The sequence below is a fragment of the Pseudomonas sp. TWR3-1-1 genome, from assembly GCF_049896545.1.
GTDB classification, from domain to species: domain Bacteria; phylum Pseudomonadota; class Gammaproteobacteria; order Pseudomonadales; family Pseudomonadaceae; genus Aquipseudomonas; species Aquipseudomonas weihenstephanensis.
On sequence record NZ_JAFCUO010000002.1, the window covers coordinates 475752 to 533422 of the forward strand.

The 57671-nt window shown below is 58.9% G+C and carries 49 protein-coding genes (2 of these 49 cut by a window edge); 19 read left to right on the forward strand and 30 right to left on the reverse strand.

Translation table 11 applies throughout. The features are described 5' to 3' along the window. A protein-coding gene (gene radC, locus ACP7A4_RS07760) for a RadC family protein (protein ID WP_059765900.1) crosses the window boundary here: on the forward strand, positions 1–61 show its 3' end. Its footprint begins 614 nt before the window's first position; the window shows 61 of its 675 coding nt (coding positions 615–675); its start codon lies beyond the left edge, outside the window; it ends in the stop codon at positions 59–61. A 3-nt stretch (positions 62–64) separates the two neighbouring features. Here radC and ACP7A4_RS07765 read toward each other — a convergent pair whose 3' ends face one another. Beyond that, a complete protein-coding gene (locus tag ACP7A4_RS07765; RefSeq protein WP_059765902.1) occupies positions 65–1651 on the reverse strand; it encodes an ABC transporter substrate-binding protein in 1587 nt (528 codons plus the stop codon). A gap of 514 nt (positions 1652–2165) precedes the next feature. Here ACP7A4_RS07765 and rpmB point away from each other — a divergent pair. Both rpmB and rpmG read left to right on the forward strand, forming a co-directional pair. Beyond that, positions 2166–2399: a 50S ribosomal protein L28 gene (rpmB, locus tag ACP7A4_RS07770; protein WP_019410280.1), complete on the forward strand. Its 234-nt coding sequence runs from the start codon at positions 2166–2168 to the stop codon at positions 2397–2399. Between the two features lie 11 nt (positions 2400–2410). After that, a complete protein-coding gene (gene rpmG, locus ACP7A4_RS07775) occupies positions 2411–2566 on the forward strand; it encodes a 50S ribosomal protein L33 (protein WP_003437824.1) in 156 nt (51 codons plus the stop codon). A 101-nt stretch (positions 2567–2667) separates the two neighbouring features. Here the strand turns inward: rpmG and ACP7A4_RS07780 are convergent, their stop codons facing one another. The 3 genes from ACP7A4_RS07780 to ACP7A4_RS07790 form a co-directional block, all read right to left on the reverse strand. Next, on the reverse strand, positions 2668–3240 hold the full coding sequence (locus ACP7A4_RS07780) for a hypothetical protein (protein WP_203302073.1): 573 nt from the start codon (positions 3238–3240) through the stop codon (positions 2668–2670). Between the two features lie 52 nt (positions 3241–3292). Then, positions 3293–3586 carry an I78 family peptidase inhibitor gene (locus ACP7A4_RS07785; protein ID WP_059765907.1) on the reverse strand — a complete coding sequence of 98 codons (294 nt, stop codon included), beginning with the start codon at positions 3584–3586 and terminating at the stop codon, positions 3293–3295. A 214-nt stretch (positions 3587–3800) separates the two neighbouring features. Continuing rightward, positions 3801–4163: a cupin domain-containing protein gene (locus ACP7A4_RS07790; RefSeq protein ID WP_059765910.1), complete on the reverse strand. Its 363-nt coding sequence runs from the start codon at positions 4161–4163 to the stop codon at positions 3801–3803. 237 nt (positions 4164–4400) lie between these two features. Here ACP7A4_RS07790 and ACP7A4_RS07795 point away from each other — a divergent pair, with 237 nt between their 5' ends. Further along, positions 4401–5894, forward strand: coding sequence for an aldehyde dehydrogenase (locus ACP7A4_RS07795; protein ID WP_059765913.1), 1494 nt, complete (start codon positions 4401–4403; stop codon positions 5892–5894). Positions 5895–6067: 173 nt separating this feature from the next. Then, positions 6068–7213 (forward strand): MFS transporter, encoded by a 1146-nt coding sequence (locus tag ACP7A4_RS07800; RefSeq protein ID WP_048363850.1) that lies wholly within the window; start codon positions 6068–6070, stop codon positions 7211–7213. 8 nt (positions 7214–7221) lie between these two features. On the opposite strand, the gene ACP7A4_RS07805 is transcribed toward ACP7A4_RS07800, so the two are convergent. Continuing rightward, positions 7222–8748, reverse strand: a complete 1527-nt coding sequence (locus ACP7A4_RS07805) for a phospholipase D family protein (protein WP_426246258.1) — start codon at positions 8746–8748, stop codon at positions 7222–7224. Between the two features lie 58 nt (positions 8749–8806). Then, positions 8807–10228, reverse strand: a complete 1422-nt coding sequence (locus ACP7A4_RS07810; RefSeq protein ID WP_059765920.1) for a PLP-dependent aminotransferase family protein — start codon at positions 10226–10228, stop codon at positions 8807–8809. A 179-nt stretch (positions 10229–10407) separates the two neighbouring features. Between ACP7A4_RS07810 and ACP7A4_RS07815 the strand changes: the two genes are divergently transcribed. Then, entirely contained in the window at positions 10408–10641 is a 234-nt protein-coding gene (locus tag ACP7A4_RS07815) for a DUF1127 domain-containing protein (RefSeq protein WP_059765922.1), read from the forward strand. 45 nt (positions 10642–10686) lie between these two features. Here the strand turns inward: ACP7A4_RS07815 and ACP7A4_RS07820 are convergent, their stop codons facing one another. After that, positions 10687–11988 (reverse strand): NAD(P)/FAD-dependent oxidoreductase, encoded by a 1302-nt coding sequence (locus tag ACP7A4_RS07820; RefSeq protein WP_203302077.1) that lies wholly within the window; start codon positions 11986–11988, stop codon positions 10687–10689. A 147-nt stretch (positions 11989–12135) separates the two neighbouring features. On the opposite strand from ACP7A4_RS07820, the gene ACP7A4_RS07825 reads away from it, so the two are divergent. Next, positions 12136–12489: a YkgJ family cysteine cluster protein gene (locus ACP7A4_RS07825; RefSeq protein WP_048363845.1), complete on the forward strand. Its 354-nt coding sequence runs from the start codon at positions 12136–12138 to the stop codon at positions 12487–12489. A 49-nt stretch (positions 12490–12538) separates the two neighbouring features. Here the strand turns inward: ACP7A4_RS07825 and ACP7A4_RS07830 are convergent, their stop codons facing one another. Then, entirely contained in the window at positions 12539–13027 is a 489-nt protein-coding gene (locus ACP7A4_RS07830; protein WP_019828215.1) for an Lrp/AsnC ligand binding domain-containing protein, read from the reverse strand. A 156-nt stretch (positions 13028–13183) separates the two neighbouring features. On the opposite strand from ACP7A4_RS07830, the gene dadA reads away from it, so the two are divergent. The 7 genes from dadA to ACP7A4_RS07865 all read left to right on the forward strand — a co-directional run bounded on the left by dadA (position 13184) and on the right by ACP7A4_RS07865 (position 20340). Further along, entirely contained in the window at positions 13184–14485 is a 1302-nt protein-coding gene (dadA, locus tag ACP7A4_RS07835; RefSeq protein ID WP_048363844.1) for a D-amino acid dehydrogenase, read from the forward strand. Continuing rightward, positions 14457–14810: a RidA family protein gene (locus ACP7A4_RS07840; protein WP_048363843.1), complete on the forward strand. Its 354-nt coding sequence runs from the start codon at positions 14457–14459 to the stop codon at positions 14808–14810. The genes dadA and ACP7A4_RS07840 overlap by 29 nt, the downstream gene beginning before the upstream one ends. 98 nt (positions 14811–14908) lie before the next feature. After that, a complete protein-coding gene (gene alr / locus ACP7A4_RS07845; RefSeq protein ID WP_059765926.1) occupies positions 14909–15982 on the forward strand; it encodes an alanine racemase in 1074 nt (357 codons plus the stop codon). Positions 15983–16109: 127 nt separating this feature from the next. After that, positions 16110–16658 (forward strand): cupin domain-containing protein, encoded by a 549-nt coding sequence (locus ACP7A4_RS07850; RefSeq protein ID WP_048363841.1) that lies wholly within the window; start codon positions 16110–16112, stop codon positions 16656–16658. 181 nt (positions 16659–16839) lie between these two features. After that, the gene (locus tag ACP7A4_RS07855; protein WP_048363840.1) at positions 16840–17253 is read left to right on the forward strand and encodes a c-type cytochrome; all 414 of its coding nucleotides are present in this window, start codon (positions 16840–16842) and stop codon (positions 17251–17253) included. A 294-nt stretch (positions 17254–17547) separates the two neighbouring features. Next, positions 17548–18312, forward strand: a complete 765-nt coding sequence (locus ACP7A4_RS07860) for an S-type pyocin domain-containing protein (protein WP_426246263.1) — start codon at positions 17548–17550, stop codon at positions 18310–18312. A 105-nt stretch (positions 18313–18417) separates the two neighbouring features. Then, entirely contained in the window at positions 18418–20340 is a 1923-nt protein-coding gene (locus ACP7A4_RS07865; RefSeq protein WP_203302080.1) for an acetyl-CoA hydrolase/transferase family protein, read from the forward strand. A gap of 63 nt (positions 20341–20403) precedes the next feature. On the opposite strand, the gene ACP7A4_RS07870 is transcribed toward ACP7A4_RS07865, so the two are convergent. Beyond that, positions 20404–20976, reverse strand: coding sequence for a xanthine phosphoribosyltransferase (locus ACP7A4_RS07870; RefSeq protein WP_059765934.1), 573 nt, complete (start codon positions 20974–20976; stop codon positions 20404–20406). Positions 20977–21033: 57 nt separating this feature from the next. After that, entirely contained in the window at positions 21034–23043 is a 2010-nt protein-coding gene (rep, locus tag ACP7A4_RS07875) for a DNA helicase Rep (RefSeq protein ID WP_059765936.1), read from the reverse strand. A 263-nt stretch (positions 23044–23306) separates the two neighbouring features. Between rep and ACP7A4_RS07880 the strand changes: the two genes are divergently transcribed. Further along, positions 23307–24986, forward strand: a complete 1680-nt coding sequence (locus ACP7A4_RS07880) for a putative bifunctional diguanylate cyclase/phosphodiesterase (protein ID WP_426246267.1) — start codon at positions 23307–23309, stop codon at positions 24984–24986. A gap of 58 nt (positions 24987–25044) precedes the next feature. Here the strand turns inward: ACP7A4_RS07880 and ACP7A4_RS07885 are convergent, their stop codons facing one another. Next, positions 25045–26430, reverse strand: a complete 1386-nt coding sequence (locus ACP7A4_RS07885; RefSeq protein ID WP_426246269.1) for a NorM family multidrug efflux MATE transporter — start codon at positions 26428–26430, stop codon at positions 25045–25047. A 152-nt stretch (positions 26431–26582) separates the two neighbouring features. Here ACP7A4_RS07885 and ACP7A4_RS07890 point away from each other — a divergent pair, with 152 nt between their 5' ends. Beyond that, the gene (locus ACP7A4_RS07890) at positions 26583–27503 is read left to right on the forward strand and encodes a LysR substrate-binding domain-containing protein (RefSeq protein ID WP_059765942.1); all 921 of its coding nucleotides are present in this window, start codon (positions 26583–26585) and stop codon (positions 27501–27503) included. Between the two features lie 71 nt (positions 27504–27574). On the opposite strand, the gene ACP7A4_RS07895 is transcribed toward ACP7A4_RS07890, so the two are convergent. From ACP7A4_RS07895 to ACP7A4_RS07960, 14 genes are all read right to left on the reverse strand, one after another. Continuing rightward, entirely contained in the window at positions 27575–28807 is a 1233-nt protein-coding gene (locus tag ACP7A4_RS07895) for a hypothetical protein (RefSeq protein ID WP_426246271.1), read from the reverse strand. Between the two features lie 63 nt (positions 28808–28870). Continuing rightward, complete coding sequence (locus ACP7A4_RS07900) at positions 28871–29374, reverse strand: hypothetical protein (protein WP_203302084.1); 504 nt, start codon at positions 29372–29374, stop codon at positions 28871–28873. A gap of 4 nt (positions 29375–29378) precedes the next feature. Further along, a complete protein-coding gene (locus tag ACP7A4_RS07905; protein ID WP_059765949.1) occupies positions 29379–30113 on the reverse strand; it encodes a hypothetical protein in 735 nt (244 codons plus the stop codon). A 32-nt stretch (positions 30114–30145) separates the two neighbouring features. Further along, positions 30146–31693: a formylglycine-generating enzyme family protein gene (locus tag ACP7A4_RS07910; protein ID WP_059765951.1), complete on the reverse strand. Its 1548-nt coding sequence runs from the start codon at positions 31691–31693 to the stop codon at positions 30146–30148. After that, positions 31683–32906: an ABC transporter permease gene (locus ACP7A4_RS07915; protein WP_426246274.1), complete on the reverse strand. Its 1224-nt coding sequence runs from the start codon at positions 32904–32906 to the stop codon at positions 31683–31685. Before ACP7A4_RS07915 ends, ACP7A4_RS07910 begins: the two co-directional genes overlap by 11 nt. After that, positions 32890–33594 carry an ABC transporter ATP-binding protein gene (locus tag ACP7A4_RS07920; RefSeq protein ID WP_059765957.1) on the reverse strand — a complete coding sequence of 235 codons (705 nt, stop codon included), beginning with the start codon at positions 33592–33594 and terminating at the stop codon, positions 32890–32892. Before ACP7A4_RS07920 ends, ACP7A4_RS07915 begins: the two co-directional genes overlap by 17 nt. Before the next feature lie 10 nt (positions 33595–33604). Continuing rightward, positions 33605–35593 (reverse strand): vWA domain-containing protein, encoded by a 1989-nt coding sequence (locus ACP7A4_RS07925; protein WP_059765960.1) that lies wholly within the window; start codon positions 35591–35593, stop codon positions 33605–33607. Then, entirely contained in the window at positions 35590–36651 is a 1062-nt protein-coding gene (locus tag ACP7A4_RS07930) for a hypothetical protein (protein ID WP_426246277.1), read from the reverse strand. The genes ACP7A4_RS07925 and ACP7A4_RS07930 overlap by 4 nt, the downstream gene beginning before the upstream one ends. Before the next feature lie 3 nt (positions 36652–36654). Continuing rightward, the gene (locus tag ACP7A4_RS07935) at positions 36655–39369 is read right to left on the reverse strand and encodes a virulence factor SrfC family protein (RefSeq protein WP_426246279.1); all 2715 of its coding nucleotides are present in this window, start codon (positions 39367–39369) and stop codon (positions 36655–36657) included. After that, on the reverse strand, positions 39366–42437 hold the full coding sequence (locus tag ACP7A4_RS07940) for a virulence factor SrfB (protein ID WP_203302089.1): 3072 nt from the start codon (positions 42435–42437) through the stop codon (positions 39366–39368). The genes ACP7A4_RS07935 and ACP7A4_RS07940 overlap by 4 nt, the downstream gene beginning before the upstream one ends. 18 nt (positions 42438–42455) lie before the next feature. After that, positions 42456–43865, reverse strand: a complete 1410-nt coding sequence (locus ACP7A4_RS07945; protein ID WP_059765968.1) for an SrfA family protein — start codon at positions 43863–43865, stop codon at positions 42456–42458. Between the two features lie 852 nt (positions 43866–44717). Beyond that, positions 44718–46211 carry a YifB family Mg chelatase-like AAA ATPase gene (locus ACP7A4_RS07950; protein ID WP_426246281.1) on the reverse strand — a complete coding sequence of 498 codons (1494 nt, stop codon included), beginning with the start codon at positions 46209–46211 and terminating at the stop codon, positions 44718–44720. Positions 46212–46318: 107 nt separating this feature from the next. Continuing rightward, positions 46319–50302 (reverse strand): hypothetical protein, encoded by a 3984-nt coding sequence (locus ACP7A4_RS07955; protein WP_426246283.1) that lies wholly within the window; start codon positions 50300–50302, stop codon positions 46319–46321. 239 nt (positions 50303–50541) lie between these two features. After that, positions 50542–50802, reverse strand: coding sequence for an accessory factor UbiK family protein (locus ACP7A4_RS07960; RefSeq protein ID WP_059765992.1), 261 nt, complete (start codon positions 50800–50802; stop codon positions 50542–50544). A 415-nt stretch (positions 50803–51217) separates the two neighbouring features. On the opposite strand from ACP7A4_RS07960, the gene glnK reads away from it, so the two are divergent. From glnK to sutA, 3 genes are all read left to right on the forward strand, one after another. Continuing rightward, the gene (glnK, locus tag ACP7A4_RS07965) at positions 51218–51556 is read left to right on the forward strand and encodes a P-II family nitrogen regulator (protein WP_002555808.1); all 339 of its coding nucleotides are present in this window, start codon (positions 51218–51220) and stop codon (positions 51554–51556) included. A 33-nt stretch (positions 51557–51589) separates the two neighbouring features. After that, complete coding sequence (locus tag ACP7A4_RS07970; RefSeq protein ID WP_059765994.1) at positions 51590–52927, forward strand: ammonium transporter; 1338 nt, start codon at positions 51590–51592, stop codon at positions 52925–52927. A 469-nt stretch (positions 52928–53396) separates the two neighbouring features. Then, positions 53397–53723, forward strand: a complete 327-nt coding sequence (gene sutA, locus ACP7A4_RS07975; protein WP_059765998.1) for a transcriptional regulator SutA — start codon at positions 53397–53399, stop codon at positions 53721–53723. A 127-nt stretch (positions 53724–53850) separates the two neighbouring features. On the opposite strand, the gene ACP7A4_RS07980 is transcribed toward sutA, so the two are convergent. The 5 genes in view from ACP7A4_RS07980 to lysA are tightly spaced (at most 13 nt apart) and all read right to left on the reverse strand, a layout consistent with a single transcriptional unit that may run on beyond the window. Continuing rightward, positions 53851–54546, reverse strand: coding sequence for an HAD family hydrolase (locus tag ACP7A4_RS07980; protein WP_426246286.1), 696 nt, complete (start codon positions 54544–54546; stop codon positions 53851–53853). After that, positions 54543–55439: a tyrosine recombinase XerC gene (gene xerC / locus ACP7A4_RS07985; RefSeq protein WP_059766002.1), complete on the reverse strand. Its 897-nt coding sequence runs from the start codon at positions 55437–55439 to the stop codon at positions 54543–54545. Before xerC ends, ACP7A4_RS07980 begins: the two co-directional genes overlap by 4 nt. 2 nt (positions 55440–55441) lie before the next feature. After that, complete coding sequence (locus ACP7A4_RS07990; RefSeq protein WP_203302095.1) at positions 55442–56158, reverse strand: DUF484 family protein; 717 nt, start codon at positions 56156–56158, stop codon at positions 55442–55444. A gap of 13 nt (positions 56159–56171) precedes the next feature. Continuing rightward, entirely contained in the window at positions 56172–57002 is an 831-nt protein-coding gene (gene dapF / locus ACP7A4_RS07995; protein ID WP_048363812.1) for a diaminopimelate epimerase, read from the reverse strand. 4 nt (positions 57003–57006) lie between these two features. Then, a protein-coding gene (lysA, locus tag ACP7A4_RS08000; RefSeq protein ID WP_426246289.1) for a diaminopimelate decarboxylase crosses the window boundary here: on the reverse strand, positions 57007–57671 show its 3' portion. Its footprint extends 583 nt past the window's final position; the window shows 665 of its 1248 coding nt (coding positions 584–1248); its start codon lies off the right edge, out of view — the gene reads right to left on this strand; the stop codon is at positions 57007–57009.

Here is a 57671-nt window from a genome sequence, read left to right on the forward strand (position 1 = left end):
CGACCATTTCATCGTCGGTGACGGCGAGCCGCTCTCAATGGTCGAGCACGGCTGGATGTGAGGCTTAAGGCTTAACGCTCACGGTCGAAAAGTCCTGGCGACCAAACGGACTCACCTGATAACCCTGTACGTCTTTACGGGTAAGTGCGTAAGCCGTTGGATGCGCCAGCGGCAACCACACCGCTTGCTGCTGAATCAGCGCCTGAGCTTTCTGATACAGCGCACTGCGCTTGTCCTGGTCGCTCAGGGTTTTGCCCTCGCTGATCAGGCTGTCCAGCGTCTTGTCGCAATAGCGCGCAAAATTGGTCCCGGACTTCACCGCTGCACACGAGAACTGCGGCGTCAGAAAGTTATCCGGGTCACCGTTGTCACCCGCCCAGCCCATAAACAGCAAATCGTGTTCGCCCGCTTTGGCCCGGCGAATCAATTCACCCCATTCGATCACACGAATATCTGCCTTGATCCCGACCTTGGCCAAGTCCGCCTGCAACAACTGTGCGCCCAGGCTCGGGTTAGGGTTCAACACACTGCCCGTGGGCCGGGTCCAAATGGTGGTACTGAAGCCGTCCTTAAGACCTGCTTTAGCCAGTAAATCGCGGGCCTTTTGCGGATCATGGGCATAGCCCGGCAACTGTTTGGCATACCCCCACGTGGTCGCCGGGTAAATACCGTTGGCCGCTTGCGCGCTGTTTTCAAAGACTGCCTTGAGGTAAGTATCGCGATCAAACGCCAGGTTAATGGCCTGACGCACCTCAGGTTTGTCCAACGGCGGGTGCTGGCTGTTTATGGCCACAAAAGCGGTCATAAACGCGGGGGTTTGAGCGACTTTCAAGGCCGGGTCTTTCGTCGCCGCGTCCACATCCAGTGGCTTGGGCGACAGTGCAATCTGGCACTCATTACGCCGCAGCTTTTGCAGCCTCACGTTGGCATCCGGGGTAATCGCGTAAATCAGCCCGTCCACCGCAGGCTTGCCCGCAAAGTAGTCCGGGTTGGCCTTGTAACGCACCACGGCATCTTTTTGGAAACGCGTGAACACAAACGGCCCCGTACCAATCGGCTGACTGTTCATCAACTCGGGCGTGCCGGCCTTGAGCAACTTGTCGGCGTACTCCGCTGAATAGATCGAGGCAAAGCCCATGCTCAGCGCAGGCAGAAACGTGGAGTCCGGGTGCGCAAGCGTAAAGCGAACAGTTTGCGCGTCCGGGGTTTCGATTTTTTTGATCAGTTGGGGCAACTGCAAGGACTGCGCATGCGGGAAGCCACTTTGCGCAATTTTGTGCCATGCATTGGCCGGGTCGAGCATGCGCTCAAAGCTGAAACGCACATCCTCGGCGCTCAACTCACGCGTCGGGGTGAAATACGCGGTGGTGTGAAATTTAACCCCAGGGCGCAACTTGAAGGTGTACTCAAGGCCGTCAGGGGACACTGACCAGCTTTGCGCCAGGCTGGGCACTAACTTCCCGGCCTGGGCGTCAAAGTCCACCAAACGGTTCATCAGCACGTCTGCCGACGCATTGGTGGTGCTGAGCGAGTTGTACTGCACCACATCAAACCCTTCAGGGCTTGCCTCGGTGCACACGCTCAACGTGGCAGCGTGCGCCAACGGCGCCAAACAAAAAGTGAGCAATAACGGGGCGGCAGCGAGGCGCATAGTCGGTTTCCTTTGCAAGTCGTTGGCCCATCTGCGTATGCAGTCTGGAAAAGGGCCTACCCTAGTGTTCTGGTGACCAAATGACTACTTTTAAGCGTAGCCCGTTCCCTTTAATCACTTCCAAAACACCCTTCAGGGCCGCGCAACCCTCCTTTTCTGCTCGCTCAAGGATGGCCCTGACATCCGCCGGCGAGGCCTCTGAGCCAATTGCACGGGTATCCGCCCCCTGAAACCTTTCATCTTGCGACGAGCGGCAACACCCAGTCTGGCATAGGCATCAGGGCGGATTGCCGCTAGAATGCCGCCTTTATTAATCGATGCAAATCACACTGCATGTTGTTGCTCTTTAGTCTTTCTGGTATAAAGCAGCGCTCTTTTCTAGGGGCCCGGTTCCTTCGTTTGTAGGCGTAACCGGTAAGACCCTTAAAGAAACGCGGCGCCTGGCGCCAAATGACTGAGAGATTAAGCGGCCAACCCATGCCGGGTTGGGCATGTGGTTTTAGAGGGCTGAGGCATGTCGAGAGTCTGTCAAGTTACCGGTAAGGGTCCGGTGACTGGGAATAACATTTCCCACGCAAATAACAAAACCCGTCGTCGTTTCCTGCCGAACCTGCAGCATCACCGCTTCTGGGTTGAAGAAGAGAAACGTTTCGTGCGTCTGCGCGTATCTGCCAAAGGCATGCGTATCATCGACAAGCGTGGCATTACTGTCGTGCTGGCCGAAATCCGCCGTGCTGGCAAGATCTAAAGGAGCTAATCATGCGTGAATTGATCCGTTTGGTGTCGAGCGCTGGTACAGGCCATTTCTACACCACTGATAAGAACAAGCGCACCACTCCGGACAAAATCGAAATCAAAAAATTCGATCCGCGGGTTCGCAAGCACGTGATCTACAAAGAAGCCAAAATCAAGTAATTGGTTTTTCTTCTTTACGAAAAAGGCCCGTATCTCACGATACGGGCCTTTTTTGTATCTATCTGCCAAGGCTTTGAACCTCGGCAACAGGTGCCGATGATTCAGGGGAACGGATACCCCTGCCCAACCTGAACCACTTTTATCATCAAGATGCCATCCTCGCCCGAGCTGCTTTCACTCAGATACGGGAAGCCTTGTTGGTACAACCGCTTCACCGCGTGCCCCCTGGGGCTGCGCAGGGTCATGCCATTGAGCCAATACCCCACGGCTAAATGGGCCGGATCAAACCCTTCGAGTTGCCATAACTGCGCCTCAGAAGGTTGGCGACGATCATCTTCGGGGATATACCAGCCTAAAAAGCCATTACGACTGGGCTCCAGCCGGGCGGCGAAGAACGGCTCATCTCGCGTCAGTGAAATGCAGCGTATATCAAAAAAACACTGGCCCTCCCTGACGTAACAGCCGAACCAGAAATCCATTTTTATGACTTCTCTGACACGCACTACACCGTTGAACTGGGTGTAGTTGTCTATGCCTGCGAAGAGCCAGCCATCGTTGGTTTTAAAGATCGTTGAGTCATCCAGACTCGCACCGATCCGATGCTTGAACATTCGGGTGTCGCGCCAGTAAAGCTCTGCCCTGAAGCTGTAACCCTGCGTGTACTCCATATCCATATGGAACTTCCCGTTCAGCATTCGACTTACCGATCAATGCGCAGCGTTATCCTTAGCCGCACAGGTATCGCACCAAAATGTTGTTTTTATCTACGATCACGCGCAGGCGGTTCGGATTCACCTCCTGGGTGAATATGTCACCCGGCTTCTCGACCCGTACCAGCGTTGCGCCAGACTCCTTGCGCAGCATTTCCAGCAGCGCTGGAGTGACCTCAGGGGCAACTACAAAGTTAAGGGTGAACGCTTTGCACTGGCCTGCCTGGGCAGCCATTGCAGGCATGGAGCAAGCGCCCAGAACAAGACTGGTCGCTAAAATCAAACGCGTAACTGCATTGATATTGAACATAAGACTTCCTTGTTTAAACACTTCAGATAAAGGGATTGACGCTTGGGCCGATCATTCCATTCGGACCCGGCGCACTCCAAAGACTGGCCTAGTTAAACGCTGATGGTGTGGCCAACGTATGTCTAAGTTTGTGCATGGCTACGGAAATGACACCTACAAAAAAGCCCCGCGATCGTTCGATACCGGGGCTTTGAATAGTTCTAAATCAGCGGGCTCAGGCTTTCTGTTCAAACACCACGTAAATTTTCCGACATGGCTCCAGCACTTCCCACGTCCCTTTGAATCCAGCCGGGATGACAAAGCGATCACCCGCTCTCAGGGTCTTGGCGTTACCTTCCTTGTCACGCAGAACAGAAACGCCCTGCAAGATTTCGCAATATTCATGCTCGGTGTAATTGACTGTCCACTGCCCCACAGCTCCTTCCCACACCCCGGCATTCATTTGCCCACAAGGGCTGTCGTAATGGTTGTGGATAACTTGTTCGGGATCGCCTTTGAGCACCTTTTCAGGTGCCGGACGAAAACGTTCGGCCTCTGTGTTGGCCGTGCTGAAATCGACGATGTTTTCGATGCTCATGGTGTTAGTCCCCCCGAAATTGCGGCATGTGTGATCAGAAAGACCAAAGTCTATGTTTATTAAAACGAACAAGCCATGCCGTTTACGGCACCTGTGTCAAATATATTGAAAGTCCCACAGCCACTGGTTTAGGGTGGCGCATGTCTTGTGCCGATCACATTGGTGGATCGGACAGCATTCCTGACGTGCCACGTGAAAGCCGTGGTGCTTTTTTATTAATAAGAGGAGGACACTCGAATGACCACCCTGACGCGTGCTGACTGGGAACAACGTGCCCAACAGCTGAAAATCGAAGGTCGCGCTTACATCAACGGTGAATACACCGCCGCGGTCTCCAATGAAACATTCGAGTGCCTCAGCCCGGTCGATGGCCGTTTGCTGGGCAAGGTTGCCAGCTGCGATAGCGCAGATGCGCAACGCGCCGTCGAAAACGCGCGCAAAACATTCGATTCCGGCGTTTGGTCGCGCCTGGCACCCGCCAAACGCAAGGCCACCATGATCCGCTTTGCAGGTCTGCTCAAGCAAAACGCTGAAGAGCTGGCGCTGCTTGAAACCCTGGACATGGGCAAACCGATTTCTGACTCACTGGGCATCGACGTCCCGGGCGCCGCCAATGCGCTGAGCTGGAGCGGCGAAGCCATCGACAAGATTTACGACGAGGTGGCCGCAACCCCGCACAATCAACTGGGCTTGGTGACACGCGAACCCGTGGGTGTTGTTGCGGCTATCGTGCCGTGGAACTTCCCTCTGATGATGGCCTGCTGGAAGCTTGGTCCGGCGCTGTCCACCGGTAACTCGGTGATCCTCAAACCGTCCGAAAAATCGCCTTTGACGGCAATCCGCATCGCCGCACTGGCCGTCGAAGCCGGTATTCCGGCTGGCGTGCTCAACGTCCTTCCGGGCTATGGCCACACGGTCGGTAAAGCACTGGCGCTGCACATGGACGTCGACACACTGGTGTTCACCGGCTCGACCAAAATTGCCAAGCAGTTGATGGTGTACTCCGGCGAATCCAACATGAAACGCGTGTGGCTCGAAGCGGGCGGTAAAAGCCCGAACATCGTGTTCGCCGATGCCCCGGACCTGCAAGCCGCCGCCGAGTCAGCCGCCAGCGCTATCGCCTTCAACCAGGGCGAGGTCTGCACCGCCGGTTCGCGCCTGCTGGTCGAGCGTTCGATCAAGGACACTTTCCTGGCACTGGTGATCGAAGCCCTGAAAGGCTGGAAACCGGGCAACCCGCTGGACCCCGCCACTAACGTGGGTGCGCTGGTCGACACGCAGCAAATGAACACCGTGCTGTCGTACATCAAGTCGGGCCACTCCGAGGGCGCCAAGCTGGTGGCGGGCGGTAACCAAATCCTGAAAGAAACAGGCGGCACTTACGTCGAACCGACCATTTTCGACGGCGTGAGCAACGCGATGAAAATCGCCCAGGAAGAAATCTTTGGCCCCGTGCTGTCGGTGATTACCTTCGACACGGCTGAGGAAGCTGTACAGATCGCCAACGACACGCCATACGGCCTGGCGGCAGCGGTCTGGACTGCCGACATCTCCAAGGCTCACCTGACCGCCAAAGCCCTGCGCGCTGGCAGCGTGTGGGTGAACCAATACGATGGCGGCGACATGACGGCACCGTTTGGCGGTTTCAAGCAATCGGGCAATGGTCGTGACAAATCGCTGCACGCGTTCGACAAATACACCGAGCTGAAATCCACCTGGATCAAGCTCTAACACGCAAGCCCCGTAGCCGTTGCCCGCTTTGAGCAACGGCTACGGCCGGTAAAACGCCTGTGGGAGCGAGCTGGCTGGCGATGAACGTACCGAAAGGTATGTAAATCGTTAGCCAGCTCGCTCCCACAGCTGTTTTGCACCTTTGAGTTCACGTTATCCACAGGAGCACACCCATGCGTTGGGCGACTTATTTCGCCGTACTCGCCTCAGTCCTGAGCGTCGGGTTGGCGCTGGGCGTCAGCATGCCGCTGGTGTCGTTGCGGCTTGAAAGCTGGGGCTACGGCGGCTTTGCCATCGGTGTGATGGCCGCCATGCCCGCCATTGGCGTATTGGTCGGTGCCAGCATCGCCAGCAAACTGGCAGCGCGCTTTGGCACGCCGGGCCTGATGCGTCTCTGCCTGTGGTGTGGCGCGCTGTCCATCGGTTTGTTGGGGTTGCTGCCCAGCTATCCGGTCTGGCTGGTGCTCAGATTGCTGATCGGCGTAGTGCTTACGGTGATTTTTATTCTCGGCGAGAGCTGGATCAATCAACTGGTGGTCGAGCAATGGCGAGGCCGTTTGGTGGCGTTGTATGGCTGCGCGTACGCCCTGAGCCAGCTGTCCGGGCCGCTACTTTTGGGTCTGGTGGGTTCGCAAAACGACTACGGCTTCTGGATCGGCGTGGGTTTGCTCACGCTTGCGCCCTTGCTGCTGATGGGGCGTGATGGCGCACCGACAACCGAGTCATGCAGCGTCACCTTCAAGGATCTGCTGGTTTTCTGCCGCGGCTTACCCGCTATCGCCTGGGCCGTCGCGCTGTTCGCCGCGTTTGAAGCGATGATTCTGACCCTGCTACCCATCTACTGTCTGCGCCAGGGGTTTACTGCCGATATCGCCCTGGCGATGGTCAGCACCGTGGTGGTGGGCGATGCCTTGCTGCAACTGCCCATTGGCGCACTCGCCGACAAACTCTCACGCCGTACACTGTTCACCGGCTGCGCAGTGCTGTTGATGCTATCGAGCCTTGCGGTGCCGTTGCTGCTCAATACCTTGCTGATATGGCCGCTGTGGGTGATTTTCGGCGCCAGTGCGGGAGGTTTGTTCACGCTGTCGCTGATCCTGATCGGCGAACGCTACCGCGACGACGCGCTGGTTCGCGCCAACGCGCACGTGGCCCAGTTGTGGGGCATTGGCTGTCTGATCGGACCGCTGGCGGCAGGGGCGGGCAGCCAATGGATCAGTGGGCATGCGCTGCCGTTGTTCATGGCCGTTGGCGCATTGGGCTTGGTGATATTGGTGCTGCGCCAAGGCGCGTTTGGCGCGGAACAATCACCCGCCTGAACCCGTCGCTAGAGCATTTTTTCCAAACCCACGCGCGTGCTGAACCACGCATTGAGCCGGCGCCACCAACTGCCCGGCTCATGGCTCAAGGTGTGCAATTGCCCGTTGTCTTCGGTCTGCCACACAATCGTGCCTTCGCGCAGCACCGGTTGATAACTCAATGCCGGGGACATGCCTTGCAGCGCAAGCTCTCGGGCCTGCGCAGCCAGTGCGGGGCTGTCCACCAGCACCCCGACTTCGGTGTTCCACAAGCCCGAGCGCGGGTCGAAATTGAATGACCCGATAAAGGATTTTTGCTGATCAAAAATCATCGCCTTGCTGTGCAGGCTCGAATCCGAACTCAGGCTGGTCTTGAACAAGTGCGGTCCACTGCCGCCGGTGCTGCCCGGCTGGCGACGCAGCTCAAACAGCTTGACCCCATGCTCAAGCAACGCCTTACGGTACGGCGCATAGCCACCGTGCACCACGGGCACGTCCGTGGCCTCCAGCGAGTTGGTCAATAAACGCACATCAACCCCGGCGTCGGCTCTGCCGGTCAGGTAAACCAACCCGGTTTCACCCGGCACAAAGTAGGCCGACACCAAAATCAACTCTTTGCTCACACCGGCAAGGTCGGGGGCCAGTTGAGTGGTCAGCAGCAAATGCGGATCTGGCTCATCCTTGGCCAGCACCTTGCTCGGTGCGTCCCACAACGCCTGATTCCAGGCCCAGATCAGCTCTTTGCGCCACACCTCCATTTGCGGACGGGTCTCATACGCGGCCAACTCCTGATACAAAGCGGGGTTGCGTCGCTGCGCTTTTTGCAAAGACGCCTCCAGCTCTTTGCGCGCCTTGGACAGCTCGCGCCTGGACAAGCGCGACGAGACAAAATCGCCAAGGGGCTGGCTCAATGCGCTGTTCCAATACTGGTCGAAACTGTGCCCCAATTGCTCAGCCACCGGGCCAACGCTCAATAAGTCGATATCTGTGAAGTTCAGGTCGGGCTGAGCATCGAAATACTCATCGCCCAAATTACGCCCACCGACAATTGCGACGCTGTTATCCGCCAACCAAAGCTTGTTATGCATGCGCCGGTGTTGACGCGACAAATTGAACAGCCGCCCCATTGCCCGCGTTACGCCAGTACCGCGACCTAACTGCAAAGGGTTGAACAGACGGATCTGCACATTGGGGTGCGCGGCCAAGGTGGCCAGTAAATCGTCCAGCCCGTCACTGGCGGTGTCATCGAGCAACAGCCGCACACGCACCCCGCGATCAGCCGCTTTGAGCAGCTCATCCACCAGCATGCGCGTGCTCAGACCGTCGTGGACGATGTAGTACTGCAAGTCGAGGCTGGTTTGCGCGTTGCGAATCAGCTCGGCCCGCGCGCGAAACGCCTCGCCGCTGTTGGGTAACAGACGAAACCCCGAGCGCCCCTGATACGGCGCTGCCTGCGCCTGGATCGAGCGACCAAAGGACGAATTCGCGGCCGGCGTGGCCTGGCTCGGTTCGCGAGGGACGTCCATGCTGGCGCAGCCTCCCAGCACAACACTCATGATTAATACACACAGTGATTTCAACGGGGAGCGCCTCGGGCCAAACGTTGCAAAGAAGTTAAAGGGCGCCAGCCAACAGCTTAGTGGCCGCCAGCCCGACCTTGCGCACGGCGTCCTCGATCTGGGACGCAGGCTTGGCCGCGTAGTTCATTCGCAAGCAATTACGGTACTTGCCCGACGCCGAAAAGATACTGCCCACCGCGATCTGCACGCCTTGCTCCAACAGCGCGCGATTGAGTCGCAAACTGTCAAAACCCTCTGGCAACTCAAGCCACAGCATAAAACTGCCTTGGGGCCGACTGGCCCGTGTGCCCGCTGGAAAGTAGCGACTTACCCAACCCAGCATCAAGTCGCGATTACGCTGATATTGGGTGCGCATTTTCCGCAAATGTGGCTCGAAATGCCCATTTTTCAAAAAGTCGGCAATGGCCAGTTGTGGCTGCGGCGCGGTGGAACCGGTGCAAATGTATTTCATGTGCAGCACCCGTTCCAAATAACGACCCGGTGCGACCCAGCCGATGCGCAAACCCGGCGCCAGGGTCTTGGAGAACGAGCTGCACAGCAACACGCGGCCATCGTCGTCGAACGACTTGATCGTGCGCGGGCGAGGGTAGGTGTAGGCCAGCTCGCCATACACATCGTCTTCAATGATGGCCACATCAAAGCGCTGCGCCAATGCGACCAAAGCCTGCTTACGCGCCTCGGGCATGATGTAGCCCAACGGATTGTTGCAACTGGGGGTGAGCTGGATTGCCTTGATCGGCCACTGCTCAAGCGCCAGTTCGAGCGCCTCAAGGCTGATGCCGGTGAGCGGGTCTGTAGGAATTTCCAGCGCCTTCATGCCTAACCCCTTGAGGGTTTGCATGGCGCCATGAAAACTCGGTGAATCGACCGCCACAATGTCGCCCGGCTCACACACGGCGCGGATGCTGCACGACAGCGCCTCGTGGCAGCCAGTGGTAATCACCAGCTCGTCAGGGCCTAACTGGCAACCCGAGTCGAGCAGCAACCGCGCCAGTTGCTCGCGCAGGGCAAGCACGCCGTGAATATTGTCGTAATACAGACCGGGCAGGTCCTGACGACGACTGATTTGCGCCAGGCTGCGCAACAGCGGCTTGAGGGTGGGCGTGGTGACGTCCGGCATACCGCGCCCCAGCTGGATCACATCTTTGTGCGGCACCGACCGCACCAACTCCAGCACTTGTTCCCACTGCGAAATTTCCACCGGGCGTTGAGCTGGCTTGCCCATCCCCGGCAAGGCGGGAAGCTCACGCTCCATAGGCACAAAGTAGCCAGACTTGGGCCGCGGCGAAGCCAGTCCGTTGTCTTCCAGCAGCCGATACGCCTGCTGAACGGTGCTCAAACTCACCCCGTGCTCGGCACTTAAAGCACGCACGGAAGGCAGACGGTCACCGGGGCGATAAAAACCCTGCTCGATACGCGTACCAAGTAAGTCAGCGAGGTTGACGTAAAGGGTCATGGCAGCACTCTGGGCAAGGTAGCGAACAAAAACCATGACAGATGGGGCGCAAAACGGGGATTCAGCCCCCGAAAAGCATCATCTGTATGCACGTAAAAACAGTTTGCTGAATCTGTCATGGTTTTCACCACAAGGCCATCATTTTGCTCTGAGCCAACGAGTCAACAAGGAGCCTGGTCATGAATGGTTTAAGCGATGTACGCCTGACGCTGCACGCCCCGCAATTGCAGGATGAGCAACACGTGTTTCAGGTGATTAAAGCCCCGGCGGGCCTGAGTGGCTGGGGCCTGATGTGGCACCGCTCTCGTACGCGTCGCGCACTGCTCGCACTGGACGAGCAACAATTGCGCGACGTGGGGTTGAGCCGGACGATGGCCCTGCGTGAAGGCTGCAAACCGTTCTGGCGCTCTTGAACACACGTCGTGTAGTCGCTGCCTACGGCCGCGACTACACCCTATTTAGCGCAGCTCTTTGAGCCGATGCCACAGCATGCCGAGCGCCAGCAGGGGCGAGCGCAGGTACTTGCCGCCAGGGAAGGTGATGTGCGGGACTTTGGCAAACAGGTCGAAGCCATCGCTGTGCTGGCCACTGATGGCCTCGGCCAATAGCTTGCCCGCCAAATGCGTGGCATTCACCCCATGCCCGGAATAAGCCTGAGCGAAGTACACGTTCGGCTGATCGGGCAAACGGCCAATCTGCGGTAAGCGGTTGGCACCAATACCGATCATGCCGCCCCATTGAAAGTCGATTTTCACGTCTTTTAGATGAGGGAATACTTCGAGCATTTTCGGCCGCATGTAAGCCGCAATGTCCTGTGGGTCACGTCCTGAATAATGGCAAGCACCACCGAACAACAAGCGCCGATCGGCCGAAAGGCGGTAGTAGTCCAAGGCCACGCGCTGATCGCACACCGCCATGTTTTGCGGCAACAGGGCGTGGGCCTGCGCTTCGCTCAACGGTTCGGTGGCGATGATGTAACTGCCAGCCGGCAGCACTTTGCCACTCAATTGAGGGTTGAGGTCTTTAAGGTAGGCGTTGCAGCCCAGCACCAAGCTGTTGGCGCGCACAGAACCTTGAGCGGTGTGCACGCGCACTTGCGGGCCGTAATCAATGCGCGTCACTGCGCTGTGTTCGAACAGCTTGACGCCCAACTGTGCCGCTGCACCCGCTTCCCCCAAGGCCAGGTTGAGCGGGTGAAGGTGCCCCGAACCCATGTCGACAAACCCGCCCACATAACGATCAGACCCCACCACACTGCGCACTTCGTTGGCCTGCAACAATCGCGTCTCATGGCGATAACCCAAACTGCGCAATTCATCTGCTTCTTCGGCAAAGCCTTCGAGGTCGCGAGGCTTGTTGGCCAAATCGCAATATCCCCAGGTCAGGTCGCAGGCGATATTGAAGCGCTCAACACGCTGGCGCACGATTTCCACAGCGTGCAGCCCCATCAGCTTCATCTGACGCACACCGTCCTTGCCGATGATGCCTTCAAACTGCTCAAGGCCATGCCCCACGCCACGTATCAGTTGCCCGCCGTTACGCCCACTGGCACCCCAGCCGATCTTGTGCGCTTCAAGCAAGATCACGCTCATACCGCGCTCGGCCAGCTCCAACGCCGTGTTCAACCCGGTAAAGCCCCCGCCCACTACGCACACATCGGCCACATGTTCGCCTTGCAGCACCGGATGATCGGGCTGCGGCAAGCTGCTGGCGGCGTAATAAGAGGCGGTGTGCTGGCTGCGCTGAACAGGGGCGTTCATGTGCGTGATCCTGATTATTTGTGTTTGGAAAATTTGACGGAGCATAAGCCGTGCCATTCACATGGGGCAAGAACAGCTGGACGGCGCTGTCTAGGGCAGGGGTTTTCAGGCAGACTCTGCGGCCTTTTAAAAATCGGTACGCCCTGGATGAGCTGCAACAGTCATAAAATCCGCTTCCTGCGCCAGCAAATACCATCGTTTGAGTGCGTACCGGGTTGCCATGACTGCTGCGGACCGGTGACCACCTCATCTGAAGAAATGGCGCGCTTGCCGCGCAAGACAGCCGCCGAGCAGGAAGCGGCCATGGACGAGCTGAACTGTGTGCATTTGGGCCCCAACGGCTGCACGGTGTACGAAGAACGCCCGCTGATTTGCCGCCTGTTCGGCACCACACCGACCTTGCCTTGCCCCAACGGGCGGCGACCGGTGGAGCTGATCCACCCCAGCGCTGAAAAATTGGTGCATGAATACATCGCCAGTACGCGACAGGTTTTGGTCTGAAACACCAAAAGCCTCTCCCTCTCCCTCAGGGACAGGGCAAGAGCCGCTGTTAATCTGCAATCGGCAAATTCAGGCTCTCTTTCACTTCTTCCATCACGATGTAGCTTTTGGACTCGCGCACATGGGGCAATTTCAACAAGATATCGCCCAATAGTTTGCGGTAGGACGCCATTTCGCTAATGCGCGCCTTCACCAGATAGTCAAAGTCCCCCGACACCAAATGGCATTCCAATACATGGGGAAGCTTCAACACGGCCCGTCGGAACTCATCAAATGTATCGCCAGATTTGTAGTCGAGGCTGATCTCGACGAACACCAGCAAACTGCCCTGCAAATGCTGCGGATTGAGCCGGGCGTTGTAGCCCATGATGATCCCTTCGCGCTCCAGCCTGCGCACCCGTTCGGTACAGGGCGTGGTAGACAGCCCGACCTTCTCTCCCAGCTCGGTAAACGAGATCCGGCCATCGGCCTGCAAGATGCGCAAAATGTTGCGATCAATCTTGTCCAGCTCACGCTTTGTTTGATGATTTGTACGCATAGGAGAATCTCCTTTGTCAAAAGCGTTTTGGCCGAGAATTGTCGCCAAATATAGCCGTTTATACAGTGAATTCCACTAGCCAATGGTTCCTATACTGCGCCCATCTTCGCTTTGAACAATAAACGTCTGCGGCTGGCCGCGATGAGGGATATAAATATGCGAGTTATGGTATTGGGTGGCGGCGTTATTGGTACTGCCAGCGCCTATTATCTGGCCCGAGCCGGTTTTGAAGTGGTCGTGGTCGACCGTCAGCCAGCCGTAGCAATGGAAACCAGTTTTGCCAACGCAGGCCAGGTCTCGCCAGGCTACGCCTCGCCGTGGGCCGCACCGGGCGTGCCGCTCAAGGCCATCAAATGGTTGCTGGAGCGCCACGCGCCTTTGGCGATCAAGGCCACTGCCAATATCGACCAATACCTGTGGATGGCGCAGATGCTGCGCAACTGCACCGCCAGCCGTTATGCCGTGAACAAAGAGCGCATGGTGCGCCTGTCTGAATACAGCCGTGACTGCCTCGACGAACTGCGCGCCGAAACCGGCATTGCCTACGAGGCCCGTAACCTGGGTACGACTCAACTGTTCCGCACCCAAGCTCAATTGGATGGCGCAGCCAAAGACATCGCCGTACTCAAAGAGTCTGGCGTGCCCTACGAACTGCTCGACCGCGCTGGCATTGCCCGCGTTGAGCCGGCGCTGGCCAATGTGACCGACATTCTGGCTGGCGCCCTGCGCCTGCCGAACGATCAAACCGGCGATTGCCAGATGTTCACCACTCGCCTGGCCGAAATGGCAAAAAACCTTGGCGTCGAATTCCGCTTCGGTCAGGACATTCAGCGCCTGGACTACGCAGGCGACCGTATCAACGGCGTAATGATCGACGGCAAGCTCGAAACCGCAGACCGCTATGTGCTGGCACTGGGCAGCTACTCTCCACAGCTGCTCAAGCCGCTGGGCATCAAGGCTCCGGTCTACCCGCTCAAAGGGTACTCGCTGACCATTCCGATCACTGACCCGAACATGGCGCCGACGTCGACGATTCTCGATGAGACCTACAAGGTCGCGATCACCCGCTTCGATAACCGCATCCGCGTCGGTGGCATGGCTGAAATAGCCGGTTTTGACCTGTCGCTTAACCCACGTCGGCGCGAAACCCTGGAGATGATCGTCAACGACCTTTATCCTTTGGGCGGCGATTTGAGCCAGGCCAGCTTCTGGACCGGCCTGCGCCCAACCACCCCCGATGGCACCCCGATTGTGGGCGCGACCCCGTTCAAGAACCTGTTCCTGAACACCGGTCACGGCACACTCGGTTGGACGATGGCGTGTGGTTCGGGCCGCTACCTCGCAGACGTCATGGCGAAGAAAACGCCGCAGATCAGCACCGAAGGCCTCGATATTTCCCGTTATGGCAACCCACAGGAGACTGCAAAACATGGCAATCCAGCGCCAGCTCACCAATGAACGCATGAGCCAAATCGTTGCCCATAACGGGACGGTTTACCTCTCAGGGCAAGTGGGTGACGACATGAATGCGGGCGTAGAGCAGCAAACCCGCGAAACCCTGAAAAATATTGAGCATTTGCTGGATATCGCGGGTACCGACAAAAACCACATCTTGTCAGTCACCATTTACCTCAAAGACATTGATGCCGACTTTGCGGGCATGAACAGTGAATGGGACAAATGGCTGCCAAAAGGCGTGCAGCCCGCTCGCGCCACGGTTGAGGCCAAGCTGTGCGAACCCGAGATTCTGGTCGAGCTGTCGGTGATTGCAGCGCTGCCATAGGTTTTTTGCTCCTGTAACAGTCCCTCTTCCGGTGCAGCACGCAGTCAACGCTGCGGGTGAGCGCCGGTTTTTTATTCAACAGCCGTTAGAAGCCCGCCATGCGCCCAGCCCGTGCCCTGATCGACCTTCAAGCCCTGCGTCACAACTACCAACTGGCCCGCGAAGTGACGGGTGCCAAAGCCCTCGCCGTGATCAAGGCCGACGCTTATGGCCACGGTGCCGTGCGTTGCGCCCAAGCGCTTGAAGCGCAGGCCGACGGGTTCGCCGTCGCGTGCATTGAAGAAGCGCTGGAGTTGCGTGCGGCCGGTATTGGCGCCCCGATCCTGCTACTTGAGGGTTTTTTCACTGCCGATGAACTGCCGCTGATCGTTGAACACGATTTGTGGTGTGTGGTGCATTCGTTGTGGCAACTGGACGACATCGAGCAGGCCCGCCTCGCCAAACCGATCAACGTGTGGCTCAAACTCGACTCCGGCATGCACCGCGTGGGTCTGCATCCCTCGGACTACAAGGCCGCTTATCAGCGCCTGCAAGCCTGTGCCAACGTCGCAAAAATCGTCCTGATGAGCCACTTTTCGCGGGCCGATGAGCTGGGCTGCGGCCGCAGTGATGAACAACTGGCAGTGTTTCAGGCCGCCCGCGCCGAGTTGTCGGCTGAAGTCAGCTTGCGTAACTCCCCCGCCGTGCTGGGCTGGCCTCAGGTGCCGAGCGATTGGGTACGCCCTGGGCTGATGCTTTACGGCAGCACGCCGTTTGAAGAGTCGCAGGTGCTTGCCGAGCGCTTGCAGCCGGTCATGACGCTGGAATCCAAAGTGATTTGCGTGCGCGAACTACCCGTCGGCGAACCCGTGGGCTACGGCGCCAAATTCGTCACCGACCGTCCTATGCGTATCGGCGTTGTGGCCATGGGTTATGCCGACGGTTATCCGCGTCAGGCACCTACGGGCACCCCAGTGTGGGTGGCCGGTCAACGTAGCCGGTTGCTGGGCCGCGTGTCGATGGACATGTTGTGCATCGACCTCACCGATGTGCCACACGCAGGGCTGGGTTCGACCGTTGAGCTGTGGGGTAAAAACATCCTCGCCAGTGAAGTGGCAGCCCACGCTGAAACCATTCCTTACCAGATATTCTGCAACTTAAAACGCGTGCCACGCCTCTATTCCGGGAGCTGATGGGCTACGTGCACGGTGCGGGGCCAAACGGGCGCACAGGATTGAAGTCGAAGTGTTGTAAATACTGAACGCTATCGCCATGATGGCGCCAATTCGACCTGAATCTGAACCCTAGGAGGCTCCCGCATTGGACGTCGGTGAACGACTGCAATCCATCCGCAAACTGAAAGGGCTATCTCAGCGTGAACTTGCCAAACGGGCGGGCGTCACCAATAGCACCATTTCAATGATCGAAAAGAACAGCGTCAGCCCCTCGATCAGTTCGCTGAGAAAAGTGCTGAGTGGCATCCCCATGTCCATGGTCGAGTTCTTTTCCGAAGAAATACTGCAAGAAAAACCCACGCAGATTGTCTACAAAGCCAATGAGCTGATCGACATTTCGGACGGTGCCGTGACCATGAAGCTGGTCGGCCGCGCACACCCCAGTCGCGCCATTGCCTTCCTGAACGAAATCTACCCGCCGGGCGCCGACACTGGCGACGAGATGCTGACCCACGAAGGTGAAGAAACCGGCATTTTGGTGGAAGGTCGCCTTGAGTTGACCGTAGGTCTTGAGACCTTCGTGCTTGAAGCCGGTGACAGCTACTATTTCGAAAGCGCCAAGCCGCACCGTTTCCGTAATCCGTTCGACGTCGCTGCGCGACTAATCAGCGCAGCCACCCCGGCGAATTTCTAAGAACAGAGGCGCCCTGCACGCCTTGCAGAGGCCGCCCGCGTTGCATTTCGCCACTTATAAGACCCCTTCTACTTTAGGGTTGTTTCAGAGTGGCGGGCTAACCGTTATACTTTCGCCGCCCGCGAAACCGTGGTTGTGGGCGTGACTAGCCACCATTGAGGGTGAACGCGTGAACCTAATTATGAAAATGCTGGCCGTACCAGCAACAGTAGTGGCCCTATGGGCAGTCAACGCTCAGGCAACAACGAACGATGACATTGCAAAACGCCTTGAACCGGTCGGTAAGGTCTGTATTCAAGGGCAAGAATGTAAAGGGATGGAAGTGACGGCCTCTGTGGGCGGCGGCGGTGGTATGTCGGCTGATGACATCATCGCCAAGCATTGCAGCGCTTGCCACAGCACCGGGCTGCTGGGCGCACCGAAAATCGGTGACACCGCTGCCTGGAAAGAACGTGCTGATCACCAGGGCGGCCTCGACGGCATCCTGGCCAAGGCCATCACCGGTATCAACGCCATGCCGCCAAAAGGCACGTGCATGACGTGCTCCGATGAAGACCTGAAAGGCGCCATCGAGAAGATGTCTGGTTTGAAATAAACCGATCTCCTGCAAAAAAGCCGCTGATGGGCGGCTTTTTTGTGCCTGTTTTCCAGGTAGCCGCTGTGCGCCTTTATCCCCGCCCCCTCCGCACAATTGAAAGACCCGGTTACAAACCCACTTAAACATCTCAGAATCCTCCTATATGCCCCGTACCGGCGCTTGGCTAGCATCACGACAACCCTCAGTCAGTGAATCATGCTTGTGTACGAAACCTGCGTCGCGACCCTTCACCCACGTTGCCAATGTGCCGCGTGCCGCCAACGACACAAGGCCGCACGGACGAGTACACCCTTGGCCAACGCGCCGGTCAGGCTGATCCGGGGCTGCGTATTCGCCAAGTCATGTGCATTGCCTGACGGGCTGATGGACTTCAACAACTACAACGACTTTGTACCCGTCGAAGCACTGACCCAATACGGCGCCTATGCCGTATTGGGCACCACCGCCAAGGCCAGCCATGCAGGCACACCCTTGCAATGGATTGGCGGCTCAACCAGTGCCAGGATCTTTGGCGCACGCCTGCAGGGGACGCTATCGGCCACGGCACCGCCACACACCAACGTCATCGTTACCGTGTTGATGCCCAGCACCAATTCGGGCGACAGCGCCTTTTATCGCGCCGAGCAATACGCCCACCTCACCGATGGCAACACCCGCGTGCGCTTGAACGTCAAACGCCTGTCAGACGGATCGGTGAGCGCCTACGGTTTTTACACGGGCACCCAATCCCAATGGCAGCGCGTACCGGTGATTGCCGCGCAAGCACGCGGCGATCAACAGGTTGCAGACATGGGCCGCGGCATCGAAGTCATCTGGACGCCGGCCGCAGACCCCGCGTCAGTCATGAGTATCCCGGCGCTCGAAGGCGTCACGCTGAACCCGCCGGCCTGGGTATTCCCGCCGACCGAACAGGCCAACAAGATTCTGGTCAACCCCGTGCATCCACCGGAGTATCAGGATGCGATTGTCTGGTTCCCGGAGCACCCGCACAGGGCGCCCGTCTATTTATCAATCAACACCCGCATGCCCAAAAATGAAGACGAGCCCAGCGCCTGATAAACGCGCTGTTCCTGTTCTGATCAGTGAAGGCAGGGTTACAGTGCAACCAACACCCGTCACGCTCAGTCACATCTCTACACATGGATGGTTTAGGAGGATCAGATGGTGCAGTCCTGTTCAATCGAATGCGCAGTGGATGACGTGCTGGCGCGGCTGCCCCCGCATATCCACCTGGGTTTGCCGCTGGGCCTGGGCAAGGCCAACCGTTTCGTCAACGCGCTGTATCAGCGCATCAGGCAGCTGCCCGAGCGGCATTTGACGATCTACACCGCACTCAGCCTGGGTCGGCCGGCGTTGGGTGAAGGGTTGCAGCGCCAATTTCTGGAGCCTTTCATTGATCGGGTTTTTGGCGATTACATCGAACTGGATTTCCTTGGCGACTTGCACCGCAACACCTTGCCCCACAACATCCATGTCGAACAGTTCTTCATGCAACCGGGCAGCCTGCTCAACAGCCCGCCCGCCCAGCAAGATTACGTCAGCAGCAACTACAGCCATGCCGCCCGCGACATCAACGCCAGCGGCCTGAACCTGGTGGCGCAACTCATCGCCCGCAACCCGCAGGATGCCAGGCGCCTGAGCCTGAGCTGCAACCCCGACATCACCCTCGATTTACTGCCGATGATCGCCAAACGCCGCGCTGCAGGTGAAACCATTTTGCTGCTCGGCCATGTACACGCCGACTTGCCCTTCATGCCCGGCGACTCAGAGTTACAGGCCGAGGATTTTGACCTGCTGATCGACGAAGATGAACGCACCACACTGTTTTCCACGCCCAACATGCCGGTGAGCACGCAAGACCACTTCATCGGGTTGCACGCCAGTACCCTGGTACGCGACGGCGGCACCTTACAGATCGGCATTGGCGCGATGGGCGATGCTCTGGTAGCGGCTTTGTTGGCGCGTCAGGCCGACAACGCGGGTTATCGCGCGTTGCTCGATGAGGTGGACGTCACGCCCTGGGGCACGCTCATCGAGCGCGAAGGCGGGCTCAATCCTTTCGCTCAGGGCCTGTACGGATGCAGTGAAATGTTCGTGCACGGGCTGATGGTGCTCGCGGACGCAGGCATTGTGCGGCGCAAGGTGTATGCCGATGTGGAGCGTCAGGCGCAGGCCAATGCCGGCACGCTGGACGAAAGCCTGCACACCGATGGCGTCTGCGTGCATGGTGGTTTCATCCTCGGCCCCGCCAGTTTTTACCAGCGCTTAAGAGAACTGCCCCACAGCAGACGCTGTGAATTCAACATGACGGCTATCAGTTTTATCAACGAACTGTACGGCCATGAAGCACTCAAGCGCCTGCAACGGCGTGATGCACGGTTTGTGAACAGCGCATTCACCATGACCCTGCTCGGCGCCGGTGTCGCCGACCAGTTACAGGACGGCCGCGTGCTCAGCGGCGTGGGCGGGCAATACAACTTCGTCGCCCAGGGCCACGCGCTGCATGACGCACGCTCGGTGATTATTCTGCGCAGTTGGCGCGAGTCGGGCGGGGAGGTGAGTTCCAACATCGTCTGGGAGTACGGCCACTGCACCATCCCGCGGCACTTGCGCGACATCGTGATCACCGAATACGGGATTGCCGATTTACGTGGCAAGACCGACCGCAAGGTCATCGAAGCCTTGCTCAACATCACCGACTCGCGTTTCCAGACCGAACTGATCGAGCAGGCACAGCAGATCGGCAAATTGCCCAAGGACTTCTGCCTTGATCCGCGCTTTGCCGACAACAGCCCACAACGCTTGCAGGCGATAGCGGCGCGCCACCCGCACTTATTTCCCGAATACCCGCTGGGGAGTGATTTCAGCGCACAGGAACAAGACCTGCTGCGAGCCTTGAACTGGCTCAAGAGCAAATTCAAACTCACGCAAATCTACGAACTGGGCAAAGCCACCCTCGACGCGCCGTCGCCGCAAGCTTTCGCGCAACATCTGGAACGCATGCAACTGGCACACCCCAGTGGCCTGCGCGAAGAGCTGTATCAGCGCTTGCTGCTGGCGGGGTTACAGGCCACGGCCAAATAGCAGACACCGCTCTTCGTAGCCGCTGGCGAAGGCTGCTGCTACGAAGAGCGGTGTCAAGCGCACTTACTCGATAAAGGTCACGTGGCCGTCTGCCAGGGATTTAACCCGGGCCAGCGACTCAACGCGGTAACCCTGCGCGTCCAGTTCGGCACGGCCGCCCTGAAACGACTTCTCGATCACGATGCCCAGACCTGCAACAGTCGCGCCCGCTTGTTTGATGATCGAAATCAGCGCCTGCGAGGCTTTGCCGTTCGCCAGGAAGTCGTCGATCACCAGCACGCGGTCGGTGCTTTTGAGGTGACGCGGCGAGATCGCAACGGTGCTTTCGGTCTGCTTGGTGAAGGAATACACCGTGGCCGTCAGCAGGTTTTCAGTCAGGGTCAACGACTGGTGCTTACGGGCAAAAATGACCGGCACGCCCAGGTTCAAGCCCGTCATCACGGCCGGGGCAATGCCCGACGCTTCGATGGTGACGATCTTGGTGATGCCCGCATCCTTGAACAAACGCGCGAACTCGTCGCCGATCTCTTTCATCAGTTGCGGATCGATCTGATGGTTCAAAAAGGCGTCGACCTTCAAAACCTGATCGGAAAGCACGATGCCTTCTTCGCGAATTTTCTTGTGCAGTGCTTCCAACGTAACGTCCTCAAATAGCGCTTATGCGCTGAAGGTAGAATGAAAAAATAGTCGATTTTAGCGTTTAAGCATGGCGCGTATATCGGCCAATGCTGTATTTCCGCGAACCGCTTTAACTTCGGTAGGGGTGTCGTCGTTGCCTTCCCAGGCCAGATCGTCCGGCGGCAACTCATCCAGGAAGCGACTCGGCGCACAGTCGATGATTTCGCCGTACTGCTTACGCTTCGCTGCAAAGGTAAACGCCAGTGTCTGACGGGCGCGGGTAATACCCACGTAGGCAAGACGCCGTTCTTCTTCGATGGTGTCGGCTTCAATGCTGGAACGGTGCGGCAGGATTTCTTCTTCCATGCCCATGATGAACACGTAAGGGAATTCCAGCCCTTTGGAGGCGTGCAACGTCATCATCTGCACGCCTTCGGCGCCGTCTTCCTCTTCCTGCTGGCGTTCGAGCATGTCGCGCAACACCAGCTTGCCGATGGCTTCCTCGATGGTCATGGCGCCGTCTTCGTCCTTTTCGAGGGTGTTTTTCAACGCCTCGACCAAGAACCAGACGTTGGACATGCGGTAGTCCGCCGCCTTCTCACTGGAACTGTTGGTGCGCAGCCAGTTTTCGTAGTCGATGTCCATGATCATGCTGCGCAGCGCCGAGATCGGGTCTTCGCCCGAGCATTGCTGGCGTACACGGTCCATAAACCGTTTGAACCGCGCCAGGCGGTCGGTGTAGCGCGCATCAAGGTGCTCGCCCAGGCCGATTTCGTCGGTGGCGGCGTACATCGAAATTTTGCGTTCGGTCGCGTAGTTACCGAGCTTTTCCAGTGTCGTAGAACCGATCTCCCGGCGTGGGACGTTGATCACGCGCAAAAACGCGTTGTCGTCATCCGGGTTCACAATCAAACGGAAATAGGCCATCAGGTCTTTCACTTCCTGACGTCCGAAGAAGCTGTTGCCGCCTGACAGACGATAAGGAATCTGATGGTGCTGCAACTTCAGCTCAATCAGTTTGGCCTGATAGTTACCGCGGTACAGGATCGCAAAGTCGCTGTACGGCCGGTCAGTGCGCAGGTGCAAGGTGAGGATCTCGACCGCCACCCGCTCGGCCTCGGCGTCTTCGTTGCGGCAACGAATGACCCGCACCTCATCGCCGTGGCCCATTTCGCTCCACAACTGTTTTTCAAAGGCATGCGGGTTGTTGGAAATCAGCACGTTGGCGCAACGCAAAATACGGCTCGTGGAGCGGTAGTTTTGCTCCAGCATCACCACTTTCAAGGACGGGTAATCGTCCTTGAGCAGCATCAGGTTTTCCGGGCGGGCGCCGCGCCAGGCGTAGATCGACTGATCGTCATCGCCCACCACGGTGAACTGATTGCGTGTGCCGATCAGGTACTTGACCAGCAAATACTGGCTGGCGTTGGTGTCCTGATACTCATCCACCAACAGGTAGCGCACCTTGTTCTGCCACTTTTCGAGGATGTCGGCGTGTTCTTCGAACAGCTTCACCGGCAGCAGGATCAAGTCGTCAAAGTCCACGGCGTTGTAGGCTTTGAGGGTGCGCTGGTAGTGGGTATAAACGATCGCGGCCGTTTGCTCTTTGGGGTTGCGGGCGTTTTCCAGCGCCTGAGGCGGCAGGATCAGGTCGTTTTTCCACGAGCCGATCATGTTCTTGATTTCGTCGACCCCGTCCTCGCCCGAGTATTCCTTTTGCATGATGTCGGTCATCAGCGCTTTGACGTCCGCTTCGTCAAAGATCGAAAACCCCGGTTTGTAGCCCAGCCGCGCGTGTTCCTTGCGGATGATATTGAGCCCCAGGTTGTGAAACGTACTCACCGTCAGGCCCCGGCCTTCGCCCTTTTTGAGCAACGTGCCCACCCGCTCCTTCATCTCGCGCGCGGCCTTGTTGGTAAAGGTCATGGCGACAATGTACTGAGCGCGCACGCCACAGTTCTGGATCAGGTGCGCGATTTTGCGGGTAATCACGCTGGTTTTGCCGGAGCCTGCGCCGGCGAGCACCAAAAGAGGGCCGCCGACGTAGCTCACGGCTTCTTGCTGCCGGGGATTGAGTCGGGACATGACGAGTCAGGGGGTCGTATCTGAAAAGGGCGGGCATTTTAACAGGCTGAGCAAATATTGCTGCCACTCTGCGACAGTGTGACGTAGCACTCTGTCTAAATTTGCTGCTTTTGTTACTTTCGCGCAGGATGCCGGCCAAATTTGCGGCTACCGTTCGGTTATTACTGCAAATATGTATTTGATAACCAGTGTCATTTGCCATTGGTCGGCGGCGCGTCATAATGCCCACCGCCTGAAATTATTGCAGAGTCTAGGGAGCCAGCTTGTCTACGCCTGTCGAACCCTTGCGTTTACTGCTACTGGCCCAAGAGCCTTCTTGGGCAGCGTTATTGCGCGAGTGTCTGGCGCCAATGAAGGGCGCAGCCGTGCTGGTGTGCGCGCCCAACTGGGAAGCTGTCAGCTATCTGTTCGAAAACGACCGCCACGCGTTGTTACTGACCACCCCCACGCTACAGCCCGCACCGGGTCGCTGCCGGTTGTCGACGATTTTGTTGCTGGACACCGAACCCCTGGCAACGCCCCAAGGTGTCAGCGACTGGTTAGTGGCCCCCCAACTGAACGCTGATTCGCTGCGCCGCAGCTTGCGCCATGTGCGCGAGCGTGGCGTGCTCGAACACACCTTGCAGCGCCTGGCCGAAGAAGACCCGCTGACCGGTATCGCCAATCGCCAGGGTTTTCAGACCTTGCTGGCGGTGCGGCTGGCCGAAAGCGAAGGGCGCGGCATCGCCCTCGGGCACCTTGATCTGGACAACTTTCGTCATGCCAACGACGCCCTTGGGCATCAAGCGGGCGACCGCCTGATCCTGCAAGTGGTGGCGCGACTCAAAAGCCAGCTAGAAGCGGGCGATCAATTGGCACGACTGGGCAGCGACGAGTTTGCGCTGTTGATCGACACTCGCCGCGCCCCCGAACGCGCTGAACTGATCGCTGAGCGCATCACCGAAGCGCTGGCCGAACCGTATTGGGTCGACGGCGAAAGCCTGCTGATTGGTTGCAGTCTGGGCATCGCCCACGCTCGGGCCAACGCCGGGGCTGACCCGCTGATGTGGCACGCACACATCGCCATGCAGCAAGCCAAAAGCACCCAGGGCTGCACGTATCACCTGTTCAATGAGCGCATCAATCGCAACGCACGCAGCCTGGCCGATCTCGAAAGCGAGCTGCGCCGGGCGTTGCGCCGTGACGAACTGGAACTGCACTACCAGCCGCGCCTGGACTTGGCCAGCGGGCAAATTGTCGGCCTCGAAGCGCTGGTGCGCTGGCGTCACAGCGAGCGCGGCTTGCTGGCCCCCAGCGAATTTGTGCCGCTGGCCGAGCAAAGCGGGCTGATCGTGCCCTTGGGTTACTGGGTGATTTCGCGCGCATTGCGTGACATGCAGGCCCTGCGCGAACGCGGGCTGGCGCCGTTGCACATGGCGGTCAACCTGTCGTTTCGCCAGTTTCAGGACAGCCAGTTGCTCTCCACCCTCAGCCGCCTGATCACCGAGCGCGCGGTTGAAGCGCAATGGCTGGAATTTGAGCTGACCGAGACCGCCGTGATGCGGCGCAGCGACCTGGTCAAGCAAACGATGGATGCACTGGGACGCTTGGGCGTGCGCTTCTCGCTGGACGACTTCGGCACCGGATTTTCGTCCTTTGTGCACCTCAACAGCCTGCCGATCACCCTGCTCAAGATTGATAAAAGCTTCGTTGGCGGTATGGAAAGTCGCGAAGAAAACCGCCAGTTGGTGCCCGCCATGATCAACCTGGCGCACAACCTCAAGCTGGAAGTGGTCGCGGAGGGCGTCGAAACGCCTGAGCAATTGGCACTGCTGCGCAGTTTTGGTTGCGATCAGGTGCAAGGCTATTTGATCAGCAAGCCGTTACCACTGGCCGAACTGGTCACGTTCCTGACCCAAGACAGCGGCCGATACGCTGTTGCCGGCCACGCATCGCGCCCGTAAACCTAATAGCCGCTGTCGAGCAAGGCGAGGCCGCGATCGGGCGCAAACCCGATAACGGCTACAGGGTAATGGCGGCGTTGCTCGCACGCTTGAGCATGCGCCGCATCTTCCATTCAAATGCCAGCGTCAGACTGATGGCGGCGCACGCCAGGCCCACCGCTAACCCCCACCACACGCCCGCAGGCCCCCAATTGAAGGTGAACGCCAACACCCAGGCCAGCGGTGCGCCAATCGCCCAATAGCAAAACAGGCCGACCAAAAAAGTGGTCTTGGCGTCTTTAAGCCCGCGAATGGCGCCCATAGCAATGGTTTGCGCACCGTCGAACAGTTCGAACCACGCGGCCACCGCCAACAGGCTCATTGCCAGTTCAAACACCGGGCGGAACGCCAGATTGTCGTAATCGAGCAACAAACCGACCAACTCTTTAGGCCACACCAGAAACACAAACGAAAAGCACAACATGGTCGCCGCGCCAAAACCGATGCCGACCCGGCCTGCGAGTCGCGCCCGTAGCAAGTCGCCACCCCCATAATGCTGGCCAATGCGCATGGTGATCGCATACGACATGCCCGCCGGAACCATGAACGCCGCTGACACGATCTGCAACGCGATTTGATGCGCTGCCAGTTGCGTGCTGCCCATCGTGCCCATGCACAACGCCGCGAACGCAAACAGGCCGACTTCGACTGCGTAGGTGCCGCCAATCGGTAAACCCAGGCGCCACAGCTCGCGCAGGTAGGTCAGGTTAATACGCGACAACCCCTTGCGAAGGGGATACGCGTCGTAGGCCGGATGCCGATGAATATGCCAGGCAAGGCCCAGCGCCATGCAAGTCGCCACAATGGCCGTGACCAGCCCGATGCCCATCAAACCCAACTTGGGCAAGCCGAACATCCCGGTGATCAGCGCGTAGTTGAGTAAAAAGTTCGCCACCGTGCCGATCACGCTGATGACCATGACCGGCATCGGCCGACCCATCGCGCTGGTGAAGCCGCGCAAGGCCATGAATGTCATGTAGCCGGGCAGGGCGAAGGGCAGGAGCAACAGAAACTGCCCGGCCATCTCGACGTTGCTCGGGGTTTGCCCGAATAACAGCAACACCGGCTTGATGTTCCACAAGATCAGCGCCGCGCCCAACGCCAGCCCCCACGCCAGCCACACACCGGCCTGGGTCAGACGGGTAGCGCCCTCGATATCTCCCGCGCCCTGGCGGATCGACACCAGCGTGCCCACCGCCGCAATCACCCCCAGGCAGAAGATCGACACAAACGAGTAGCCGGCCGCCCCCAGACTGCCGCCTGCCAAAGCCTCGGGGCTCAGGCGCGCCATCATCAGCGTGTCGGTGAGCACCATCAGCATGTGCGCCAACTGCGAGGCGATCAGCGGCCCGGCCAACCGCATGATGGCCTTGAGTTCAATAGCGGCAGAATGCTGTTTGGTCATTGGTTCGATTTCTTAAGATACGTTCAAAGGCTGGATTCTCGGCGCCTTGCGTGTTTTAAGCAAAGGGATAAAAACGATCCATAACATGATAAAAACTCATACCTGATGCCGTCATATAAGTTCTGATCCGGTGTATTCAAGGAATATTCCTCATGTCGCGTAGCCTTCCTCCTCTGTATGCCTTGCGCGCCTTCGAAGCGGCAGCCCGCCACAGTTCGTTTACCCGTGCGGCAGACGAATTGTCGATCACACAAAGTGCGGTAAGCCGCCATATCAAAACCCTCGAAGCGCACTTTGCCTGTCGGTTATTTCAGCGCAATGGCCGCCACTTGCAACTGACCGAAGCCGCCCGTTTGCTGGTGCCGGGGGTGCGTGAAGGGTTTATCGCGCTGGAACGCGCCTGCACCACGTTGCGCGCCGAAGATGACATCTTGCGCATGAAGGCGCCTTCGACCCTGACCATGCGCTGGTTACTGGCGCGGCTGAGCCGCTTTCGGCACTTGCAGGCGGGCAATGAAGTGCAACTGACCAGCGCGTGGATGGACATCGACCACGTCGACTTCAATCAGGAACCGTTCGACTGCGCCGTGCTGCTGAGCAACGGGCATTTCCCGCCTGACTGGGAAGCAACGTTGCTGTTTCCTGAAATGTTGATTCCGGTGGGCGCGCCCAATTTGCTCACAGATCAGCCCTGGAATATTCAACGTCTGGCCACCACCGAGTTGCTGCACCCGACCCCCGACCGGCGTGACTGGCGCCGCTGGCTCGACTGCCAGGGCTTGACCGGGCAGGTATCGCTCAAAGGCGGACAGGTGTTCGACACCCTGGAACTGGGCATGATCGCGGCCGCACGCGGGTACGGCATTTCGATGGGCGACTTGCTGATGGTGGCCGAAGACGTGGCGCAGGGCCGTCTGAGTTTGCCGTTCCGCACGGCGGTGGCCAGTGGCGAAAATTACTACTTGGTGTGGCCTAAAACCCGACCCGGCGGTGAGCGCTTGCGCCGCCTGAGTGACTTTTTGCAACAGGAAGTCGAGGCCATGCACCTGCCTGAGGTACAGCGCTTGACGTAACCACCGCAGGCGCGGGCGCAGGCTGTGAGCGTTTAAATCAAACGCTCGCAGTGGGCGGCAGCGCCTGCGCGTTAATCACATTCTGAAACGGCCTCGGTCGCGTTTTTCAGGGCGTTGGCCAAGTCGCTGGCGTTGCGGCTGGAGTAGATGCTGCCACCGGTGTTTTCTGCAATGCAGTTGGACAACGAGCTGTCGCCGATATTGACCACGTTGACCCGCAGACGAGGTTGTTCGATGGCGATGTTTTGCGCCACTTTGCAGACGTTTTCGTTGCAGCCATCGTCGCCGTCGACAAACATCACAATCACCGCATCACGGTCTCGGCCATTGACCTGCCTGGCGGCTTTTTTCAGGCTCGACGCCAACGGCGTGCCTTCATTGGCGGTCAATCCTTGAATGCCCGCGATCAGTTGCGGGCGCTGCGCGGCGTTAAATACGCCGTGATCCGGTTGACGGAAACACCCGGCAAACGTCATCAACCGCGTGTCGATGTCCGGGTGCAAGTTGTTGATCATCCCGGTCAGCGACGCCTTGGCCACATCCAGACGGGTTTGCGCCGCGAAAATTTTGACCGTGCGCGGGTCATCGTCTTCGGGTTGCGGGCGGCTCTTGAAGTACCAGTCTTCATCGTCCTTGGTGGCGTCGATGTTGAGGTTCATCGACCCCGAAGTGTCGAGGATGACCACAAACTCTGGCGGCAACTCGCTGCCCACCGGCGTTTTGGCGCGGCAAACCTGGTTGTTCTGGCTCGGCAACAGGTTCATCGCCGGCAGACGCCAATGCCATAACGCCCACAGCAACAGGCCCAGCAACAACAACCCGAGCAGCAACCACGGCCAGCCGCGCCAAACGCGGCGCACCACCACCGGGCGCGGCACAGGCGGCGGGGGGGGCGCGGGCGCGACCACCGGCTCCGGCGCCAAGCCCCAGCGCACCACCACCGGATCGCCATTGATGCTGTAAAGATTGTTGAGGTCTGGCGGGCCAATCAGCGTGCGCAAGCTGGCCGCCTGCTCCGACTGGCCACGGGTGACCAACTCATCGGCCAACAGCCCCAGGGTTTCCTGGCGCTGGTGGTAACGCTCCAGCAACGCGACCTGCCGGTCTTCGTCCAGCTCATGAAAACGCGTGGGCTGGCCGCCCAACTCGGTCCACCACTCCACCACATCGCCGCTGCCCAGCCGCGGGATCGCGTAGACACTCGCCACCGAGGGCGGAAAGTGCTTGAGGATCAAGGCGATCTTGGCTTTGAGCGCGTCCAGCCCTGCTGAGGTGGCGTGCTCGTCCCGGGTAATGCGCTGCATGCAGTGAGTTCCTGAAAATGACGTCGGCGGCGCAAGGCCGCCGACTGAGTGCACCCGAAGGGGTTATTCGTAACCGAGGCTAAATTGCAGCTGATTAACCTTCTTTTGCAGCGCTTTGAGTTCTGTCTGCTTGGCCGCCAATTGCTTGGGGTTGGTGCTGCTGGCAGGTTTGGCTTGCGCGGCCTTGAGCTGCTGTTCAAGGCTGGCGATCTGCTGCTGAACCTGCGCCTTGTTACCTTTGCGGGCCTTGAGCGAGCCGAGCAATTGGCTCAGCGACTGGTTCAACGCCGCCTGAGATTTTTGCTGCGCTTGCAGGTCAGTGCGCGAGGCCGCTTGTTGCGCGGCAATGTCTTGATAGACCTGATGGAACATCGCGTTTTCTTGCTGCGACTTGGCCAGCTCCGTTTCGTTTTGGCGAATCTGCTCGCTGTAACCTCCGCCCGCGTCGCAGTTCACTTTGGTGAACAGGCTCGCGTCGCGGTTGTTGGCGTCACATTCACCCGGTTGGGTGGCGCAGCCAGACAACGCCAATAGAGCAGCAAAACCCAGCGTCAATCGTGCGTTCATAGTCTTAACCCAACGTGATCGCGGAGCGCTGGCTGTACAAACCATCGACTTCTTTTTGCAGGCTGGCCACTTTCTGGTTCATCTTCGAAATGTTGGCATCCATTTGCTTAAGCTCAGGCGCATTGCCCTGGGCGCGCTCAACTTTGACCACGTCGTTGTAGCCGGTGACTTTGGCCTGCATGTTTTTGACTTCGCTGCGCAACTGGTCGATGTTGCTGTCGATGACCGCAATCTGCTGCTGTGCCTGGGCCTTGTCGATTTTCTTGCTGGCCAGGTCGCGTTTGATCTGAGCGATCTGCTGCTTGTCATCGTTGATCACTTGCTGGGCCGTAGCGGTACGGGTCACGACTTTTTGCGTGTCCAGTTGTACGTCGCTGTTGTACTTCTGCAAACGCTGCGAGGTGTTGGCGTATTCGCTGCGACGCTGATCCACGTAGTAGTTGGCGCCCATCGCCACACCACACGCCGCCACACCGGCGGCCACCATGCACACTGCTTTGTTGCCGGAGTTGGACAGGGTGCAGGCCAGAATCGCCGCGCCCGCGCCCATCGCGCACGCCTGATAACCGGACTTGCTGAAGAACTCTGCATCGGTGCCCTGAGTCAGGCGTGGGTCCGGTGCCGGAGCGCCCGCCCCCAACATGCCGCTGCCGGTGCTGGCGCAACCCCCCAGCAGCAGGCTGCCTGTGAGTACAAAACTGATCAGTAATTTGGATGAGGACCACAGGCTGCGCATCATCGTATTGCTCCTTGTTGAAACAGGTGTTGGGCTTATTGGGTGACCGACTTGCAGCTTTTCAGCCAGGCGTCAGTGTCGATCTTCTGCTTTTGCAGGTAGGTCTTCTGATTCGCCCAGTGGGTGCGCAGGTAAGGTTTGAGTTCTTGCAGTTGTTTGTTCTGGCTGATGATTTCTTCCATCACCGGCACTTGTGGCTCCAGCAGCGGCTGGCCATACAACGAGGCGGATTCCACCAGGCTGCTGGCGTAGTAGCGGCTGAGTTTGTGCAAACGGTCTTTTTGCTCCTCCAGCTTGCCTTTGCGCATGTCGCAGCTGGGGTCTTTGTCTTCGGATTCGCAGTTAAGCGCGTAGTTCTTCTGCAAGAAGTCCAGGTACTGGCCGTCGTCGAGCATCTTGGTGCACAAAAAGGCGCCCAGGTTGAGACTGGCGCGAATCGCCTGATCGCGGGTTTCTTCTTGCTGCTGGTTGCTGGCACGCAGCTGGTTTTCCAGGGCTTGCAGCTTCTCTTTGAGGGCCTTGTCTTCGACCGCCGACGCCAGGTTGTTCAATTCTTGAACAGCGCCTTTGTCTTTGGCTTGATCGCCTTCTTGAGTCCCGGTGCCGAGTTTTTTCCAGCTCTTCTCGATGCTGCCCACGCGTTCGCGCGAGGTCAGCGTGGGCGAGACCAGCACCAGCCGCAGGCCAGTGGTTTTGTTTTTAACCTGGCCGTCAGCGTTGTAGTAAGGCTCTTCCTTGCGCAGCGCTGTGCGCAGGTCCGCTTGCGGCGTCAGGTAGTTGCCGCCGCGCACCACGTAGCCGCCAGCCTGACCGTGCTGGCGGTCGAGTTTGTTGAGGCGGAACGGTTCAAACATCATTTCATCGGCGTTGCCGAGCATGTCATGCAGGCCCAGCGGATTGGGCTTTTGCAGGCCCGTGAGTTGCAACTTGCCGTTGGACGATTGCGCGCCGCCGAACCATTCGTAAGCGTTCAGGCCCTCGGGCATCGGGTAGCGCGTGTCGCTGAATTCGGCAGCGCCGACTTCCAGCCCGCCACGGGCAGCAAACTCCCACTCGGTTTCAGTCGGCAGGCGCAAAAAGCCCAGCGCACCGTCTTCTTTGGGCAACTTGTCGGCCGCATTTTTGCGCAACCACAGGTTGTACTTGTCGCTGGCGTCGATGGCTTGCACCCAGCTCACGGCCACTTGCGCCAAGCGCAGTTTGTTGGACGGTGCGGGGCAGGTCTCGGCGGTCAGTGCCTGGTATTGCAACTGACTCATTTCGTACTTGGCCATCAAGTAGTAACGCGACTTGTCGCTCTTGGCGCCGGTAAAGCTACCCGCAATGAACGAGGGGCGCTTTTGCTCGACGTAACCCCACTCCGGGCTGTCCTGACCAATGTTGATCGGGTAGTCGTCCAGCGGACCGGTCACCGGGATGAACACCTTGCGAAACACCATTGCGCCGTCGCACGGCATTGGCAGCACCACGTCATTGGCGTCGGGCGCGGGGTTGTAATACTTCTCGTCCCAGCCCGCCGCCGAGGCGTTGAGCAGGTAGCCAAGGCTTAAGGATGCGATCAACACAACACGTTTATAGCTCACGCAGACTCTCCGCAGGTTGGATGCTGATGGCCCGTAGCGCGCCGATAATGGCGACCAGTGCTGCGACCAATAAAGCAATCAGCAGGGCTGCCAGCCCGTGCCAGACAGTGATGTGACAAACAAAGGTGCCGGTGGCCTGACTGCTGCCGAGCAAGTGGTCGAACAGCAGGCTGCCGACCCCATAAAATGCGAGCCCGCCGACATAGCCCACCAGGCTCAACAACAACGCTTGGGCGATGACGAATCCGGCCACCGCAGGGCTGGTAAAACCGAGCAAGCGCAGCACCGCGAGGCTTTTGCGCTTGCGGTCGATGTTGGCCAAAAAGGCGCCGATCATCGAGGCAATACAGCCGATCAGCGCCGCCGCGGCAATCACGCCGAAGATCAGGCCCAGGACATGGTTGATGGCTTTGACGTTGTCGATATCGGCCAAACGGCTGGCGGTTTCGATGTTTTGTTGGTTGAGCCAGCGCTCCAGCGGCGCGACCGCATCGATGTCGCGGGCATACACGCGGGCACGGGCGTAAAGCGGTTGCAGCGCCCCCTGCGGCTTGCCGGTGTCAAGGCCAAACGCGGGCACCTGATAGCCGTCGCGAAAACGCTCAAGTTGCAGCAGCAACGGCGGCGCGACAAAACCTGCGGCGCGGCCAAAGCGTGCGGCATCGAGCACGGCCACCACCTGCACATTCAGTTCGCCGCGCTCATTGATCCCGTCCAGACGCCGTGAGACGCGCAAGCGCACGTTATCACCGACCTTGGCCTGCAAACGCTGGGCGGCGCGATCACTGAGAATCACTTGCTGGCCGTCGAGGCGGATCTGCGGCAGATTAAGCAGCGGGTCGCCCGCATCGCTGGGGATGATTTCGGCGTTTTCGACAAAACGCTGCATGCCCACCAGCAGGTCAGCTTGCGTATTGAGCGAGCGGGTCTGGCCGATGGCAAAACCGACTTCAGGTTGCAGGCGCAAACGCTCGATCCACGCCGTGTCGTAATTGCCGCTGCTGAGCATTTTCACTTCAAGGTTGCGCGGATCGCTCAGCAGTTCGTTCTGCAACTGGCTGACCACCCCGTGTTTGAGTCCGAACAGCAGCAACAGCGGCGCGATCACCGCCACCAGCGAGGCGGCGATACAGAACGACACTTTGCGGTCGTGCCAGAGGTCCTGGACCGCCAGCGAACCGAGCAGGCCGAGGCGGCTAATCCATCGCTTCAAACAGTGTTTCTCCCTGACGGCTGACCGCGCCCAGGCGCGGCAAGCCAAAGTCGCGCACCAGCGCCCAGTCGTGGGACACCACCAGCGCGCTCAAGCCCAACTCGTTAACCAGGCTGAGCAACAACTCAAACAGACGCTTGGCGCTGTGCGGATCGAGTGAGGCCGTGGGTTCGTCAGCCAGCAGCAATTGCGGTTCATGGGCGATGGCCCGCACACACGCCACACGCTGGCGCTCACCGATGGACAAGGCCTGCGGCAGTTTGCCGAGCAAGCCGTCGAGGCGCAGGGCGTGGACCGCGCGATCTACCTGCGCACTCTCTGCTGGCATGCCCAACAAACGCCGGGGCAGGCTGATGTTGTCGCGCACGCTCAAAAACGGCAGCAGGCCGCCACTCTGCAAGATGAAACCCAAGTGCCGCGAACGCACCTGCGACAGCCCCGGTTGGTCGTTGCCCGCCAGCATCTGCGCGATGTCCAGCGTGGCGCGCGGCGGGCCGAGGTCAAAACGCCCCAGCTCAACCGGTTGCAGCAACAGGCCGATGGCTTCGAGCAAGGTGCTTTTGCCGCAGCCACTTTCACCGGTGATGGCCAGAATTTCTCCGGGCTTCACCTGCAAGGTCGCCAAGCGCACGCTGTGCGCCTGCGCGCCGCTGCCACGGCGCACGAGCATGTCTTGAATATCGAGCATGCGCGCCCCGTTACGGCATCATTTCCAGCGGCACCGGGTACACGTTGTCCCGTGCATCGCTGTCTTTGGCCAAGGCCACCCAACGGTCCACGTCCGCGTTGTAACGCTGGTAGTGGCGCAGCTTGGTGCTCAGGTTACGAATGAAGCGCTCTTGGGCCAGACCGTCCCAGCTCTTCCAGGTTTCTTCGTCCAGGTTGAGCACTTCGCTCTGATAGGGCAGGTCTTCGAGGTATTCGCCGAGCACACCCATGTCAGCCAGTTTGGCGTTGCCGTTTTGCTTGAGCTGATTAGGATCGGCGCCCATCGTCGCGGCCACCGAACGCAAGCGATCAAACATCTCGGTGGGAGAGATAAGACCCTCGTTGGCGGCGTCCAGAATCTGTTTCATCACGTCGCTCAAGTCGCTGAGCTGGGCCTTGGTCAGCAGCACCCGCACATCGGTGGTGGGGATGTTTTGCTTGATCAAGTCACGGTCGGTGATCCACGCCTCAAACACCGGCGGCGCCTGGCTGTTGGTTTTTTCACCCAGATACGCCAGCTGCATGGCGTGGCCGATCAGCGCTGCGTCAGCGAGCATTTTCTGTTCAGCCGGGTCTTTTTTGGCGACCACGTCCTGCTTGGCATTCAACGCGCTGCCGATGGCGTCGTCGCCCATGTAAGCGGCTTTCACCTGCGCGGTGATAGCGCCTGCCAGCGCATCGACTTTCTGCCCGAACGCTTGCACATCACCGGCATTGACCGGGTAATACAGCGAGGTGTTGGTGCCGGGGTAAGTCGACAGGTTCTGGTACTGCGCCTCGGCTTTGCCGTGGTCTTTGATACCGGCCGGGGTTTTGAGGTGCAGGGTGTAAATCGCCACGCCAGGGTTGGCCGCTTCGAGCCGCACCTGATCGGCGCTCAGTCCGGTGCTGCTGAGTTTGTCGTCTCCCTCAAGGGCGCCCGCGTCGGTGATCAGTACCACGTAACGGGCACCGAACTGCGACCAGTCCACCTTCTCGATGCTGTGCATCACGCCCGCATACGAGTCTTCGTCGAAGCTTTTGCTGGAGACTTTGGCTTGTTTGAGGTCAGCCACTTTGGCCAAAAAGTCGTCACTGCCCGTGACCTTGTTCGGGTCTGCGTACATTTTGGTCACGTACTCAAGCCCCGGCACCGCCTGGGTGTTGGAGCGAAACGCGACCAGACCGAACTTGACCTGATTGCCCAGGTTCTCGCTTTCGATCTGCTTGTAGACCTTGCGAATCGCTTCGCGGGTGCGGTCGATGTACGGGTCCATCGAGATGGTGGAGTCGATGACGAACACCACCGCCGCGCTGAATTCCTTCAACTGACTGGTTTTCACCGCGCCGGCATCGGGCGCATTGGCTGCGCCGGCCTGCACCGGCTTATCTTCGGCTTTACTCACCGAGGCCACGTTGAGCAGGCGGGTGCGAAAGCCTTCTTCGGTCATGACTTCTTCGCCGCTGAGCACCGGCAGCAGGTAGAACTGCTTGTGCAGGTCGACGAAGTATTCCGGCTCTTGCGCCAACACACCCGGCGCCAGCGTGCCTTGCTTGAGCTTGGCGCGCAGCGGGGCGACCTGGCTCACCGGGTCCGGGGCATCAAGGATGCCTTCGAGGGTGGCGCGGTCTTTGAAGAACATCAGCCGGTCGCGGTTGGCCGGGTTGGTGAAGGCCAGTGTGAGCTGCATCTTCCAGTCGGTGGTGCAACTGGCCGGTAGCCAGCCGATGGTTTTGCCGTAGCTGTCAGGGCCGACTTTGAGCCATTGCGCATTCGCTGCCTGCGCCCGCTCGTACACGTAAAAGCGGCTGAAGGTGGGCTGCGCGGCGCCGGGTTCGCCACCGGCGCTGCTGCTGAGTGTGCAACCGGGCGTGGTCAGGACGCGTTGAAACAGGGTTTTCTTGCCTTCCTGAATCAGCGGCTTGTCGTCGGCGTGGACCAGCGAGCTGCCAATGCACAAGGCGAGCACCGCGCTGGCGGCCAGAGCAAAACGGCTCATGGTTTCAATTCCTCAAAACGGGCCTTGGCTTCGGCATTCTCAGGCTCTTGGGTGAGGATGGTTTCGTACCAGTACGCGGCGGTGGCTTTGTCCGGCTCAGCGAAACAGGTGCTGGCCTGATGGAATTTCGGGTCGTATTCGTGGGCATACGCATCGGCGATTTGCAGGTCGCCCGCTTGCGCACGGTTGGCGTACAAACGCTGGGCCACGCCACAGTGGTTGTTGGCTTTGGCCACGTTGATGATTTCCAGCAGTTCGGCGCTGCCCGGTGCTTTTTTGATGCATGCCTGCACGAAGGCCAGCTCAGGCAGAGTAGTCATGCTGTCCAGGGTGCAGGCCTGGTTATCGGCAGGCGGCTCGGGCTTGGGTTCTGGCATCTGTGTTGTGTCGCCCGCCGGAGCATCCACTGCCGGCGTTTTGTTCAGCCAAAACCAGGCACCCACGGCGATCGCCGCCAGCACCAGCACGGCGATGATCAATGCAATCAGCCAGCCTTTCTTTTTGGCAGCCGCGGGCTCAGGGGGTGGCGCTGGCACAGGTTCAGGCGCCACGGGCTCCACGACCGGTTCAGGGACTGGCTCAGGCTCAGGTTCAGGTTCTGGCTCGGGTTCTGGTGCAACCACTGCCGGTGGCGACACCGGCGTTTTCAACTGACCGGTGTCTTCGTGCGTAACCTGTTTTTCATCACTGGCTGCGACGGACGATTGCAGGTTGGGCGCAGGGCTTAACATGCCGACTTCGGTATGCCCCTCGCCGCCTTGCTCGCGCAAGACAATACGAAACGTGGCCATGCCGCCCACGTCGAGCAACGGGTCGACCAACTGCGGGCCGACCACGGTTTCCAGCTCGTCGCCGTTGGCGGCGGCGCTGAAATGCGCGACCTTGAACCAGTACTGGCTGTTACTCCAGTGCTGGTCGCCTTGCAGGAAGTAGCCGTCCTGATTGCGCTGGATAGAGAACTCCAGACGCTCGTGGCCACCGGTCCAGTTCTTGACGATCAGGCATCCCTGACCGGCAATGTGGGGTTGCAGGGTGACCAGCTCGACGAAAATTGACATGTCTTATCTCGCTTCAAACGCGCTGAGCACGTGGCCCAGGCGTTCATTTTGTTCAGGGGTAATTTCGCTGCCGGTGCCGTGGCTGGCGTTGTCCATGGTGATGTACGCCACACTGGACAACCAATCGCCGAGGAACTGCTGCGCCTGATTGATCGGCTGCGCCGGCAGTTGCGGCAAGGCATCGCGGGCGACGTCGCCGTAGAACGAAAACAGCGCTTCACGGTTGCCTGTATGGCTTTTTGGCCGCATCTCGACCGGCGCGGCGGTGTAGCCGAACCACGCCACAAAGTCGCTGAGCACGCGCTGCACTTCGAGCACCTGGCGTTCAACCATTTGGTCGCGGCGCGAGCCGCTTTGCGCGCGCTTGAGCACGACGCTGATCAACTGGTCTTGCAGGCCCAGGCGATCGCCACTGACGATCAACTCTTGAATCAGCGCCTCAATCGACGCTTTATCCAGCTCCAGCGCGCGCATCAGGCCGTCGCGCTCAGGCACTGCCCGCAGGTAGGTCACCCAGTTGCGAAACACCGCACGGGCAAACTTGTGCTCATTGCTTTGCAGCGCCGGGGCCGCAGTGGTGGCTTGTACCGGCGCGCTGGGCGCCGTATCGAAGTCCAGCGACAAGTCGCCAAAGTCATTGCCAAAATCGAATTCGTTGCTGGAGGCATAAACGATGGACTGCTGGGTGCCATCCTGCGCGGTGTCACCGGGCGCGGCGTCGGTGTCTTCTTCGTACACGCCGTTGAGGTACAGCTCGCGAATCTCCTCGCTGGGCAGTTGCAACGCATTGATCAACTCGCCCAACGCCGAACCCCGGCGCTTGAGCTGGCCCAGAATCATCTGCGCCTGCGCACGTTTGATCGCCACCATGTCGGCGCCATCTGCCACGTACAGGCTGCTCAAGGTGTTTTTGGCTTTGCCGTTCAAGACTTTATCGAGCTGTTCGCGGATGCGCTTGAGCTTGAAGTCCACGCTGGCCAGCGCCGTGAAGCTCTCGCTGAAACGGGTGATACCGCCATCGTCCAGAGTGAGCATGGCATCCCATGCCTGCTGCGCATCCTTGATGTGTTTCTTGACCGTGGGCCGCTCGACAAAGGTGCTGGCCATCATCTCCAGCGTGTCGTGGCTGTCGTCGGTGAAGTGAGTTTCGCTGCCCTCGGTGCGCCCGATAAAGGCCGTCTGATGACGCGGCTTGCGCACCAGATACGTGTTGTTGAACGGCTGCGAAGCTTGCCAGTTCGACATCCACGGGTAGTCCTTGAAGCGCTCCAGCATGGTGCGCGTCATCATGCCGTCCCACTCTTCCTCCAGCGCCAGTCGCGACTGCTTGTTCAGCGACTGGGAGATGCACAGGTCGAACATGGTCAGGGTCCAGATCAGGCCCGTGGCACGGCCACCGCGTTCTTGCGGAGTGTCGCCCTGCGTGGCGTTGATCCAGCGCGTCAGCACCGGGCCGACATCGTTGACGTCGCTCTGCTTGGTGCTGTTGGTGCAGATCACCAACGCGTTCATTTCCTGATCTTCGACATAACGCTCGAACAAGTACGCCACCTTGCCGCGACGGATCAACTGGGAGATGGAGTTGGTCTGACCGCTTTCTTTGGCGATGGACGTCACGTTCAACCGCCCGCGATAACCGGGGAAGTCCAGCAGGTCCATTTGTTCAACGATCTGGGCAGCGGGCACTTCGATCAGGCGGAAGGTCATTTCGGCCGTCAGCGCCGCCAATTGCACCAGTGAAATGCTGCTGGCGTTGTGCAATTTGCCGTCGATCCACGGGCGCACCGACACGGGCACGTCAATGGCCGAGCCATAACGCTCCAGAATGTCGACGTTCATGATGCTGTTGCGGCGGTCGTATTCGGTGCCGACCCGCTCGGCCAGCACCGACAGCGGCGCGAACACGGTGTCGGGCATGCCCAAGCGATTGAGCGAGGCGCCCAACTGTTGGTAAACCTGGGTCAGGCCGTCTTGCTTGCCCCACAGGATCGAGAACACTTCGCCGCGCTCTTGTGCCGTCAGGCGCGGCGCCAGTTCGATCACTTTGGGCCAATAGTGGTGAGTCAGAATCTTCAGTGATTTTTCAAAACTCTGGTTCAGGTAATCCATCAGCGAGACGACGTCTTCGGCGCTGAAACCCGACTGAACCGGGCCTGACTCACGGCCTTCAAAAGGCTGCAACACCTGGCGCACCATCGCCTCGTCGATCTCGAAGGCGATTTTTTCCTGATCGAAGTCCTTGAACCAGGTATTGCCAAAGATCTTGGCCAGCTCGACTTCACGGAACAACTTGAGCTCAACCGGGTAAGCGGAGTCTTCACTGGGCTTGGCCAAACGGCTGAAACGCGTCACCAGACCCGTGGCTTCGGTACCGCCGCCACTGGGGTTGATGTCTTGAATGAAGTCCAGGCGCTCTTCACCGAACTTAGTTTCGAGTGCGCCATTGGCACCGGCTGCCAGCGCCGAAATCAGGTACGACTTGCCCGCTTGCGACAGGCCGAAGAAACCGGTGGTCATCGGTGTGCCTGCCACGCGCCCCAGGTTGCGGGCCAGGTTGCGCGCCTGATACAAACCCAGCTTCAAGTCGTAGGCATCGCGCTCCAGCTTGGGCGCGGTGACGCGGGTTTTGTCGACCCACTCAAGGGCCTGACCGGCACCGTCGTAGACAGCGTTCCAGCCGTGGGTGAGGGCGATTTGTTCTGGGGTCTGGTTGCTCATTTGCGTTTTACGCTCCCGCTGTCCAGCCAATATTTGTTGCCGCTCAAGCCCTCGACCAAGGTGGTGTTGAGTTGCAGCGAGAGGTCTTTTTTGCTGAAGGTTTTGTCCGTGTTGGACTCCACCTGATCGATCACCAGCAGGTCGCTCAGTTGCCCTTGGCGCTTCATCTTCTCGGTGGCTTCGAGGACCTTGAAGTACACGTTGACCACGGGCATTTCGTTGTTCTCAGACTTGGCTTCGGTAAAGCGCTGACGCCCCTGCGGGGTGAAGTTCAAGGTGTACAACGGTGTGGCAGACCAACGCTCGGCGGCCAACTGGCGAAAGCCCAGGCGCATGTCACCGCGCATTTGCAGCGCCGGTGGGCGGGCGTCCAGCCCTTCGCCGATTTCAGGCAGCACGATGCGGCCGTTGTCCGAGGTCAGGTCGCGGTACAGCACGTCCGAGTCGATGATGATGTTGGCCTGGTCGATCTTGCCGATGTGCTTGATGGTCGAGTACGGCTTGAGCGCCGAGGTGCGGAAATAGAAGTTCGGCACGCTGTGGTTGGCGCACAGCAGGCACAGCATGGCGCCCACCGAAGCGGTGCTTTTCGGGTCGTCGATCAAGCCGTTTTTATGGAACGGGTACCAGTTGCCGGTGCGGTAGTTTTGCAACGCCAGAATGCGCCCTGGCGGCAGCGGCAGCATTTTGCGGATAAACGCCTGAATACCCGGCAAACGCGAAGGGCGCCCGGTCAGCAGCAGCATGTCGCACGGGTAATGGGCGATGACTTCGCACAGCCCGGACAAGATTTTGGTGATGTTGATGCGCCCACTGGTGAACGCCACATGCAGGGCTTGCAGGTCGAATGTGATGGCGGTTTTGAGCAGGTCGAAATCGGTCTGCATCCCCAGCTCACGGCGCACGGCGCTGTTCACATAGTCCAGCACGTTGCTGCTCACGGTCTCGTTGCCCAACAACTCCAGGTACGTGTGGTCGGTGGCGGCCCCGGCGAACTCGGGGTTGAACAGCTCGTAGCGGCGTAACAGCTCCAGCGCCAGCGGGGTGAACACTTGCAGGTTCAGTTGCTGGCGCAGCACCTGGTCTTGCGCGCTGCCCGACTCGGCGCCGCACAAACGCGACATCAATGAGGCAGGCACGTTAACCCCGGCGTGCAGCAAGGCACTGTCGAAGCTGGGCAGGATGAAGTCTTGAATCACATCCAGCAGGATGTCATCGCCCGCCACCTTGAAGCCGTCACGGAAGCGCTGCTCCGGCACGATGTGCACGTTGCTGCCGCTGGTGGCATTGCCAGCACGGTCAAGGCGGTAGTCGGTGATCACCAGGTCTGTGGTGCCGCCACCAATGTCGATGGTGGCCAGCGTGATGCGTTCACGGTCGGTCTTGCCGGGGCGCGAAATGGCATCGAAGAACTCTTCCGGGTGACCGGCAAAGTTTTCGTTCACTTCGGTGTAGAGGTACACCAACTGCCCGCACGATGCCTCGTCCCACTCCACGCGCACGTTGGGCAGGGGGGTGGTGGCCGGGGCCGAGTCCTGATCGAACGGGTCTTTTTTGTCGACCTGCCAGCCCAGCGCTTTCCACACCAGGCCAATGGCGTGGCGCATGCGTTTTTCGAGGATGCTGCGTTCGGCTTGCGGCATGCCTGGCGGCACGGTCAGGGTGATGCTGTTCAGGCGACGCGGCACACGGGTATGGCCTTGGCGCGAACGCTGCGCGGGGCTGTTGATTTGCATCAGCGCATGCGTCAGCACTTCGGCGAGCATGAAGGTCATCAGTGAGCTGCGCGAATAGCGCGGGACGAATACCGGCAGCTCCATCCACTCAAAACTGTGCAGCGCATCGCCGGTTTCGTTGATTAACAGCGAAAAGGGCGGGGCGGTGGCAAACGGCTCTTTATCGGTTTTGACGTAGGCGTGACTGAAACGCCAGCCGTGGTCGTAGGGGTTTTCGTCCCACAGATAGCGCTTGGGGCTGGACAGCCCGGTGGAGCCTTCGGTCCCGCGACGGCGGCTGGCCAGACGGCCTGCTTCGCGACCCACGCGCGCCATCGTCGGCCATTGGAAGGCATCGGCGCGACCACTTTTGGTCGAGCTTTCGTCCTTGCCGAAGGCGGCCTGGGCGAACTCGACGCGGCTTTCGAAAGCATCGTTGTACACGTGCTCGGGGGTCATCAAGTCCCGCAGCTCAAGCACGTAATTGTCTTTAAGCCCGGAGCCGGACTGGCCGTGGTTCTCGATCAAGATCCCGCAGGTGCGCGAGTTGCCCACATCGAGCACCAAATCGACCGGAATCGGCGGCGTGACGCCACTGCCGTGGCTGGCCACGATTTTCATTTCCGGCAGTTTGACTTGCGGCGCCGGAGTGGTGCTGTCCCGCGTGGTGCACGGCTCCATAAACAGGCTGAGCAGGTTCAAGTAGTGGGCTTCGGGGTGGCCCTCCTTGATGTCCTTGTCCAGCTCCTCGCGCGGAGTTTTGGGATGGCCCTCCTTGAAGACCTCCAGCAGCCACTCCTTGACCCAGATCTGGTCCAGAAACCAGCGCGCCTGTTGCGGTTTGCAGGCCAGTTTGAATGACACGCCGGAGCTGGCATCGGAGTCCATCGGCCCCAGGTAGAGGCAGCCCTTGTTCTCTTTCTCCGTGCGCGTGCGGGTGTCGAACGCAACGGTCAGGCGATGGGTGTTGCCATCGATGTCCGGCTCGGCCAGCCGTACCAGGCGCATCCGCGACCAGTTGATCGGACCTTGGTCAAAGCTGAACGGGGGACGATGACGGAACACCGGCAGTGGCAGCCAAAGCCCGTCAAACAGCTTGAGGCTGGCCTCCATGCCGATGTTGAGCGTGCTGCGTGCTTCAACGGTTTTGCCTGGCTCACTTTCGTAAAAGTAGCTAGTCATGCCATTGCGCTCGCCTTCTTCAAGGCGGCACAGCAAGCCGTTGGTCAGCGGCGCAAAGTCGCCCGCAGGCAACTTGCGCGGGTCCAGACGCAGGGCGAAATCCATGAACTGGATGCCGGTGTCACCCACAAGGATGACGGTGTCTTCAAATTGGGTAACTTGAGGCAGCATGTCAGAGTCTTCCAGTCATTATTCGCCCGTCTGGCGCATGGAGATGGGGAATTTTTTGTCTTCATAAACGCCGGTGCAGTCAGCAATGCTCTGCGCACCCTGACGGCAATCGACTTGTGGCATGTCGTAACTGCTGCCATCGCTGCACGCCGCCTGGCCCTGGCTGGTGATCGCCAGGCTGCCACTCTGCATGGCGGCGGACACCGGGCCGGTGCAGTTGATGCCATTGGCCTTGCGCACAATCACCTCGCCTTTGCCATCCTTGAATTGATACTCAAGGCGCAGTGACTTGCCGGTGTTTTTGTCTTGAATACCCGCACCCGCGCGGTAGTGCCCGTTCAGGAAGTCCGCCTGGCCGTCGGGGCTGTCCGCCGGAATGGTCAGCGGCTCGCCCGGTACCTGCGGCGTTGGCCCTGGCGCGGGCTGCGGCTCTTGCGGGATCTGTGGCGGTTCAGGCGGGGTTGGGGCGGGTTGTTCGCCCGCGTCCGGCGCAGGTGACTCATCGGGCACCGGTGGCTGCGCGCTATCAGGCTCGGGTTGTGGCTCAGTCGCAGGCGTCTGATCCGGCTGTGCGTCAGGTGGCAGGGGTGCGCCTGTGCCGGTAGTCGGCACTTGCGTGGTCGACGTGCCTTGGCCATTGCCGGGCACCGTCGTCGAGCCGTCGGTGTTGGGCAATTGCCAATCGGCATCGGGGTAAGGCTCGGTCACATCCGGCTTGGGGTCAACGTTGGGCCAGGTCGGCAGCGTCAAGCCCAACTGTGGCCCACAACCGCGCAAGCCGAACAACAGCAACAGCAGCAGTAAAAGCAGCAGCAACAGCCACCACCAACGGCGCCACCAAGGGCGCGCAACCACCGGCAATGGTGCAGGCACAGGCGCAGGCGGCACCGGCTCGGCAATTGGCGCGATGACTGGCGCGGGGGTCACGGGCGCGGGTTGTGGGCGCAGGCAATGCAGCGGGTCTGCGTTGTGATCGGCGCCCGGGCGGCGAAAGCCCCAGAACGTCAGGACCGGTTTGCCGTTGACCAGGTAAACGTAGTTTTCATCCGGGAAGGGCAGCACGTGTGCCAGCAATTTGCCGAAGACGGTGCGGTCGACCGACGGCTTACCGTTAGGGTTGGGGGCCAGGTAAGTGGCGCTCAACTGGTTGAGATAGGTCTGGAGTTTTTCCAGCTCAGCGAGCGCGTTGGCCCGCTCTTGCGGGGTGGCACTGCACCAGGGGATCACATCGCCTGGCAGCTCGCTGTACCAGTCAATGTTATTGCCCTGCTCATCACTTTGCGCAATGGCCAGATGCTGGGCCATCTCAGGATTATTGCGCGCAATGGCTTCACGCAATTGCAGTGCGGCCCGGTAAACCGGTTGTCCGGTTTCGCCAAGGGCTGTGAAATCACCGCTTTTGCCACTGCGTAGAAGTGCGCCGCGCATCCGTGCTCCGTTTTTTAAGTTCGCGCGGTTAAACCCGGACTTATGCCCGAACCGCTTCCCTGATGAGCGTGCGACAGTAATGGCTAATAGACATCGGCGTCAATTAGCCATTAGCTGATGGGTGTCATTTTTGTGGCGCGACAGGTGCGTGCTGCAGGGCAGGACAGTGCCGAATGAACCTGAAGAATTCAGAAACCCCTACAAACTGCCGCGATACGTGCTCATAGACTGCGATCTCCATTCAAGAGCGAGGAGAAGATGGCTTTTTACGCAGCGAATGGGGTAACGGTGGTGGGTGGGGTTCGTAGGGTGTCGCCACCCCCCTCGCCGGACTGTTTATCAGCCATGGTTTAAACAATGTCTTTGAGGGCGGATCAAATATGTAAAACGGCCCTGTGGCACCGATGACTAAGGGCCTATACGCGACATATACGCGTCTATTTTTAGGGACCCTGCAAAAGGCGACCTCCTGTATGCCGCTACGGACAAGGGTTTATCTGCCTATGGCCTGCTCAGGCTTGTTCGCAAACCGGACACCGTGGCGTTATTCAGGCGTGACCCGCGCAACCGGGGCATATATAACCACCCACCGCTCAGACACACCCCGAGCACGACAACATAGATCGCTTTCAACATAAGGACTTCAATGATTAAAACTCAGGGATACACCCCCACAACCATCCCGGTATAGAACAGTGAACAGCTGCCGCCCGCCACTGTGTCTACTGCGCTAACGCCTTCCTACACCCCATCCGATAAAGCTGATTTGTTACTACGCGCACCCTTTGTCGCGCCGTATAAATCCGCTACTTACCAGCACATACCCAACGCACGTAACCGCAGACCAGTCCTTCAGCCACTCGATGGTCGATACTGCAATGCCTCCGCCAAGTGCTGCCGTGCGATGTCTCCATCACCTTCCAGGTCCGCCAGGGTGCGCGCCACTTTCAGTAAGCGGTGTGCCGCACGTAACGACAACGTCATCCGTTCACAGGCGTTTTCCAGCCAGGTGTTGTCGACCGCGCTCAATTGGCAATGGCTGCGTACACCGGGCAAATCGAGAAAGGCATTGGCGCAGCCCTGACGCTGCAATTGACGCTCACGCGCCAAGGCGACCCGTACCGCCGCCGTGGCGGTGTTGTCACCGGTTTGCGCCAGAGGGTTGAGCAAGGTGGTTTCTCGTGCCACGGTCAGGTGCAGGTCAATGCGATCGAGCAAGGGGCCGGAGAGTTTGTTGCGATAGCGCTGGATTTGCTCCGGCGTGCAACGGCAGCGGCCGCTAGGTTCGCCAAGGTAGCCACAGGGGCACGGGTTCATGGCCGCCACCAGTTGAAAACGGGCCGGGAAGCGCATGCGATCCCGCGCGCGGGCTATCACGATAAAACCCGACTCCATCGGTTCTCTTAACACTTCGAGTACTTTGCGATCGAATTCGGGCAGTTCATCAAGGAACAGCACCCCGTGGTGAGCCAGCGTGATCTCTCCGGGCTGCGGTTTGGACCCGCCCCCCACCAGCGCAGGCCCGGAAGCGGAATGGTGGGGTTGGCGAAACGGGCGCTGCGGCCAACGCCTCAAAGGCATATGACTGGCCACCGACTGTATGGCCGCCACCTCCAGTGCTTCGTGTTCAACCAGCGGCGGGAGTAAGCCAGGCAGGCGACTGGCCAATAACGTTTTGCCGGTGCCAGGCGGGCCTGTGAACAGCAGGTTATGACTGCCCGCCGCCGCCACCAACAACGCGCGTTTGGCTGACAGTTGGCCTTGCACGTCGCTCAAGTCCGGGTAGGGTTGGCTCTCGTGCAACAGACCGCTGGCCGCGTAAGGCGCCATCACTGCACGACCCGCAAAATGCGCCACCACTTGCAACAAATGCTCCACCGCAATCACCGTCAACCCGCAGGCCATGCACGCTTCCTCGGCGTTGATGAGCGGCACCACCAAGGCGCGTCCAGCGGCCCGCGCCGCCAATGCCGCCGGTAATACGCCTTGCACCGGGCGAATCGCGCCGGATAACGCCAGCTCCCCCAACACTTCAACGTGCTCCAACGCACCCGCTGGCAACTGCCCGCTGGCGGCCAAAATGCCCAATGCGATGGCCAAATCAAAACGCCCGCCGTCCTTGGGCAGGTCGGCGGGCGCCAGATTTAAGGTGATACGACGGGCCGGGAATTCAAAGCCAGAATTGAGGATCGCGCTGCGCACTCGGTCTTTGCTTTCCTTGACGGCTGTTTCTGGCAGCCCGACCAAGGTCAGCGCCGGTAATCCATTGGCCAAATGCGCTTCAACTGTCACAACGGGTGCTTCGACGCCCACTTGGGCGCGGCTGTGAACAATTGCCAGAGACATGACTCATTCCTTGAGTGCGCAAAAAACACATCCTGCGCGCCTTGAAGCGCTGGGTGAGCATTTGAATGAATACCGAATGTGAACACCTCACCAGACTTCAACGGTGCCTAAACCGTTGTTGCCATGACCTGCGAATTGAGGGTGCTCGCGGGAGTGAAGGCGACCATGGAGCCTAGACCGTCGTCCATGAATTGTTGCAGCCCCCGTTGTCTTTGCGCATCAAGTGCATACACATTGGCTTTACCGGCCGTTGCAGGGAGGTTTTCGATGCCACCCAGAAAGCGGTCCAACTGATGTGAATTGGAATGATACAAGTACGTCTGGTTGTCACTGGCTTTGTGAAGATAGGCCATGTGCGTGACCTTATCTTTGTTGTATCCATTTTTACTGACGAACGAGAGGAGGCCGGACTCATTGACATCGGTCAGGCGGAAAGTGTCCTTTAGGGTGTCAGTATTAATGTTCATCTTTCGATAAAAATCGGCAGACGCGCCATTCTTCGTTTGATTGATCAATGAATTAAACACTGTGTGTGTGATTTTTTTATCTGCTTGCGCAATGTGCAGTGCGGTCGCATAGCAAATATCCAACCGTGGTTCGCGCCCAAAGCTCTTATATAAAATATCGATGTTTTCTTTAAGGGCATCACGAGAGAGTGCAGCGGCTTTGAAGGTTTCAAGTGGGCGGCCATATGGCTTTTTTGTGTAGGGATCAAGGGCATACCAAAAGCCGCTTGTGTCGTCCAGTTTGGCCAATAGCTTGATCTCATCACCCGCGCTGAACGCCTTGCAGACCCCCTGGGCAATGCCAGGTTTTCGTATAGATGAGGCGAGGTCGACCCCGCGCAGTTGATGCATGCCATGGCCCATCGCCCTGAACGCTTTACTGCCCCCTAATATCATCCCGCGCGCCAGATCATCGACCCCACTCAACGGGTTAAGCGTACCTGCGGCAGCGCGACCGAGGGTTCTGACACCGTGCGCCACCTTACTGGTAGTGGAGAGGCCCATATGAAACGCCTTCGTACCTTTAGCCGCCACGCCCAATCCAAAGGCAAAACAGAAGACGTCCAGCGTTAAATCAATGACACCCTCCCCAATATTGCCTTCACTAAAGTTAATGATGGCGGATCGCAGCGGGATCAGGCTCAGAAAGAACTCGTTCACTTTTTTGTAGAGCGGTACTTCGGATTCAAACGTGGTAAGTCCCCGGGCTTCGGCCGCCAGGCGCCTGATGCCTACATCGTCTACCATGGCAGCCGCGATGTACCGCGTGCGCTCACTGGCATAAGTATTGACGAGCGTTATGTCTTTCTTTTCATCGGTTATCTTCGCGGCCCAAGTACCCGAAGGTACAACGGTGTTCAAGGTAGGCGATGTGCGCAACCGGCCACTGACACGGCCATGGCTAAGGCTGGAGAATTGCGCGCCTAACGGCACGGTATTTAACTCGTTGCGTTTAACGACTGTGTTCTTCTGCACATTTATTTCATACGTATTGATAACACCATTGCGCTCTGTTTTAAGGAGCAATGTTTGCGGCACCGGGATGTCTTCAACCCCCCACCCTCCCCGTGTGGTACTGACCGTGGATTCTTTAAGAACCGTTACTTTTCCAGCCTCAATATTTTTCCGATCCTCCAAAGGCAAGTTGCTTATCAAGTGTTTAACGTGCACAGCAATTGCTTTTTCCATCGCGGTGAAAAAAGTGGCCAAATGTGATGAGAAATATTTATTGAAATTAATCAGTTTGGAACTGTCGCGTTTGATCGTATTGAGGGGAACGTCTTGACTGGAGCTCGACCAATTCTTGGCATGGAAATTTTCTTGTAAATACAGATCTACGACCGAGTAAGGGCCAGGATAATCACGATTCGGGGGGGAAACCGTAATGCATTTTTTTTCAAACGGCACGCTGTCACCGAACGCTTGCTTCAACACTTTTAACGCCATTTCTTTACGGTCGGGCAGTGGCGTTGAATACGCCCTGGACGCAGCACTTAATTCTGCCATCTGATGGCTGAAGGCCTGAGAAACAGTACTCATATGGGCGTCGGTATACCCATCATCAGCCCTTACGGGCATTAAACCGTTGACCACACCCCAGTCAACGAGTGCATCACGCTGCGCCGCGTAATCCATCCGTTGTTCTCGAACAGTGATCGGGCTCGTAGTGGCACGGGCTAACACTTGGGAAAATGTCATGAGGGCCGATGCGCCTGGCGCCTGGGCCTCGATACGTGCAACGGCAGTGGTCAAGTTCATCCAGGCATGAGACCCATAAGTTACCTGGGCAGGAATGTCCTTGACCAAAAACTCCGGCGCCCTGCGTGACAGCAACAAATGCGCGGCAGCGGGCGCCATGGCAGCGCTGATAGACCTGTTGGCAATCAGGTGGCTAATCAGACCTTTGACAACCGTTGCCGCCGGTTTGCCCCAATGCCCCTGACGCGCCAGATTAAAACCGGCCACGCGCGTTCGAACACGGTTCAACCTGCTTGTTGCGACGTTGGGCTGATCAAGGGAGGCGCCCAAGGCCGCCAGCGTCCAGTCTTTAATACTGTCCGGGTTACTGAAGCCTTTGAATTTTCTTTCAAGGGCCAACCCAAGCGCCTGAGCCTTGGGCGTGGCCAAAAGAGCCTGGAGGGCCGCGCGAGGATTTTGACGCTCCTCTTGCGTCAGTTTCAGGTTGTGCGCCAGATAGTTCAGCACACCTTTTTTATCGCTCGGCAGCCCCCCGATACCCAGACCGTTCTGGGTGATGGCGTCCAGAACGCTGCTTTGATCTGCGTCGCTCAACGGCATGGGCCAGGACAACGCGCCGCCAAGATTACCTTGTGGCGGTGTAGCGAGTGCGGGCTGGGTCACGGCTTGAACAAGGCTGGTCAGGGCATCATCACTGTTGGGCGCTAACCAACCATTTTCAGAAATAAATGTGCCCAGCTTCGTGGTTGAGTCTGGATACAACGCGCGCCAAGGGGATTGGGGGTGCAGGGTGAGGCTCGCGCTGCTGACGTCGCTGGTAATGGCTTGCGAAAGCTTATTTTCAAGCTGCGCCGGTTGTATGTGTTCACTGTCACTAACCGGCAATTCCACGCGCCGTTTGAACACAATGGCACGCTCTTTACTTCGCTGGAGAATGTCCGTTAATTGAACGATGAGTTGGTGCGTGTCGTGGTTTTCTATCAGTTTGTTCCGTGTCTCTTGAAGCGCCTCTTCGGATCGCGCCGCACTAGAGCGCATGGGGTCCGTGGGCGGGAGGTTCACAAAAGCGTTGGCCTGTTCAAGACGTGTCGCGCGATACCCCATGTCCTCCCGGGATTGGGGGTCAATCCTTTCACCATAAAAATTAGCCACCACCTTGTAGGGCGCTGACGTACTGCGAGTGGGTGACTCAAACAGATTCGTCGTACCCACCGTCGGACTGATAATCCTGGCGGCTTGCATGATGGGGTCGAGGGCCCATCGATTGTCACGGTCCGAGGCTAAAAATAGCGTGCGCTTACCGCCAACCATGCCTGTTAAGTAATCCCGTTGAGGCGGTTCGGCGTTGGCACAAAATTGAACAGGTTTTGACAGATCCAGCTTCTTTGTGGCGGCCCAATGCAGAAAAAACGGTGACTGCATGCCCTCATGCAAATGTGCCCACCACTGACCAAATGTTGAAGTCGGTACAATATTTTCCATACGTTCTGGAACACTTCCCGTGCTTTCACCCAGGCGCAATGCTTGTGCAACACGCAGAGCCATCTGGCTGTCGCCGCTCTTTCGCAGGTTGCCCGGCGTGGCTGGCGCAGCACTCTGGGAATCGACCGCGCGGGGTTTACGGATCAAAGTCCATTGAGGTTCAGCCTCCTCAGACTCCAGAGCACTACGGTTTCGGGTTGGATCTGTCGGGCGCCGGCTGTTGGAATCCAGCTCAGCGTTACGGTTATCGGCCCGTTTTCGCGTGCTGCCAAACGTGGTTTGTTGCGAAGCTGGCAAGGCCCCCTTGACCTCGCGAGCACTTGGCTTGCTTATCTCAGGGCCTTTAAGAACCGAATGTTCTGGCAACTGAGATGAGGGGCGAAAGTGCACGGGAGTGATAGTCATGGTTTGCTCTGAATGGGTTCACAGGAGGCCGCGGCAATGGGAGCGTGTCCCTTGCGGTTTAATTCTGTGTACCCAAGGGCTCCACGACGGTTCCGGGTCGTATGGCAGGCAAACGCTACTGGCTTTGTCCTGACTCTGGGCCGACCTGCTTGAGAACAGGGACGGGCGTCACCGTTCTCAATACGCAGGGCCTAGAGCGTGCGGCGCGCAAGGATTGCATCCAACCCTGCGCTTGGGTGTTACTGCGCGGGTGGCAGCAAGCGGGCTTCCAGCGCTGCGACTTTCGCTTCCAGGCTTTCAAGACGCGCCCGAGTACGGGCCAGGACAACCATTTGGCTGTCAAATTCTTCACGGCTTACCAAGTCGAGTTTGCTGAAGCCACTTTGCAGCAGCGCTTTGAACTGGCTTTCGATTTCGTTGCGCGGCAGCGCGGTGTCGCCGCTGAATAAACGTGATGCATGGCCACTCAGGGCATCGAGAAAATCTTTGGGCGCGAGCATGGGTAAGGTCCTTAAAACTGATGGCGGCGAGTGTATCACGGGGGTTCGACGCTCACGGTGCAGGGGCCGCTGCACAGTTTTGAGCACTGGCCGCGCCGCACGCGCACTGTTTTTGTGCGCAAAACCCGCCTGCAAACAGGCCAAACGCCACCTTGTGTCGATAACCACCTGTAATTGCTGAAATTTCCAGACATGGCAAGGTTTCTGCTTAGTCGCCTATGACTCATGCACTGATGCAGTCGCTGTGACGAAGGCAGTGCGCCAGGTGGTTCAAGGCATGTTTTCGTCGCCAGCGATTAACTCGCGCAGTGCGGCCTGAAGAAGGCTGACGGCGCGTTACAAAGCCAGACACTGCGCTTAGACTTGGCCCGGGTTTGTTTTCCTGGGGCAAGTCCACCAATTCGGGAGAAGTTTCATGAAGCTAGTCACCGCCATTATCAAACCGTTCAAGTTAGACGACGTGCGCGAGTCGCTGTCCGAGATCGGCGTGCAGGGCATTACCGTTACTGAGGTCAAAGGCTTCGGCCGGCAGAAAGGCCACACCGAGCTGTACCGTGGCGCGGAGTACGTGGTCGATTTTCTGCCAAAGGTGAAGATTGATGTCGCCATCGACGACAAAGATCTTGACCGGGTTATCGAGGCGATAACCAAGGCTGCCAACACCGGCAAGATCGGTGATGGCAAGATTTTCGTGGTCAATCTGGAACAGGCTATCCGCATCCGTACCGGCGAAACCGATACCGACGCCATCTAAGCCGCCAAACCCAACGCCCCAGGAGAAAACACTATGACTCTGCGTAAATTCGCAGGGCTCGCAGCCCTGCTGTCTGTCGTAATGCCTGGCCTGGCCATGGCGGCAGACGAAGTGGCTGCGCCAGCCCTCAACTCCGGCGACACCGCCTGGATGCTGACTGCAACGGCTTTGGTGCTGTTTATGACCATTCCCGGCCTGGCGCTGTTCTACGGCGGCATGGTGCGCTCCAAAAACCTTCTTTCTGTGATGATGCAGTGCTTCGCCATTACCGGCCTGATCAGCATCCTGTGGGTCATTTATGGCTACAGCATCACGTTCGACACCACCGGTATGGAGCAGGGCGTCACCAACTTCAACTCGTTCATCGGCGGGTTCGGCAAAGCCTTCCTCGCGGGTGTCACACCGGCCAGCCTGACCTCGCCCACCGCACTGTTTCCCGAAGCCGTGTTTATCACCTTCCAGATGACATTCGCCATCATCACGCCAGCGCTGATCGTCGGGGCGTTTGCTGAGCGCATGAAGTTCTCGGCCATGCTGATTTTCATGGGTGTGTGGTTCACTCTGGTGTATGCGCCCATCGCACACATGGTGTGGAGCGGCAACGGCGGCCTGATGTGGGACTGGGGTGTACTCGATTTCGCGGGCGGCACGGTGGTGCACATCAACGCAGGTGTTGCCGGCCTTGTGGCGTGCATCGTGCTGGGCAAGCGTAAAGGCTACCCGACCACCCCAATGGCGCCGCATAACCTCGGTTACACCCTGGTCGGCGCGGCAATGCTGTGGATCGGCTGGTTCGGCTTCAACGCAGGCTCGGCTGCCGCAGCGAACGGCACGGCGGGCATGGCAATGCTCGTGACCCAAATCGCCACCGCCGCTGCCGCACTGGGCTGGATGTTTGCCGAATGGATCACCCACGGCAAGCCAAGCGCACTGGGCATCGCGTCAGGCGTGGTCGCGGGTCTTGTGGCCATCACCCCGGCGGCGGGCACTGTCGGCCCAATGGGTTCAATCGTGATCGGCCTGGCCTCCGGTGTGATCTGCTTTTTCTGCGCCACCAGCCTCAAACGCAAACTGGGTTATGACGATTCGCTGGACGCCTTTGGTGTTCACGGTGTGGGCGGTATTGTCGGCGCGATCCTCACGGGTGTATTCGCAGCACCCGCACTGGGCGGCTTCGGCGCCGTGACCGACATCGCGGCCCAAGTCTGGATCCAGTGCAAAGGCGTCGCCTTCACTGTGGTCTACACCGCAATCGTCACCTTCGTCATTCTCAAAGTGCTGGATGCCGTGATGGGTCTGCGCGTGACAGAAGAAGAAGAGGCGGTCGGCCTCGACCTCGCGCAACACAACGAGCGTGGCTACAACTTGTAAAAAATCTTTGAAAAAATACCCGGCTTGCCGGGTATTTTTTTGCCTGGAATGTGGCGCTATTCGCACCAATAGAATGATTTTTCCTACACCTTTAAGGAGAGATCAGTTCTACGATGAAATAAGCGACGAAGACTTACAGCACAACTCGACTATTAGCTGCTTTGCTTTTTCCTTGAGCACGCTAGAATGCGCGCCGAAGGGCGAAGTAAAACGCCCCAAGAACGACGAAGGCACGGAGCATCTCCACATGCCTTCAAGGCCAGTGTTGCAAGCTATTAATTGGGCACTTGGCAAGGTGTTTATATAACGAGCGCCATGCTTACAACGGCACTTGTAAAGTCCTACCGCCGTCAAAGGCGTCGAGGCGTAAGCCACGGGTAATCCAGGGCTACTTTTTCACCAGCGGCAGTCGACAGTGGCCGTAGCTGGTCTATAACTAATCTGCTTTACGTAAGTCATGGGGTAGAACATGAGCGACGATGATCTGGAAAATGATGACCTCGAAGTAGGTGACGAAGACGAAACCGAAGAAGGTCTGGAAGCTGCTGCGGATGACGTGGCTGACGACGACGGTGGCGAAGATGCACCGGCTCCGGTCGCCAAGGGTAAATCCAAGGCTGCGGTGTCCGTTGATGACCTGCCCAGCGTAGAAGCCAAGAATAAAGAGCGTGATGCTCTGGCTCGCGCCATGGAGGAGTTTCTTTCCCGTGGTGGCAAAGTGCAGGAAGTTGAGGCCAATGTGGTGGCAGACCCACCCAAGAAGCCTGATAACAAGTACGGCAGCCGCCCTATCTAAGGGTGTGATGCTTGCTTGAAAAAAGCCCGCCGTCGCTGCGGGCTTTTTTGTGAGCGCGAGAAGCGTTTCCTGGCGGGCACCTGACATGTAGCCACTGACGCGCTACGCCAAAAGCCCTGCAAGGCGTTCACTTAAGGTGCTTGAGCACCTGTGCCAACTCGCTCAAACAGCCAATTTCGGCATCCGGGCGCTTATCACCGTCCCACGACTTGCCGCCAGGGTTGAACCACACCGCGCGCAAACCTGCCTGCTGCGCACCGGCAATATCATCGCCCGGGTGATCACCCACGTGCACGGCCGCATGGGCTGGCACGCCGCCTCGCGACAATGCTTCATGGAACAACCGCGCATCGGGCTTGGCAATGCCAATGTCCTCGGCACAGAGCACAAATTTAAAGTGGTGCCCCAGGCCAATGCGGCGTACGTCCGCATTGCCATTGGTGACCACGCCCAACGCGTAATCACGGGCCAACACGCTCAAGGTCGGTTCAACTTGGGCGAACACCTCAAGCGCATGCCGCGCCTCAAGGAAGACCTCGAAAGCGTGATCTGCCAACGTGTGCGCATCCGCCTGCGGGTAACCCGCGTCGTGCAACGCGTGAAACAACACCCGACGGCGCAGCGCACTGATTCGGTGCTCTAACTGCGGCTGCGCGCCCAAAACCCGCTCGCGCAAGGTTTGAAAGTGCGCAACCTCAAAAACGCCCAACTTTGGTGCATGTACTGCTAGCCACTCGCCCAATACCGTCTCGGCCCGCACGATGACCGGCGCGGTGTGCCACAAGGTGTCGTCAAGATCGAAGGTAACCAGTTCAATTGTCATTCACTGCCCTTACTGCGTTTGGCCCGCGGGTGGGCGCTGTCGTAGACCGAAGCCAGATGCTGGAAGTCCAGATGGGTATAGATCTGCGTCGTTTTGATGTCCGAATGCCCGAGCAGTTCTTGCACCGCCCGCAAATCCTGAGAGGACTCTAGCAAATGGCTGGCAAAGGAGTGGCGCAGCATGTGCGGGTGCAGGTTTTGTCCCAACTCACGCTCACCCGCAGCCTTGACCCGCATTTGAATCGCGCGCGGCCCAAGCCGTCGACCACGCTGGCTGATAAACACCGCGTCGTCTTGCGGGTTGGCCAAGGCCCGCAGGGGTAACCAGGCCTGCAAGGCCTCGCGGGCCTTTTTACCGACCGGCAGCACACGCGTCTTGCTGCCCTTGCCCAACACTTGCACCAGCCCGTCAGCCAAATCCAGTTGATCCATATTCAGACCGGTCAGCTCCGACAAGCGCAGCCCGGAGGAGTAAAACAACTCCAGAATGGCCTGATCACGCAATGCCAGAAAATCCTCCTCCACCGCGCCTTCCAGCAATTGCAGGGCACGATCGGTGTCGAGGGTTTTGGGCAGGCGGCGTTCACCCTTGGGCGGTGCCAGACCATTGGCCGGGTCGTGGTCGCACAGGCCTTCGCGGTTGAGGTAATGATAAAGCCCGCGCACTGCCGACAGCAGCCGCGCAATGCTGGGTGAAGACTGCCCTTGCTGATGCAGGCGGGACACCAACTGGCGCAGGCGCTGGATATCCAGTGCTGACCAACTGCAGATTGATTCTTTATTGCAAAACGCCAACACCTTGCCCAGGTCACGGCGGTAGGCTTCAAGCGTATGAGGCGACACTTGGCGCTCACTGCGCAGGTGGGTGCAGTAAGCGTCCAGTTGCCGTTCCATGCCTAGCGCACCGAGCGCAGTGCGTTGGTAAAGCGCGGTAACACACGGCCCAGCACTTGCGCGACGTAGCTGAGGAACAAGGTGCCTACCGAGCTTTTGTAATGCTGCGGGTCGCGGCTGGCAACCGCCAGCACGCCATGCAAGCCCAGATGATTGAGTGCGACCACCGCGGTCGAGCCGATTTGTTTGCGCTGCTCTTCACCAAACAGGAAGTCCAGCTCGTGCTCACGCAAGCTGCCGCTCACCGCCTTGCCTTCGGTCAGCAAGCCACCCAAGGCGCGCTGTGCGTCGGCACTGTTCACCCAACGGCCAACCGGCATCGGGTTGTCGCCAAACAGCACCAGGCTTACGAAAGGCACCTGAAAGTCCTGACGCAAACTGTCTTCGACGGCGATCACCAAGTCTTCAAGGCTGGTGGCATCCATTAACGCCAGGTTCAGGCGCCGGGTTTTTTCAAAGAGCCGGTCGTTGTCGCGGGCCACGTCCATCAACTGCGACAAACGATGGCGCATCTCGATATTGCGACCGCGCAACAGTTCCAGTTGGCGCTCGACCAGTGACACCGTATCGCCACGCTGGTGAGGAATGCGCTGCGTCAGCAACAACTCTTCACGCTGGCTGAAGAAGTCTGGATGCGCCTGGAGGTAGGCCGCCACGGCCGCAGCCTCAGGGCTTTGATCAAGAATGTCGAGGTCTGCTGGCTGTGGCTGGTCGCTCATCGTATGCGCTCGCTCATAAACGGACTTGTCCTTCGTAAACCCGCATCGCCGGGCCGGTCATGATCACCGAGCGCCCCGGGCCTTCCCATTCAATGGTCAGGCGACCACCGGGCAGGTCCAGCGTCACGGGCGAATGCATCCAGCCCTGGCTGATCGCGGCCACCGCTGCCGCACAGGCGCCGGTGCCGCAGGCCTGGGTTTCCCCGGCGCCACGTTCCCACACACGCAATTGCGCGCGATGACGATCAATGACGTGAAGAAAGCCGACATTGACCCGGGCCGGGAAGCGCGGGTGATGTTCGATTTTGGGGCCCAATTCGTGCACGGGCGCGGCATTGATGTCGTCGACGCGCAACACCGCATGCGGGTTGCCCATTGAGACGGCGGCCAACTGCACGGTCTGGCCGTCAACGTCCACGTCATAGCTCAACGCCTGCGCATCCGCCACGAACGGGATGTCGGCCGGGACCAGACGCGGCGGGCCCATGTCGACGCTGATTTGCCCGTCACTGCGCACGTTCAGTTCAATGATGCCGCTTTTGGTTTCGACCTTGATCTGGCGCTTGGTGGTCAGGCGCTTGTCGAGCACGAAACGCGCAAAGCAACGCGCACCGTTACCGCACTGCTCCACTTCGGAACCGTCGGAGTTGAAGATCCGATAACGGAAATCCACCTCCGGGTTGCTGGGCGCTTCAACGATCAGTAATTGATCGAAGCCGACGCCTGTGTGCCGGTCACCCCATTGCTTGGCGTGTTTGGGCAAGATGTGCGCGTGCTGGCTGACCAGGTCGAGAACCATGAAGTCATTGCCCAGGCCGTGCATTTTGGTAAAACGCAGCAACATGGGTTCACTCCGCCAGCAGGCTTTCGCCAGCAAACAACTCGGCAACGGTCTCGCGACGACGCACTTCGAACGCCTGATCGCCGTCTACCAGAATCTCGGCGGCACGACCACGGGTGTTGTAGTTCGAGCTCATGACAAAGCCATAAGCACCGGCCGAATGCACTGCCAGCAGGTCACCTTCGGCCAGCGCCAACGGGCGGTCTTTGGCCAGGAAGTCACCGGTCTCGCAGATCGGGCCCACGATGTCGTAGGCGCGGGTTGCGGTGTCACGCGGGCGAACCGCTGTTACGTCCATCCAGGCTTGATACAGCGCCGGGCGGATCAAGTCGTTCATCGCCGCATCGACAATGGCGAAGTCTTTGTGTTCGGTGTGCTTGAGGTATTCGACCTGCGTTAACAGCACGCCTGCGTTAGCGACGATGAAGCGCCCCGGCTCAAACACCAGCGCCAGCTCTCGGCCTTCGATACGCTCGCGCACCGCCTTGATGTAATCGGCGGCCAACGGTGGCTCTTCGTCGCGATAACGCACGCCCAGGCCGCCACCCAGGTCAATGTGGCGCAGGTAAATGCCGCAATCGCTCAAACGGTCGATCAGTGCCAGCAGGCGGTCGAGCGCGTCGATAAACGGATCGAGCGTGGTCAGTTGCGAACCGATATGGCAATCGACGC

What these genes read in the sequence shown, in the direction of transcription:
- ACP7A4_RS07765 (WP_059765902.1), bottom strand. Translation starts at nt 1,651, where the DNA reads ATGCGCCTCGCTGCCGCCCCGTTATTGCTCACTTTTTGTTTGGCGCCG.
- rpmB (WP_019410280.1), top strand. Translation starts at nt 2,166, where the DNA reads ATGTCGAGAGTCTGTCAAGTTACCGGTAAGGGTCCGGTGACTGGGAAT.
- rpmG (WP_003437824.1), top strand. Translation starts at nt 2,411, where the DNA reads ATGCGTGAATTGATCCGTTTGGTGTCGAGCGCTGGTACAGGCCATTTC.
- ACP7A4_RS07780 (WP_203302073.1), bottom strand. Translation starts at nt 3,240, where the DNA reads ATGGATATGGAGTACACGCAGGGTTACAGCTTCAGGGCAGAGCTTTAC.
- ACP7A4_RS07785 (WP_059765907.1), bottom strand. Translation starts at nt 3,586, where the DNA reads ATGTTCAATATCAATGCAGTTACGCGTTTGATTTTAGCGACCAGTCTT.
- ACP7A4_RS07790 (WP_059765910.1), bottom strand. Translation starts at nt 4,163, where the DNA reads ATGAGCATCGAAAACATCGTCGATTTCAGCACGGCCAACACAGAGGCC.
- ACP7A4_RS07795 (WP_059765913.1), top strand. Translation starts at nt 4,401, where the DNA reads ATGACCACCCTGACGCGTGCTGACTGGGAACAACGTGCCCAACAGCTG.
- ACP7A4_RS07800 (WP_048363850.1), top strand. Translation starts at nt 6,068, where the DNA reads ATGCGTTGGGCGACTTATTTCGCCGTACTCGCCTCAGTCCTGAGCGTC.
- ACP7A4_RS07805 (WP_426246258.1), bottom strand. Translation starts at nt 8,748, where the DNA reads ATGAGTGTTGTGCTGGGAGGCTGCGCCAGCATGGACGTCCCTCGCGAA.
- ACP7A4_RS07810 (WP_059765920.1), bottom strand. Translation starts at nt 10,228, where the DNA reads ATGACCCTTTACGTCAACCTCGCTGACTTACTTGGTACGCGTATCGAG.
- ACP7A4_RS07815 (WP_059765922.1), top strand. Translation starts at nt 10,408, where the DNA reads ATGAATGGTTTAAGCGATGTACGCCTGACGCTGCACGCCCCGCAATTG.
- ACP7A4_RS07820 (WP_203302077.1), bottom strand. Translation starts at nt 11,988, where the DNA reads ATGAACGCCCCTGTTCAGCGCAGCCAGCACACCGCCTCTTATTACGCC.
- ACP7A4_RS07825 (WP_048363845.1), top strand. Translation starts at nt 12,136, where the DNA reads ATGAGCTGCAACAGTCATAAAATCCGCTTCCTGCGCCAGCAAATACCA.
- ACP7A4_RS07830 (WP_019828215.1), bottom strand. Translation starts at nt 13,027, where the DNA reads ATGCGTACAAATCATCAAACAAAGCGTGAGCTGGACAAGATTGATCGC.
- dadA (WP_048363844.1), top strand. Translation starts at nt 13,184, where the DNA reads ATGCGAGTTATGGTATTGGGTGGCGGCGTTATTGGTACTGCCAGCGCC.
- ACP7A4_RS07840 (WP_048363843.1), top strand. Translation starts at nt 14,457, where the DNA reads ATGGCAATCCAGCGCCAGCTCACCAATGAACGCATGAGCCAAATCGTT.
- alr (WP_059765926.1), top strand. Translation starts at nt 14,909, where the DNA reads ATGCGCCCAGCCCGTGCCCTGATCGACCTTCAAGCCCTGCGTCACAAC.
- ACP7A4_RS07855 (WP_048363840.1), top strand. Translation starts at nt 16,840, where the DNA reads ATGAAAATGCTGGCCGTACCAGCAACAGTAGTGGCCCTATGGGCAGTC.
- ACP7A4_RS07865 (WP_203302080.1), top strand. Translation starts at nt 18,418, where the DNA reads ATGGTGCAGTCCTGTTCAATCGAATGCGCAGTGGATGACGTGCTGGCG.
- rep (WP_059765936.1), bottom strand. Translation starts at nt 23,043, where the DNA reads ATGTCCCGACTCAATCCCCGGCAGCAAGAAGCCGTGAGCTACGTCGGC.
- ACP7A4_RS07885 (WP_426246269.1), bottom strand. Translation starts at nt 26,430, where the DNA reads ATGACCAAACAGCATTCTGCCGCTATTGAACTCAAGGCCATCATGCGG.
- ACP7A4_RS07890 (WP_059765942.1), top strand. Translation starts at nt 26,583, where the DNA reads ATGTCGCGTAGCCTTCCTCCTCTGTATGCCTTGCGCGCCTTCGAAGCG.
- ACP7A4_RS07895 (WP_426246271.1), bottom strand. Translation starts at nt 28,807, where the DNA reads ATGCAGCGCATTACCCGGGACGAGCACGCCACCTCAGCAGGGCTGGAC.
- ACP7A4_RS07900 (WP_203302084.1), bottom strand. Translation starts at nt 29,374, where the DNA reads ATGAACGCACGATTGACGCTGGGTTTTGCTGCTCTATTGGCGTTGTCT.
- ACP7A4_RS07905 (WP_059765949.1), bottom strand. Translation starts at nt 30,113, where the DNA reads ATGATGCGCAGCCTGTGGTCCTCATCCAAATTACTGATCAGTTTTGTA.
- ACP7A4_RS07920 (WP_059765957.1), bottom strand. Translation starts at nt 33,594, where the DNA reads ATGCTCGATATTCAAGACATGCTCGTGCGCCGTGGCAGCGGCGCGCAG.
- ACP7A4_RS07925 (WP_059765960.1), bottom strand. Translation starts at nt 35,593, where the DNA reads ATGAGCCGTTTTGCTCTGGCCGCCAGCGCGGTGCTCGCCTTGTGCATT.
- ACP7A4_RS07930 (WP_426246277.1), bottom strand. Translation starts at nt 36,651, where the DNA reads ATGTCAATTTTCGTCGAGCTGGTCACCCTGCAACCCCACATTGCCGGT.
- ACP7A4_RS07935 (WP_426246279.1), bottom strand. Translation starts at nt 39,369, where the DNA reads ATGAGCAACCAGACCCCAGAACAAATCGCCCTCACCCACGGCTGGAAC.
- ACP7A4_RS07940 (WP_203302089.1), bottom strand. Translation starts at nt 42,437, where the DNA reads ATGCTGCCTCAAGTTACCCAATTTGAAGACACCGTCATCCTTGTGGGT.
- ACP7A4_RS07945 (WP_059765968.1), bottom strand. Translation starts at nt 43,865, where the DNA reads ATGCGCGGCGCACTTCTACGCAGTGGCAAAAGCGGTGATTTCACAGCC.
- ACP7A4_RS07950 (WP_426246281.1), bottom strand. Translation starts at nt 46,211, where the DNA reads ATGTCTCTGGCAATTGTTCACAGCCGCGCCCAAGTGGGCGTCGAAGCA.
- ACP7A4_RS07955 (WP_426246283.1), bottom strand. Translation starts at nt 50,302, where the DNA reads ATGACTATCACTCCCGTGCACTTTCGCCCCTCATCTCAGTTGCCAGAA.
- ACP7A4_RS07960 (WP_059765992.1), bottom strand. Translation starts at nt 50,802, where the DNA reads ATGCTCGCGCCCAAAGATTTTCTCGATGCCCTGAGTGGCCATGCATCA.
- glnK (WP_002555808.1), top strand. Translation starts at nt 51,218, where the DNA reads ATGAAGCTAGTCACCGCCATTATCAAACCGTTCAAGTTAGACGACGTG.
- ACP7A4_RS07970 (WP_059765994.1), top strand. Translation starts at nt 51,590, where the DNA reads ATGACTCTGCGTAAATTCGCAGGGCTCGCAGCCCTGCTGTCTGTCGTA.
- sutA (WP_059765998.1), top strand. Translation starts at nt 53,397, where the DNA reads ATGAGCGACGATGATCTGGAAAATGATGACCTCGAAGTAGGTGACGAA.
- ACP7A4_RS07980 (WP_426246286.1), bottom strand. Translation starts at nt 54,546, where the DNA reads ATGACAATTGAACTGGTTACCTTCGATCTTGACGACACCTTGTGGCAC.
- xerC (WP_059766002.1), bottom strand. Translation starts at nt 55,439, where the DNA reads ATGGAACGGCAACTGGACGCTTACTGCACCCACCTGCGCAGTGAGCGC.
- ACP7A4_RS07990 (WP_203302095.1), bottom strand. Translation starts at nt 56,158, where the DNA reads ATGAGCGACCAGCCACAGCCAGCAGACCTCGACATTCTTGATCAAAGC.
- dapF (WP_048363812.1), bottom strand. Translation starts at nt 57,002, where the DNA reads ATGTTGCTGCGTTTTACCAAAATGCACGGCCTGGGCAATGACTTCATG.